Below are 53032 nucleotides of genomic sequence, written 5' to 3' on the forward strand. Positions count from 1 at the left end.
CTCACCAACAACCCCGAGAAGCGCGCCGGGCTCGAAGGCTACGGGCTCACGATCAACGGCCGCGTCCCGATGCCTGTCCGCCCCACCCCGGAGAACCTCCGATACCTGCGCACCAAGCGCGACCGGATGGGTCACGAGCTCCCCGGCCTCGGCGACGCCGCCGAGGGCGCCGCCGGCGGGGCCGGTTTCTGACCGTCGGGCCACAGCTGTCCACAGCGGCCGCGCATCCCGCAGGGGTGCGCGGCCGCTGTGTCTCCGGGGGCTGCGGGGTGCGTGGCCGTCCGCGGGCGCGGCGGGGCAGGATGGGATGCATGAGTGGTGAGGGACGGCCCGTCGATCTCGATGACCTCGGTGGCGCCAACGGCCTGCGCGTCGGGATCGCCGCGGCCAGCTGGCACGCGGAGATCACCGACCGGCTGCTGGAGCGCGCGGTGGCCACCGCGGAGAAGGTCGGCGCGGTGCCGACGGTCGTGCGGGTCAGTGGGACCATCGAGCTGCCCGTCGTGTGCCAGGCTCTCGCCCGCACCCACGACGCCGTCGTCGCCCTCGGTGTCGTCGTCCGCGGCGGCACCCCGCACTTCGAGTACGTCTGCGACGCCGTCACCGCCGGCCTGACCCGGGTCTCCCTCGACGAGGGGGTCGCCGTCGGCAACGGCGTGCTGACCTGCAACACCGTCGAGCAGGCCGTCGACCGCTCCGGTGCTCCCGGCTCGGCCGAGGACAAGGGTGCCGAGGCCACCGTCGCGGCGCTGCACACCGCGCTGGTGCTGCGTGGGCTGCGGGCCGCGCGATGAGCGGCGGGGGCGGACCGACGATGGGGGCGTCGCAGGAGCGCACCGCCGCGGCGGGCGGTCCCACCGACGCCGGGAAGGTGCTCACGCTGCGCCCGCGCCGGGTGCTGCGGCTGGCCTGGGCCGGGTCTGTCCTCGTGGTGGCCCTGTTCGTGGCCATCGCGATCGTGCTGCGCAACACCGACACCGGCGTGTACTTCCGCTTCGCCGACCAGGTCTCGATGGTCCTGCTCGGGCTGCTGATCGCCGCCGGGCTCCTGCTGCTGGCCAGGCCCCGGGTGCGTGCCGACGCCGAGGGCGTCCAGGTCCGCAACATCCTGCAGACCCGGTACTTCCCGTGGGGCGAGGTCATGGCCGTAGCGTTCCCCGACGGCGCCAGCTGGGCCCGGCTCGACCTGCCCGACGACGAGTACCTGCCCGTGCTCGCGGTGCAGGCCGTCGACCGGACGTACGCCGTCGACGGCATCCGCGCCCTGCGCGCGCTGCGTGCCGCGGCCCACACAGCGCCCACCGCCGGAGGGCCCACGGCGCCCGCCCCGGCGGGCACGGACCCCGGCGCGACCCCTTCCATGAAGCCCGCCACGACCTCGGCGGCCGGCGACGCCGCCCCCGCCGCGGAGAACGCCGCCCGTCCCGTGACCGCCGACGGCCCGCCGATCGGCGACGCCGACCGGAACTGACGACGCCTGTTCGACCCGAACGGTTTCAGCAGAACCCTGACCGTCGGTGAGCGGGCCGGTACGGTGGTGCTCCGCCGGCGGAGCGGCCGGCCCGGCTGAGAGGTGGGTGGGTCGATGTCCGCGGCGCCGGTACCCGCGGCGGGGCGAGCGCCCGCGCAGCGACCGCGCGCCGTCCTGCTCGACATCTACGACACGACGCTGCGCGTCGACGTGCTGCGCGCCCGGTTCGTCGACGTCGGCCGCCACGAGCTGGAGTGCGACGTCTTCCTGGCCCGTGCGATGCGCGACGGCATCGCGTTCAGCATGGCGGGCGCCGACGGGGCGTTCGGCTCCTACGTCCGCGAGGCGCTGCGGGCCACGACCGGCCACAAGCTGTCGGAGGAGGCACTCGACCATGTCATGAGCGGCTTCGCCTCGCTGCCCCCGCAGCCCGACGCGGAGCTCGCCCTGATGGCGCTGACCCGGGCGCGGGTGTCGGTGTACGCGTTCGGCTACGGCAACGAGCGGGTGCTCGCCGACGCGCTGGACAGGTCGGGGCTGCGGACCTACCTGCGAGGCACGATCACCGTCGACGACCTCGGCCGGCTCCGGCCCGCTGCGGAGGCCTACCACCACGGCTGTCGCGTCGCGCACACCGAGCCGGCGCGCACGGCACTGGTCAGCGTGCACGCCTGGGACATCCACGGTGCCGCCCGCGCGGGGCTGGTCACGGGTCTGGTCCAGCGCGGGGAGGGTCGGCCGCCGGCGACGATGGAGCAGCCCCACGTGCGGGGCGAGCGCCTCGACCAGCTCGTGGAGCGACTGCTGGCGCTACCGGCCTGACACGGGCGGGCTCACGACGCTCCTGCCGCCAGCCGCGGACCGCCGAGGTCGGCCGAGGCTGCGGCCCGGGCCCCGGCCCGGAAGCCGCTGCCCCGGTGGACGGCCCGCCGCGCCGTGGCCAGGCTCGGGTACGCGGCGGCGAACGCGCGCTCGACCGCAGTGGACCGGTCGGCCAGCACGAGCGCCGCACCCGGCCCCCCGTCGGGCCCGCGGTCGGCCGCCTCGTGCTCGGCCGCGCGCTCGGCGGCGGCGAGCCGTTCGTGGACCCGTGCGGCGTACCCGAGCAACCACGACCGCCGGTAGGCGGCGACGGACTCGCTCGGGTCGGGCGGACGGCACCGCGCCAGCTCGCGGGTGGCCTGCAGGAGCAGCGACTCGAACAGCAGCGCGACGCGTTCCCGGTCGGACGCGTGCCCGAACACCGTGACCGCCGCGACCCGGCCCGCCGCGGCCCGGTGCAGCACCCAGCGGCACCGCAGGGCCGCCGCCGTCCAGCCCAGCAGACGCGCCTTCGCCGCGCTGTAGGGGTCCGACAGGGCGACCCGCGTCGCGCCGACGGGATCGGATCCCGGGGCCGCCGCCGCGAGCAGTGCCGCGTCGATCCCGTGCCGGGCGATGAGTTCGGCGGCCTTCGCGTTGTAGATGCGTGCCTCGGCCTCGGTGCCCGCCCGCTCGGCCTTGGCCAGCAGTTTGCGCACCCGGTCGGCCGGGTCGGCCGGCCGCCGTCCGGTGGAGCCCTCGGCCACGTCCTGCCCTCGTTTCGACCTGCGGAAAGCCCGAACCGACGTTCGAACACGGGAGTCCTATCACCTCCCGCCGACACAACCGCGAACCCCGGCGGGCGCGCCCGGGTACGACGGCAGCTCTACGCTGGGGGAGCCATGTCCGACCCCGCCACGTATCGCCCCGCCCCGGGTTCGATCCCGGACGAGCCGGGCGTCTACCGCTTCTCGGACCCGCGCGGCCGGGTGATCTACGTCGGCAAGGCGAAGAGCCTGCGCAGCAGGCTCAACTCCTACTTCGCCGACCTCTCGAACCTGCACCCGCGCACCCGCCAGATGGTCACGACGGCGACGTCGGTGGAGTGGACCGTCGTCGGCACCGAGGTCGAGGCGCTCCAGCTCGAGTACAACTGGATCAAGGAGTTCGACCCGCGGTTCAACGTCCGCTACCGCGACGACAAGACCTACCCCGTCCTCGCGGTGACGCTGAACGAGGAGTACCCGCGCCTGCACGTGTACCGGGGGCCGCGCCGCAAGGGCGTGCGCTACTTCGGGCCCTACGCCCACGCCTGGGCGATCCGGGAGACGCTGGACCTGCTGCTGCGGGTGTTCCCGGCCCGGACGTGCAGCGCGGGGGTGTTCCGCAGGCACGGCCAGATCGGTCGGCCCTGCCTGCTGGGCTACATCGACAAGTGCAGCGCGCCGTGCGTCGGCACGGTGGACGCCGACGAGCACCGCCGCATCGTCGACGACTTCTGCGACTTCCTCGCGGGCCGCACCGACCGGCTGGTCCGGGAGCTGGAGCGGCGCATGGAGACCGCGGCCGACGAGCTGGAGTTCGAACGGGCCGCGCGGCTGCGCGACGACATCGGTGCCCTGCGCCGCGCCATGGAGAAGCAGGCGGTGGTGCTCGGCGACGGCACGGACGCCGACGTCGTGGCGTTCGCCGAGGACGACCTCGAGGCGGCCGTCCAGATCTTCCACGTCCGCGGCGGGCGGGTCCGCGGCCAGCGGGGCTGGGTGATCGACAAGGTCGAGCCGACCGACACCCCGCAGCTCGTCGCCCGGTTCGTCAGCCAGTTCTACGGCGAGCAGGCGGCACTGGCCGGTGCGGCCGACGACGCGCACCAGCCGGTCCCGCGCGAGATCCTGGTGCCCGTGCTGCCGCCGGACGCCGATGCGCTCGTCACATGGCTCTCGGAGCTGCGGGGGTCGCGGGTGCAGCTGCGGATCGCGCAGCGCGGCGACAAGCGGGCGCTCGCGGAGACGGTGGCGCGCAACGCTTCCGACGCCTTCACGCGGCACAAGCTGAAGCGGGCGGGAGACCTCACGGCCCGCTCGGCCGCGCTGCAGGAGATCCAGGACGCCCTCGAGCTCGCCTCGGCGCCGCTGCGCATGGAGTGCATCGACGTCAGCCACGTGCAGGGCACCGACGTCGTCGCCTCGCTGGTGGTGTTCGAGGACGGGCTCGCGCGCAAGTCCGACTACCGCCGTTTCGAGATCAAGGGCGGCGCGGAGGGCGGCGACGTCGCGGCGATCGCGGAGGTCGTGCGGCGGCGGTTCCGCCGCTACCTGCAGGAGACCGGTGCGGACACGACGAACGGTTCCGGCGACAGCTCGGCGACGGTGACGGGCCCGGTCGGCGACGAGGGGTCACGAACCCGTAACACCCCGGCGTCCGCCGCCGAACCACCCCCCATCACGGACACGGCGAGCTCCCCGGCCGCGACCGTCCGGACGGGCATCGACCCGACCACCGGACGGCCGCGGAAGTTCGCATACGCGCCGAACCTGCTCGTCGTCGACGGCGGGCCGCCCCAGGTGCAGGCGGCGGCCGAGGTGCTCGCCGATCTGGGCGTCGACGACGTCGCGGTGTGCGGTCTGGCCAAGCGCCTCGAGGAGGTCTGGCTGCCCGCCGATCCCGACCCGGTGATCATGTCCCGGACCTCGGAGGGCCTGTACCTGTTGCAGCGGCTGCGCGACGAGGCGCACCGGTTCGCCATCACCTACCACCGTCAGCGTCGTTCCAAGGGCATGGTGGCCTCCGAGCTCGACGGTGTCCCGGGGCTGGGTCCCTCGCGGCGCCAGGCGTTGTTGAAGCAGTTCGGTTCCGTGCGGAAGCTGCGGGCGGCCGGCGTCGACGAGATCGCCGCGGTCCCGGGCTTCGGTGCGACGACGGCGGCGGCGGTCGTCGCCGCGCTGCACGGGGGAGACCCCGGCGCCGACGGCGTGGCGGGGGAGTCGTCGTGAGCGCCCCGATCGACGAGACGGCCCCCGCGGGCATCGAGGTCGCGCTGGTCAGCGGCCTGTCCGGCGCCGGGCGGAGCACTGCGGCCAAGGTGCTGGAGGACCTGGGCTGGTTCGTCGTCGACAATCTGCCGCCCGAGCTGATCGCGACGATGGTCGACCTCGGGGCCCGGTCGCGTGGGGAGATCACCCGGATCGCGGTGGTCATGGACGTGCGCAGCCGCGCCTTCACCGCCGACCTGGGTGCGGTGATCAAGGACCTCGACGCCCGCGGGTACAAGCCCCGGGTCCTGTTCCTGGAGGCCACCGACGCGGTGCTGGTCCGCCGGTTCGAGCAGGTCCGGCGCAGCCACCCGCTGCAGGGCGACGGCCGGCTCTCCGACGGGATCGCCGCGGAGCGCGAGCTGCTGCGCCCGCTGCGCGAGGACGCGGACCTGGTCGTCGACACGTCGACGATGTCGGTGCCGCGGCTGCGGGCGACGCTGGAACGCACCTTCGGCGACGAGCTGTCGCCCGCGACGCGGGTGACCGTGCTGTCGTTCGGCTACAAGTACGGCCTGCCGATGGACTCGGACCTGGTCGTCGACGTGCGGTTCCTGCCCAACCCGCACTGGATCCCCGAGCTGCGCGAGTTCACCGGCCGCGACGAGGCCGTCCGCGACTACGTGCTGAGCCAGGAGGGCGCCGAGGAGTTCATCGAGCGCTACCTCGAGCTGCTCGCCCTGATCGGCGCGGGCTACCGCCGCGAGGGCAAGCGGTACCTGACCCTGTCGGTGGGCTGTACCGGCGGCAAGCACCGCAGCGTCGCGATCAGCGAGGAGATCGCCCGCAGGCTTGCCGGGGCCGAGCACGTCGTCGTGAGCGTGTCGCACCGCGACCTGGGACGCGAATGAGCGGCCGATGAGCGGGGGTCCGATGAACGACGGCGCGGGGCGCGGCCTGCGGGCCGTCGCGCTGGGTGGCGGGCACGGCCTGCACGCGACCCTGACGGCGCTGCGCCTGCTGGGCGACGTCGTCGACGAGATCACGGCCGTCGTCACGGTCGCCGACGACGGCGGGTCGTCGGGCCGGCTGCGCCGCGAGCTCGGGTCGCTGCCGCCGGGCGACCTGCGGATGGCGTTGTGCGCCCTCGCCGCCCCCCTGCGCGAGCCGGGCGCCGGTGCGGCCGACCCGGCCGACCTGCCTGACGACCTGTGGGTCCGCGTCGTCCAGCACCGCTTCGGCGGCACCGGCGCACTCGCCGGGCACGCCGTCGGCAACCTCGTGCTCGCCGGCCTGATGGACGTCCTCGGCGACGCCGTCGCCGCGCTCGACGAGATGGGCCGCCTCCTCGGCGCGCGCGGCCGCGTCCTCCCGATGACGTGCGATCCGCTGACGATCGAGGCCCAGGTCACCGGCCTCGACGACGACCCCGCCGTCGTCCGGCTGATCCGCGGGCAGGTCGCCGTCGCGTCCACCCCGGGACGGGTGCGCCGCGTCTGGCTGCGCCCCGACCGGCCGACGCCGTGCCAGGAGGCCCTCGACGCCGTCCGCGACGCCGACGTCGTCCTGCTCGGCCCGGGGTCCTGGTTCACCAGCGTGCTGCCGCACCTGCTGGTGCCCGGACTCGGCGAGGCACTGGTGTCGACGGCCGCGCGCCGCGTCGTCGTGCTCAACCTCGCCCCACAGCCGGGGGAGACCGCCGGGTTCTCCCCGGAGCAGCACCTGGACGTACTCTCCCAGCACGCTCCCGCGCTGCGCGTGGACGCTGTGCTCGCCGACCAGGCGGCGGTACCGGTCCCCGACCGGCTCCGCCGAGCCGCTCGCACCATGCTCGTCCCGGACGGGACGGTGCACCTGGCCCCGGTGGCTGCGGATGATCCCGCGGCTCCGAGGCACGACCCGGCAGCACTCGCCTCGGCCCTGCGTTCGGTCCTGGTCAGACCGCGCCGGGCTGCAGCGGGAGCCGGCGAGAGGAGGACCTGAGGTGCGCACTCCGTGCAGCACGGCAGGACGTGAGGTCAGGAGGTGTCCCCGATGGCGATGACGGCTGCGGTGAAGGACGAGCTGAGCAGGCTGACGGTGACGAAGCCGTCGTGCCGTCGTGCCGAGGTGGCGTCGCTGCTGCGCTTCGCGGGCGGGCTGCACATCGTCGGGGGCCGGGTGGTGATCGAGGCCGAGGTCGACACGGGGTCGGTGGCGCGGCGGTTGCGCCGCGAGATCCACGACCTGTACGGGCACCAGTGCGAGGCGCACGTCATCACGGCGGGTGGCCTGCGCCGCAGCGCCCGCTACGTGATCCGGGTGGTCCGCGACGGCGAGGGGCTGGCCCGTCAGACCGGGTTGCTCGACGCCCGTGGCCGGCCCGTGCGCGGGCTGCCGCCGCCCGTCGTGTCGGGCGACGTGTCCGACGCCGAGGCGGCGTGGCGGGGTGCGTTCCTCGCGCACGGCTCGCTGACCGAGCCGGGCCGTTCCTCGGCGCTCGAGGTGACGTGCCCGGGCCCGGAGGCCGCACTGGCGCTCGTCGGTGCGGCGCGCCGGCTCGGGGTGACCGCGAAGGCCCGCGAGGTGCGCGGCGCCGACCGGGTCGTCGTCCGCGACGGCGACGCGATCAGTGCGCTGCTGACCCGGATGGGCGCCCACTCGTCGGTGCTGGCCTGGGAGGAGCGGCGGATGCGCCGCGAGGTCCGGGCGACGGCCAACCGGCTGGCGAACTTCGACGACGCCAACCTCCGCCGGTCCGCGCGGGCGGCCGTGGCGGCCGCGGCGCGGGTGTCGCGGGCCCTGGAGATCCTCGGTGACGAGGTGCCGCAGCACCTGCTGGCGGCGGGCCGGCTGCGCGCGGAGCACACGCAGGCGTCGCTGGAGGAGCTCGGCCAGCTTGCCGAGCCGCCGATGACCAAGGACGCGGTGGCCGGCCGGATCCGGCGGCTTCTGCACATGGCCGACAAGCGCGCCGCGGATCTCGGCATCCCCGACACCGAGTCGGCCGTCACCCCGGAGATGCTCGAGGACGCCTGACGGGCGCCGGCCGGTGGTCCCGGCCACCGTGGGCGTCGCGACAGGCGAGTCAGCGGTCACACCGGACATGCCCTGCAGCGGCTGCGCGGCGCACCCGCTGCAGGTCGGGGGCCGTGAATCGATTCCGGCCGGGCTGCGAGGCGGGCTGAGTGCGGACGCTAGTCTGACGTCCAGGTTCGCCTGAAATCCACTCCCGGGAGGTACTCGTGACGGTTCGCGTCGGCGTCAACGGATTCGGTCGTATCGGCCGCAACTTCTGGCGGGCGGTGGACGCCCAGCGCACCGCCGGGACGACGGACATCGAGATCGTCGCGGTGAACGACCTCACCGACACCGCGACGCTCGCGCACCTGCTGAAGTACGACTCGATCCTGGGCCGGCTGCCCTACGAGGTCAGCACCTCCGGCGAGGACATCATCGTCGACGGCAAGCCGCTCAAGGTGCTCTCGGAGCGCGACCCCGCCAACCTTCCGTGGAAGGACCTGGGCGTCGACGTGGTCGTCGAGTCCACCGGCATCTTCACCAAGCGCGAGGGCGCGAACAAGCACCTCGACGCCGGGGCCAAGAAGGTCGTCATCTCCGCGCCGGCCACCGGCGAGGACATCACGATCGTCAAGGGCGTCAACGACGGCGACTACGACGGCTCGCAGACGATCATCTCCAACGCGTCCTGCACCACGAACTGCCTCGCCCCGATGGCGAAGGTCCTCGACGACCTCGCAGGCATCGAGCGTGGCCTGATGACCACGATCCACGCCTACACCCAGGACCAGAACCTGCAGGACGGCCCGCACGCCGACCTGCGCCGGGCCCGCGCCGCCGCGCTGAACATCGTCCCCACCTCGACCGGTGCGGCCAAGGCGATCTCGCTCGTCATGCCCCAGCTCAAGGGCAAGCTCGACGGCTACGCGCTGCGGGTACCGATCCCCACGGGCTCGGCGACCGACCTCACCGTCAACGTATCCCGCGAGGTCTCCGCCGAGGAGATCAACGCCGCGATGAAGGCCGCGGCCGACGGCCCGCTCAAGGGCGTCCTGAAGTACACCGAGGACCCGATCGTGTCGTCGGACATCGTGACCGACCCGCACTCCTGCATCTTCGACGCCGGCCTGACCAAGGTGTCGGGCAACCTGGTGAAGATCGTCGGCTGGTACGACAACGAGTGGGGCTACTCCAACCGGCTCGCCGACATCACCGCGCTCGTCGCCTCCAAGCTGTGAGGTCGCTCGAGGACCTCGTCGACGAGGGCGTCGAGGGCCGGACGGTCCTGCTCCGGTCGGACCTGAACGTCCCGCTCGACGGGGACACCATCACCGACGACGGGCGCATCCGTGCGTCGCTGCCGACGATCTCGGAGCTCTCCGGCGCCGGCGCGATCGTCGTGGTGGCGGCGCACCTGGGCCGTCCGAAGGGCGGTCCGGACCCGGCGCTGTCGCTGGAGCCCGTCGCCTCGCGCCTCTCCGAGCTGCTCGGTGCGCCCGTGCGCCTGGTCCGTGGCGCCGAGCTGCCCAACCTCGCGGCGGGCGACGTCGTGCTCCTGGAGAACATCCGGTTCGACCCGCGTGAGACCAGCAAGAACGACGACGAGCGGGCCGCACTGGCCGACGAGCTCGTCGCGCTGGTCGGCGACGACGGCGCGTTCGTCTCCGACGGGTTCGGGGTCGTGCACCGCAAGCAGGCGTCGGTCTACGACGTCGCGCAGGATCTCCCGGCCTATGCGGGCAGCCTCGTCGAGTCCGAGGTCGAGGTGCTGCGCCGGCTCACCGAGAAGGCCGACCGCCCCTACACCGTCGTGCTGGGTGGTTCGAAGGTCTCCGACAAGCTGGCCGTCATCGAGGCGCTGCTCCCGCGCGTCGACAGCCTGCTCGTCGGCGGCGGCATGTGCTTCACGTTCCTCGCCGCGCAGGGCTACAGCGTCGGTTCGTCGCTGCTCGAGTCCGACCAGATCGCCAACGCCCGCAAGCTCCTCGAGTCGGGCAAGATCCTGCTCCCGGCCGACGTCGTCGTCGCCGACGCGTTCTCCGCCGACGCGCAGACCCGGCTCGTCCCCGCCGACGGGATTCCCGACGGCTGGATGGGTCTCGACGTCGGACCCGAGACGGTCCGCCTGTTCTCCGAGACCCTCGCCGCGGCGCGGACGATCTTCTGGAACGGCCCGATGGGCGTCTTCGAGCTGGCGCCGTTCGCCGACGGCACCCGCGGCGTCGCCCAGGCCATCGTCGATGCGACGGCCGCCGGAGCGTTCAGCGTCGTCGGCGGTGGGGACTCGGCCGCGGCCGTCCGGGCCCTCGGGCTGGGCGAGGACGGCTTCTCCCACATCTCGACCGGCGGCGGTGCGTCGCTGGAGTACCTGGAGGGCAAGGCGCTGCCGGGCCTCTCCGTCCTCGATCGCTGATCGCGGACCGAACGAACGCGAGGACGACTGTGACCCCGACCGGCCGCAAGCCGCTCATCGCCGGCAACTGGAAGATGAACCTCACGCACCTCGAGGCCATCGCCTTCCTGCAGAAGCTCGCCTACGGGCTGCCGGAGAAGTACTACGACAAGGTCGAGGTGGCGGTGCTGCCGCCGTTCACCGCGATCCGCAGCGTCCAGACCGTCATCGACGGTGACGGACTGCTGATGACCCACGGCGCGCAGGACATCTCGCAGCACGAGTCGGGTGCCTACACCGGTGACGTCTCCGGCCAGATGCTGGCCAAGCTGCAGTGCCGCTACGTCGTCGTCGGACACTCGGAGCGCCGGGAGTACCACCACGAGGACGACGCGGTCGTCAACGCGAAGGTGCGTGCGGCGTTCGCCAACGGGATCGTCCCGATCCTGTGCGTCGGCGAGGGCCTCGAGGTCCGCGAGGGCGGTGGCCACGTGGGGCACTGCACCGCGCAGCTGACCGCGGCCCTGCAGAAGGTCACCCCGGAGCAGGCGGCCACGATCGTCGTCGCCTACGAGCCGATCTGGGCGATCGGCACCGGCCGGGTCGCGGGCCCGGCCGACGCCCAGGAGGTCTGCGGGGCGCTGCGCGCCGACCTGGCCGAGCTGTACGGCGACACCGTCGCCGGAGCTGTCCGGGTCCTCTACGGCGGCTCGGTCAAGTCGGGCAACGTCGGTGAGATCGTGGCGGAGACCGACGTCGACGGCGCGCTCGTCGGCGGGGCCAGCCTCGACCCCGACGAGTTCGCCAAGCTGTGCGCCATCGCGGCGGGCGGCCCGCTGCCGTAACCGGCGGCTCGGACGTCGACGGGGTGGGGCCGCACGCGGTTCCACCCCGTTCGTCGTCCGGGACACGGATCGGCCGCCTGCCGGTCGGGGCGCGGACGTGGCCGAAGCGGTGCGTAACGTCCGGAGTGCGCTGTGCGAGCACTCCGGAGAGGAACATCAGGACCTCCCGGACAGGTACTCCTGGTCGGCGGGTAGCCTGGCGGACCCCGATGTGAATGAGGATGGGATGAAGCTCGTTCTGGATATCGTGCTCATCGTCTCCAGCGTGCTGCTGGTGCTGCTGATCCTGCTGCACCGTGGTCGCGGCGGCGGGCTGTCGAGCCTGTTCGGCGGTGGCGTCCAGTCGAGCCTGTCCGGATCGAGTGTCGCCGAGAAGAACCTCGACCGGATGACCGTGTTCACCGCCGCGATCTGGCTGATCTCGATCGTCGGCACCGGCGTGTTGATCAAGATCGGTTGACAGGCCGGTCCCACCGGTCGGAAGAAGGAGTACGGACACATGGCGATGTCTGGTGGCAACGCGATCCGCGGCACCCGTGTCGGGGCCGGGCCGATGGGCGAGTCCGAGCGGGGCGAGACGGCGGCGCGGGTCCGCGTCGCCTACTTCTGCGCGACGGGCCACGAGACCCGTCCGTCGTTCGCCGCCGAGGCGGACATCCCCGAGACGTGGGACTGCCCGCGCTGCGGCCTCCCGGCGGGACGTGACCACACCGCTCCGCCCGCCGCGCCGCGCAACGAGCCCTACAAGACGCACCTCGCCTACGTGAAGGAACGTCGCAGCGACGCCGACGGCGCCGCCATCCTCGATGAGGCGCTCAGCCGCCTCCGGGCCTCCCGCGAGCTCTGATCCTCGTCCGGTCCGGTACCGCGCTCGTGAGCGTGCGGGTCCGTGAGGCTCTGCGCGCCAAGCTGATCCGAGCTGTCGACGAGGTCGTCACCCGTCGGCAGGACGAGCAGACCGCGCTGCTGCGCGCCGAGGTCGCGGCGCTGCGCGCGGACCTGTCCGAGCTGGTGGCCGCGCAGGCCGACCGGGTCACCGGCGAGGTGCACGCCGCCGAGCGGCGCGCCCGTCGTGACCTGGTCGCCGCGGGGGAACGCACCGCTGTGGCGTCGACGTCGGCGTTCGTCGAGTCCGAGCTGGGCGACGCCGTCGCCCTGCCCGACGGCGCGGCCACGCTCGACCGGGCGCTCGAGCTGGCGCCGGTGGGCGGGATGGCGCTGGAGTTCGGCGTGTACGCGGGCCGCACCCTCACCCGGATCGCGGCGGCCCGCCCCGGCGGTGCCGTCGTCGGGTTCGACTCCTTCGAGGGTCTGCCCGAGACGTGGCGCCCCGGCTTCCGCGCCGGAACCTTCGACGACGTCACCGGCCCGCCGGAGGTCGACGGTGCGGAGCTGGTCGTCGGGCTGTTCGCCGACACCCTGCCCGGGTTCCTGGACACGCACCCCGGCCCGGTCGACCTGCTGCACCTCGACGCCGACCTCTACAGCTCGACGGCCACGGTCCTGGAGCTGGTGGGGCCCCGGCTGCGGCCGGGCAGCGTCGTCGTGTTCGACGAGTTCTTCAACTATCCCGGTTGGGAACAGCACGAGGCGCGGGCGTGGCGCGAGTACGTCGCCGCGTCCGGGCGCACCTTCGCGTGGGAGGCATACACGGTCGCCGACGAGCAGGTGGCGGTCCGCATCACGACATGAGGGACCTCCCGCCTGGGGCCGGGGCCTCAGGTCAGAGAGTGACCGGGCGGACGCGTGCGGCGGCGGTCGTCGCCCGCTCGCGGGCCTGCGCGACGTCGTCGCCCGACGCGACCGCCACCCCCATCCGGCGGCGGACGAAGCTCTCCGGCTTGCCGAACAGACGCAGGTCGGTGCCGGGGACGGCGAGTGCGTCGGCCACTCCGTCGTAGGCGATCCCGGTGGCCTCGACCCCGCCGTACACGACGGCGGACGCGCCCGGGCCGGTGAGCGTGACGTCGACGGGCAGGCCCAGGATCGCGCGGGCGTGCAGCTCGAACTCGGAGAGCCGCTGCGTGGCGAGGGTGACCAGGCCGGTGTCGTGCGGGCGCGGCGACACCTCGGAGAACAGGACCCGGTCGCCCGCGACGAACAGCTCCACCCCGAACACGCCCCACCCGCCGAGGTCGGCGGTGACGGCCCCGGCGATGCGGCGGGCCTCGGCGAGCGCGGCGTCGCTCATCGGCTGCGGCTGCCAGGACTCGACGTAGTCGCCGTCGCGCTGCAGGTGCCCGATGGGTGCGCAGAAATGGGTGCCGGTGGTGCCGTCGGCGTTGCGGGCGCGCACGGTGAGCAGGGTGATCTCGTAGTCGAACTCGACGAAGCCCTCGACGATCACCCGCGTCCTGGCGACGCGCCCGCCGGCCATCGCGTACTCCCACGCGCGGTCGAGGTCGGCGGCGGAGCGGAGCACCGACTGCCCCTTGCCCGACGACGACATGACCGGCTTGAGCACGCACGGATAGCCGATGCCGACCCCACCCTCGACGGCTGCACTCTCGACGGGTGAGCCCTCGATCGCGGCGCGGACCTCCGCGAGGGAGTCGGCGAACGCGTAGGGCGAGGTGGGCAGGCCGAGCTCCTCGGCGGCGAGGCGGCGGATGCCCTCCCGGTCCATCGTGAGCCGGGTGGCGCGCGCCGTGGGCACGACCGTGGCGGTGCCGGCGGCCTCGATCGCGGCGAGCGCGTCGGTGGCGATGGCCTCGATCTCGGGGACGACGAGATGGGGCCGCTCGGCCTCGATCACCGCGGTGAGCGCGGCGGGGTCGGTCATGTCGACGGTGTGGGCGCGGTGGGCGACCTGGTGGCCGGGGGCGTCGGGGTAGCGGTCGACGGCGATCACCTCGACGCCGAGCCGCTGCAGCGCGATCACGACCTCCTTGCCGAGCTCGCCCGAGCCCAGCAGCATCACACGGGTCGCGCCGGTGGTCAGGGGCGTGCCGAGACGGATCGGGGCGTCGGAGCGATGGCCGGTCGCGGTCATGGCGATCACCCTATGTCCGGCGTCACCCGCTCCTCGTCCCCGGTCCGGGGACCTCGCGGGGGAGTCGTCTCCGCGCGCCGACTCACGGTCGTGCCGACCGGCTGCGACAGCAGTGGGGTTGCGCGCGGTCCGGTGGCCGCTCAGAGGCTGTCGAGGGCACGCAGCAGCACGCCGGGGCCCGCGACATGCGCGCCGACGGCCTCGACGCGTGCGCGCAGCAGCCGGTCGGCGGTCACCACGACGACCGCGGCGCCCGTCGCGGCCAGGCCGGCGGCGACGTCGACGATCGTCGCGTCCCCGTCGGCGGGTGCCAGGACGACCTCCAGACCGTCCGTGGGGTCGATCCCGGCGGCCCGCGCAGCGCCCTCCAGGACGAGGACGATGCGCTCGACGTCCGGCGCGATGGCGGCGGTCGCTGCAGGACCGGCCCGCAGCACGCCCGCGAGCCGGCCGGCGAGGCGAGCGGCGGCGCCGGGCCGGTCGCGCCACCAGCCGTCGGGCCGCGCGCCGACGACGTTGGCACCGTCGACCACCAGCGCCGTCACGGGACCAACACCGTCACGCGACCAGCGCCGTCACGGGACCAGCGCCGTCACGGCCGGGTCAGCCGATCGGCGGTACGAGGTCGCGGGGCAGCTTGGAGGCGGCGGCCCGGTCGAGCAGCCAGCGGGTGCGGCTGCGGCCGCGCACCCCGGCGACGGGGATCGCGACCTCCCCGGCCCCGGTGAGCGCCATGGCGACGGCGGCGGCCTTCGGCTCGCCGGTCGTCATCACCCAGACCTCCACGGCGCTGCGGATAGCGGGCAGGGTCAGCGAGATGCGGGTGGGCGGCGGCTTGGGGCAACCGTGCACGGCGACGACGGACCGTTCGGTCTCGTAGACGGCGGGGGAGTGCGGGAAGATCGACGCGGTGTGTCCCTCGGGGCCCATGCCGAGCAGCAGCACGTCGAGCGCCGGCACGGAGCCGTGGTCCTCGGGTGCGGCGCGGCTCGCGAGGAGATCGGCGTAGGTCTCGGCGGCGGCGTCGGCACCCGACGGCCCGGTGCCGGTGTCGGCGCCCATCGCGAAGACCTTGGCCTGGTCGATCGCCACGTGGTCGAGCAGTGCCTCGCGGGCCTGGGTCTCGTTGCGGTCGGCGTGCCCGCGGGGCAGGAAGCGTTCGTCGCCCCAGTAGAACTCGATCCGCGACCAGTCGACGGCGTCACGGGCCTGCCCGGTGCGCAGGTTCTCCAGCAGCGCGATGCCGATGCCGCCACCGGTGAGCCCCAGCCGCGGGGTCCGGCCCGCGGCCTGGAGGTCGACGAGCCGCGTCACCAGCCGGGCCGCGACCGCTGCGGCCAGTACGTCGGGGGTGCGGTGGACGACGATGTCCGGTGCGGACGCCATGGGGACCTGCCTTCGGGGTGGGGTGGGCTCAGGGAACGAGGTTCACCGGGGTACGGCCCCGCGAGATGCGCCCGATGCCGGCGAGGGCCTCGGCGTAGATCTCGTCGGGGTCGAGGCGGCGCAGCTCCTCGGCGAGGCAGTCGGGGACGCCGCGGCGGTTCAGCGGGATCATCCGGTCGGGCTGGCCGGGTTGGCGCAGCGTCGCGGTCCGGCCGTCGGGGCGGAACAACTCGATGGCCCCGGACCGGCGGGTGAGCTGCACCGACGACATGCCGCCGCCGTTGTCGATCGCCGGTGACCGCTTGACCTTCACGTCGAGGCGGACCGCGAGCCAGCCGGCGAGCAGGTCGGTGGACGGCGACACGGTCTCCCCGGCGACGACGGCGCCGGTGACGGCCTCGTGCGGCGGGTTGTCGAGCGCGGTGGCCAGCAACGCCCGCCAGTGGGTGAGCCGGGTCCAGGTGAGGTCGGTGTCGCCGGCGACGTGGCCCGCGCGGCGCTGCTCGAACGCCTTGTTGGGGTTGCGCGATGACAGCGCGTCGGTGATGCGGCGCTGCGCGAGGCGGCCGATCGGATCGTCGGACGGCACTGCGGGTGCCTCGCCGGGCCACCACGCGACGACGGGGGCGTCGGGCAGCAGCAGTGGCACGACCATCCCGGCGCCGGCCTCCTCGGAGGCGAGCGGGCCGTAGCCGCGGAGCACGATGACCTCGCTGGCCCCGGCGTCGCCGCCGACGCGGATCTGGGCGTCGAGCCGTGGTGCGGCCTTGCGCGCCCCGCGGGCGACGACGATGACGCGGCACGGGTGCTCGCGGCTCGCCGCGTTGGCGGCCTCGATGGCGTCCTCGGCGTCACCACCGTCGTCGGTGACCATCACGAGGGTGAGCACGCGCCCCAGCGCCATGACGCCGCCGCTCTCGCGCAGCTCGACGAGCTTGCGGTTGACCGCGGAGGTCGTGCTGGAGGGAAGGTCGACGATCATCGCGGGCTCCTGGTGGGGAGGACGGTGCGGGCGGTCACGGTCGCCGCCAGGTGCGTCCGGTGCGGGCCATCATGCGGTTGGACGACTCCGGCCCCCAGCTGCCGGCGGCGTACGGGTCGGGGCCGTCGTCGGCGGCCGTCCACGCGTCGATGACCGGGTCCAGGATCTCCCAGGACCGCTCGACCTCCTGGTTGACCGGGAACAGCGACGGCTCGCCGAGCAGCACGTCGAGGATCAGCCGCTCGTAGGCCTCGGGGGAGGCCTCGGTGAACGCGGTGCCGTAGCCGAAGTCCATCGTGACGTCGCGGACCTCCATCTGGCTGCCCGGCACCTTCGACCCGAAGCGCATGGTGACGCCCTCGTCGGGCTGCACCCGGACGACGAGCGCGTTCTGCCCGAGCTCCTCGGTCATGGTCGCGTCGAAGGGCAGGTGCGGGGCGCGCTTGAAGATCACGGCGATCTCGGTGACTCGGCGCCCGAGCCGCTTGCCGGTCCGGAGGTAGAACGGGACGCCCGCCCAGCGCCGGTTGTCGACCTCGACGGTGATCGCTGCGAACGTCTCGGTGCGGGAGTCCGGGTCGTAGCCCTCCTCCTCCGTGAGGCCGCGGACGAGCTCACCGCCCTGCCAGCCACCGGTGTACTGGCCGCGCGCGGTGGTCTCGGTGAGCGGGCTGACGAGTCGGGTGGCGTTGAGCACCTTGATCTTCTCGGCGCGCAGCTCGTCGGAGGAGAACGAGACGGGCTCCTCCATCGCGGTGAACGCGAGCAGCTGCAGCAGGTGGTTCTGGATGACGTCGCGGGCGGCGCCGATGCCGTCGTAGTACCCGGCGCGCCCCCCCAGCCCGATGTCCTCGGCCATCGTGATCTGCACGTGGTCGACGTAGTGGCTGTTCCAGATGGGCTCGTAGAGCTGGTTGGCGAAGCGCAGCGCCAGGACGTTCTGGACCGTCTCCTTGCCGAGGTAGTGGTCGATGCGGAACACCGAGTCCTCGGGGAACACCTCGTTGACGATCTCGTTGAGCTCGATGGCCGACTTCAGGTCGTGGCCGAACGGCTTCTCGATGACGACGCGGCGCCACTGCTCGCCGTCCTGCGCCGACAGGCCCGAGCGGGCCAGCTGCTTGCAGACGACGGGGAACGCCGCGGGCGGGATCGACAGGTAGAAGGCGTGGTTGCCGCCGGTGCCGCGGACCCGGTCGAGGTCGCGGACGGTGTGGGAGAGCCGGTCGAACGCGTCGTCGTCGTCGAAGGTGCCCTGCACGAAGCGGAAGCCCTCGGCGAGCTTGTCCCACACGTCCTGCCGGAACGGGGTGCGCGCGTGGGCGCGGACGGCCTCGTAGACGACCTTGCCGAAGTCCTCGGAACCCCAGTCGCGGCGGGCGAACCCGACGAGCGCGAAACCCGGCGGCAGCAGCCCGCGGTTGGCGAGGTCGTAGATCGCGGGCATCAGCTTCTTGCGCGACAGGTCACCGGTGACGCCGAAGATGACCAGCCCGCAGGGCCCGGCGATGCGCGGGAGGCGCTTGTCGCGCGGGTCGCGCAGCGGGTTGGTCCAGTCGAGCGCACCCGGACCGGCGGTGGTCCTGCCAGCCGTCATCGGTGTCGTCCCCGTTCTCCTCGTGGTCTGCGAGGTGTTGTCGGTGCTGCTCGTGTCGGTGCTGCTCGTGTCGGTGCTGCGCGTCGGACCGGGCGCCGCCGCCGTGGTCAGAGCTCCTGGACCGCGCGGGCGACCGTGACCAGGCCGCCGAGGCGGTCCCGCAGGTGCAGGCCGAGCACCGGGCGTCCGGCGGCGACGAGGTCGGCGGTCGCGGCCCCGGCCTGCGCGGCGACGATATCGCCCAGCGTGCCGCCGCCCGGGACCCCGTGATCATGCTCGCTGTCGCCGGTGATGACGCAGAACGCGGCGTCCGGCGCGTCGCGATGGTGGCGGCCGGTGCCGTCGAGGGCGCGCGGGGCCCAGCCGAACGTCGTCAGCCGCCCGGTGCGCCGCGCGATCTCGGGCCGCAGCACCGCCGCCGACGCGTCCTCCAGCGGGTCGAGCCACGCCTCGACCGCGAGCGGGCCGCCGGTGCGGGCGGCGAGCTCGCGCAGCGCTCCTGCGACGGTCGTGGCCCGCAGCCAGTCGCCCGCCCGGATCTCGACGTCGCCGTCGACGGCCACGCACGGCAGCGGCGGACCGTCGGACACCGCACGGGACGCGGGCACGGCGTCCGGTTCCGGGACGGGCGGGGCGATGCCCCCGGAGAACGGGTCGGTACCGAGCACCCGCGCCGCCGTCGCGACGGCGTACTGCCACAGCACGACCTGCGCGCCGACACCACCGCGGGTGCGGAACCGGGAGTCGCCGCGGCGCAGCGACAGCGACGGCCCGCGGCCCCCGGAGCCGGGAACGAGCAGCGGGACCGGCCCGCGTCCGCCCGTCGACCCGCCGACGAGGTGCTCGACCCAGTCGGCGAGGCCGTCCGGTCCGCTCTCGGGGTCGACGACGACAGCGCCGCCGTCCTCGGCGAGCAGGAGCCCCGCCAGCACCAGCGCGGGGTTGTCCGGGTGGTCGGCCGCGACGAGCTCGGTGGCCGCGGCGGCGTCGGCGAGGATCCGGCCGACGTCGGCACCGGCGAGCCCGGCCGCGACGAGCCCCGCCGCGCCGAGGGTGCCGAAGCGGGCGGGGACGTCGCGTTCCGCGGTGACGACGGTCGTGCCGTTCCGGTGGGACGTCGTCTCCAGCCGGGAACCGGCCTCGGTGACGACGACGGTCCGCGTGGCCGCGTTCGCGTCCTCGTCGCGGATGGCGTCGGCCAGGATGCCGACTCCCATGTCGGTGGCGCTCTCCGCGCGGCCCGCCGTGTCCAGGTGGACCAGCGCGGTGGTGGCCATGTCGCCTTCGAGGACGTCGATCAGTGAGCCCGGGTCGGCCGAGTCCAGCACGGTCAGCGGTGCGGCCGCGGCCCGGGCGAGCATCGCGGCGCCGTGCGCCAGACCGGGGGCGGCGACGAGGACGACGCGGCGCGCGCCGTCGACACGCAGCTGTTCGCGCAGCGCCGCGATCTGCCCGACGAGGGGGTGTGAGGTGCGGGGCAGCGCGGACCAGCCGACCGCGTCGGTGGCCGTGCGGCCCCACACGCTCGGGTCGGCCTCGCCGATCCGGGAGGCGACGGTCTCGCCCGCCAGCCGGGCCGCGACGAGCACGGCGTCGGCGGCGAGCGGACCGTCACCCGGGTCGACCAGGGAGGAGGAGGTGTCGGGCACGGGCCGGGTCAGCCCGCGGAGTCCAGCTGCTCGCGCACGGTGGCGCCGAGCTCGTCCCAGGACTTGTCGAACTTCTCGACGCCCTCGTTCTCCAGGACGAGGAAGACGTCGGTGAGGTCGACGCCGACGCGCTCCAGGTCGTCGAACACCCGCTGGGCGTCGGGGCCGGTGCCGGTCACCTTGTCGCCCTGGGTGTCGCCGTGGTCGGCGAACGCCTTCAGCGTCTTCTCCGGCATCGTGTTGACGGTGTCGGCGACGACCAGCTCCGACACGTAGAGCGTGTCGGGGTAGTCGGGGTTCTTCACCCCGGTCGAGGCCCACAAGGGCCGCTGCGCGTTGGCGCCCTTGGCGACCAGCGCGTCCCAGCGCCCGCCCGAGAACACCTCCTGGAACGCCGCGTAGGCCAGCCGCGAGTTCGCGACGCCGGCCCTGCCGCGCAGCGCTTTCGCCTCGTCGGAGCCGATCCTGTCGAGGCGGGCGTCGATCTCGGTGTCCACCCGGGACACGAAGAACGACGCGACCGACCGGATCCCGGCCAGCGCGTGCCCGTTCGCGGCGGCCTGCTCCAGACCGTCGAGATAGGCCTCCATCACGGCGCGGTAGCGCTCGACGGAGAAGATCAGTGTGACGTTGACGCTCACGCCCTCCGACAGGGCCTGCGTGATCGCCGGCAGGCCCTGCTCGGTGGCGGGGATCTTGACCAGCAGGTTGGGCCGGTCGACGGCCTTCCACAGGTCCAGCGCCTCGGCGACGGTGGCCTCGGTGTCGCGCGCCAGCGTCGGGGCGACCTCCAGCGAGACCCGGCCGTCGACGCCGCCCGTGGCATCCCACGTGCTGCTGAACAGGTCGCAGGCCTGCTGCACGTCGGCCACGGTGATCTCGCGCACCGCGTCGGCGACCGATGCGCCGCGGGCGGCCAGCTCCCGGACCTGCTCGTCGTAGGCCTCGCCGTGGGCCAGCGCTCCGGCGAAGATCGTCGGGTTCGTGGTGACACCGACGACGTTCCAGTCCTCGATCAGCTCGCGCAGGTTGCCACTGCGCAGCCGCTCGCGCGACAGGTCGTCGAGCCAGATGGACACGCCCGCCGCGGAGAGCGCGGCAAGCCGCTCGTGGGTGCTCATGAAGGTCTCCTCTGCTCGTGTCCCGGTACGGTCCCCGTCATACCCGCGCCAGGCTCCTGCGGGCCGCGGCGACGGCGGCCTCGGTGGTGATCCCGAACTCACGGAACAGCGTCTGGTAGTCGGCGCTCGCCCCGAAGTGCTCGATGGACACGTGCTCACCGGCGTCGCCGGTGAAGCGGTACCACGGCATCGCGATCCCGGCCTCGATCGAGACCCGGGCACGGGTGGCGGCCGGCAGCACCGACTCGCGGTACTCGTCGTCCTGCTCGTCGAACCACTCCACGCACGGCATCGACACCACGCGGGTGGGGACGCCCTCGCCCTCGAACACCTCCCGCGTCTCGACGGCGATCTGCACCTCCGAGCCCGTCGCGATCAGGATCAGGGCGGGACCGTCGGCGCCGGACTCCCTCGCCAGGACGTACCCACCGCGGGCGACACCTTCGGTGGACGTGCCGTCGAGCACCGGCAGGTTCTGCCGGGTCAGCGCGAGACCGACCGGCCCGCCGCGGCGCTCGAGGGTCGCCTTCCAGGCCGCGGCGGTCTCGTTGGCGTCGCCGGGACGGACGAAGGCCAGCCCGGGGATCGCGCGCAGCGCCGCGAAGTGCTCGATCGGCTGGTGGGTCGGCCCGTCCTCGCCGAGGCCGATCGAGTCGTGGGTCCACACGAAGATCGGGTCGGCCTTCATCAGGGCGGCGAGCCGCACCGAGGGCCGCATGTAGTCGCTGAAGACGAGGAACGTGCCGCCGTAGGGCCGGGTCGGGCCGTGCAGGGCGATGCCGTTGAGCGCGGCGCCCATCGCGTGCTCGCGGATGCCGAAGTGCAGGGTGCGCCCGTAGGGGTGGGCGTTCCACATCTTCGTGGCCGCGTCCTTCGGGCCGAAGGAGTCGGCGCCCTTCATCGTCGTGTTGTTGCTCTCGGCCAGGTCGGCCGAGCCGCCCCAGAGCTCGGGTAGCACGTCGGCGAGCGCGTTGAGCACCTCGCCGGAGGCCTTGCGGGTGGCCAGGCCCTTGGCGTCGGGCTCCCAGTGGGGCAGGGCGTCGGCCCAGCCCTCGGGCAGCTCCTGGGCCACGAGCCGGTCGAAGAGCTTCTTGCGCTCGGGCTCGCGTGCGGCCCAGTCGTCGAACGAGCGCTGCCACTGTTCGTGCGCCGCCCGGCCGCGGTCGCCGACCTCGCGGGCGTGGGCGAGGGCCGCCGCGTCGACGTCGAAGCTCTTGGCCGGGTCGAAGCCCAGCGCCTCCTTGACCGCGGCGACCTCGTCCGGGCCCAGCGCGGAGCCGTGCGCGGCGCCGGTGTTCATCTTGTTCGGCGCCGGATACCCGATGATGGTGCGCAGCAGGATGAACGACGGCCGCTGTGTCTCCGCCCTGGCCGCCTCCAGCGCCGCGAGGATGCCGGTGACGTTCTCGCCGCCCTCGACGACCTGCACGTGCCAGCCGTAGGCCTCGTAACGGGCCGCGGTGTCCTCGGACAGCGCGATGTCGGTGTTGTCCTCGATCGAGATCTTGTTGTCGTCGTATACGACCGTGAGGTTGCCCAGCTCCTGGCGGCCGGCCAGCGACGACGCCTCGGAGGTGATGCCCTCCTCGATGTCGCCGTCGGAGGCGATCACGTAGATCTGGTGGTCGAACGGGCTCGCGCCCTCGGGGGCGTCGGGGTCGAACAGGCCACGCTCGCGACGGGCCGCCATCGCCATCCCGACGGCCGACGCGAGGCCCTGTCCGAGCGGGCCCGTCGTGATCTCGATGCCAGGGGTGTGCCGGTGCTCGGGGTGGCCCGGGGTCCTGGAGCCCCACGTGCGCAGCGACTCGAGGTCCTCGAGCGTCAGTCCGTAGCCCGACAGGTACAGCTGCAGGTACAGGGTGAGGCTGGAGTGGCCGCACGACAGCACGAACCGGTCGCGCCCGACCCAGTCGGCGTCCGACGGGTCGTGCCGCATGACGCGCTGGAACAGCGTGTACGCGAGCGGGGCGAGGCTCATGGCGGTGCCGGGGTGGCCGTTGCCCACCTTCTGCACTGCATCGGCGGCGAGGACCCGGATCGTGTCGACGGCCTTGCGGTCGAGGTCGGTCCAGTCGGCGGGCACGTCGGCGTGCAGGAGGGGGGAGACGTCGGTCGCTGACACGGGTTGCGCTCCTGGGGTCGTCTCGGATCGTGGGGGCCCGCGAGACGCGGGTCCGGTCGGGATCAGCCTAGTCACGGTGCCCACCCCCGCCAGGGGTGTTCCGGTCGACGTGAACGGGGCGGACGCGCGATGTGACGATGACTGCACAGTGGACACCGCGTGTCGCGTTCCCGCCCCTGCCGGACCGGCGGCGTCACCGTCGGTGGTGTCGCGGGTGGGACTGGTGAGCGGCCCGTGGGCAGCACCGGGCGGGGCCGCGGGTGGGACCGTGATGCGGTCTACCCCACGCTCCCGCCCGTCACGCCTCCGGTTACCATCGACGCGCTGTAGAAGTAGTGCGGCACGGAACTGCCACGGAACTGCGCCGGTCCTTCGAGGGCCGCAGGGTTCCGACCCACCACATCGAGCCCCACCACATCGAGCGAGGTACCTACTGGTGAGCGCCCCGGCGACACCCGCGGAGCCGGTCCCGACACCGGATGCGGGCGTGCGGCGTGACCCCGGCGCGACCCGGCTGCAGCGGGCGCGCGAGGTCGTCGACTCCTACCTCGCGCTCACGAAGACGCGCATCATCGAGCAGTTGCTCGTCGTGACCGTCCCGGCGATGTTCCTCGCCCAGCGCGGTGTCCCGTCGGTCTGGCTGATCGTCGCGACGCTGGTCGGTGGCGCGATGGCCGCGGCGAGCGCGCACGCGCTGAACTGTGTCGTCGACGCCGACATCGACGCGAAGATGAAGCGCACGTCACGGCGCCCGCTCGCCAAGGGCGTGGTGGCCCCGCGCAATGCGCTGATCTTCGGCCTCGTCCTCGGCGTGATCAGCTCGGTGTGGCTCGCGCTCACCACGAACTGGCTGGCCTCGATCCTCTCGGCCGCCGCGATCGCCTTCTACGTCCTCGTCTACACGCTGCTGCTCAAGCGGCGGACGTCACAGAACATCGTGTGGGGCGGCGCGGCGGGTTGCATGCCCGTCGTCATCGGCTGGGCCGCGGTCACCGGCGACGTCGGCTGGCCCGCGCTGGTGATGTTCGGTGTGATCTTCTTCTGGACGCCGCCGCACTTCTGGGCACTCGCGATGCGCTACCGCGACGACTACGCCGCCGCCGGCGTGCCGATGCTGCCGGTGGTCGCCACCCCGGTGCAGGTGTCGGTGCGGATCGTGATCTACAGCTGGGTGATGGCGCTGTGGACGCTGCTGCTGCTGCCGGTGACGTCGTGGATCTACGCGGGCGTGGCCGTCGTCGGCGGCGCGTACTTCGTGTTCCGCAGCCACCGGATGCACGCCGCGGTCAAGGCAGGGCGCGACGTCACCCCGATGAAGCTGTTCCACCTGTCGAACATCTACCTGTGTGTCCTGTTCGCGGCCATCGCCGTGGACGCCGCCGTCGGGCTCCCGACGTTCGGCCTGCCCTTCTGACCGGGTCCCGGTAGGCGGGGCAGCGGCCCGGGGGAGTACCCGTCAGGGGAGTAGCAGGAGCTTCCCGGTGGTGCGCCGGCCCTCGAGGTCCTCGTGCGCGGCCCGGGCCTCGGCGAGGGCGTAGCGGCCCCCGATCCGCACGTCCAGCGTCCCGGCGGCGACCTCTCCGTACACGGCCGCTGCCCGGGCGAGCAGGGCGTCGTGGTCGACGATGTGGTCGAACAGCTTCGGGCGGGTCAGGAACACCGAGCCCTGCGCGTTGAGCCGCTGCGGGTCGACGGGCGGGACCGGGCCGCTGGAGCCGCCGAACAGCACCAGCATCCCGCGGCGGCGCAGGCTCGCGAGGCTCGCGTCGAACGTGGCGGCGCCGACGCTGTCGTAGGCCACCGCGACCCCGTCGCCGCCTGCCGCGTCGCGGATCGCGCCGGCGAGGTCGTCGACCTCGGTGTAGCGGATCACCTCGGCGGCGCCCGCGGCGCGGGCGAGCTCCTCCTTCGCCGGCGTCGAGACGGTGGCCACGACCCGGCCGCCCCGCGCGGTGACCATCTGGGTGAGCAGCAGCCCGACCCCGCCCGCGGCCGCGGTGACGAGCACCGTGTCGCCGGGGGAGACAGGGAAGGTGTCGGTGACGAGGAAATGGGCCGTCATCCCCTGCAGCAGGGCGCCGACGGCGTGCTCGTCGCTCACCGCGTCGGGGACGGGGACGACCTTCTCGGCGGGCACGGCGATCGCGTCGGCGTAGCTGCCCGCCTGCTCGCTCCAGGCGACCCGGTCGCCCACCGCGACACCGGAGACGCCCGGCCCGAGCGCGAGGACGCGACCGACCCCCTCCAGACCCGCGATGTAGGGCGTGGCCATCGGGTAGAGGCCGCTGCGCTGGTAGGTGTCGATGAAGTTCACCCCGGCGGCGGCGACGTCGACGAGCAGTTCCCCGGGGCCGGGCTCCGGTTCGGCCACGTCGACGAGGGCGAGGACCTCGGGTCCGCCGGGTTCGGTCACCTGGACTGCGCGCATGACGGCCTCCCTGCCGATGTGCCTGCCGATGTCGTGCCGATGACGTGCCGATGTCGTGCCGATGTCGTGCCGATGAGCTTGCGGTGTGCTGCCTGCCGACGTCCGGGAACGGCGTGCCGGGCGCGGAGCGGTCGCGGACCGTCCGGGGCGCGGACGCCGCGACGGTCAGGACTCGGGGCGGCCCGCCGACGCGTGGACCGGGGCGCCGTCGGTGCCGGGTGTGCCGTCCACGGCGGCGGGCGGCGGTGCTGATTCCGGGGGGACGTCGCCGGTCACGCGGTCGTCGGCCGGGACCGGGGCCCGGGTCGCCGTCCACACCGCCGCCGCGGCCGCGGTGACCAGCGCCGCACCGAGCACGTGCAGCGACACGAGGGCCTCGGGGACGCCGAGACCGTACTGGATGCCGCCGAGTGCCCCCTGGGCCAGCACGACGCCGACCAGCCACCAGTAGCGGCGGCGCAGCCGGGCGGGCGCCTTCGTGGCCCACAGCGCGAAGCCGAGCCCGACGACCATGCCGAGGTAGGCGAACAGCAGGTCGGCGTGCAGCTGCGCGAGGGTCGGGACGCCGATGTCGAGCCGCGGGGTCGCGGCGTCACCCGCGTGCGGGCCCGCCGAGGTGACGAGCGTCCCGGCGACCAGCAGGGCGCCCAGCACGACCGTCGAGGTGATCACGAGGCCGCGTACGTGCCGGGGGACGACGCGCGTGGTGGGCCCGCCGTCGCGAGCCTCGGCGACGAGCTCGACGGCGAGCCACACCAGCACGATCGAGGCCAGGAAGTGCGGCATCACGCTCCACCAGGCCAGCCCGACGAGGACGGTGATCCCACCGATGACGGCCTGCGCGACGACGCCCAGCGGCATCGCGGCGGCCAGCCAGACCAGCCGCGTGCGGCGGGGCCTGGCGCCGAGCGCGGCGAGCAGGCACGCACCCGAGACGAGCACGACGACGACGGCGAGCAACCGGTTGCCGAACTCCACCCACTGGTGCAGCGGGAGCAGTTCCGGGTGCGCGACCGGGACGATGCTGCCGGGGTTGCACTGCGGCCACGTCGGACACCCCAGGCCCGAGCCGGTGACGCGCACGACCGAGCCGGTGACCGCGATGCCGATCTGCGCGACCACGGCGGCGACGGCGAGCCGTCTCATCAGCACCGGGGGCGTGACGGGCAGGCGGTCGAGCAGGGAGGAACGGGCCACGGCCCGATGGTAGGCGGCGACGTCACCGCTCCTCGCACCGCGGTGGGGTCGGCTCAGCTCGTCGTGGAACGGACGAACCGGGCAACATGCCTGCGGTCGGGGGTCCGCGCGGCACCGCGGCCTGCAGGGCCCCACCGAACGTGTGCTCGGATCGTCCCGGGGTGCGCCGATCACCCGCTCGATGTCACGGGGTCCGTCGAGCGTGTCGTCAGCGCTCCCGACCCGCGCTGACGACACGTCCGGTGTCGAGCCGATGTCGGGGAGCACCCACCCGCCCGGGGCTCGCGGGTGAGTGAGCAGCGTCGACGCGGGGCGCTGGACACGGGGCGATCCAGCGCGGCGATCCAGCGCGGCAGCAGCGCTCCGGGGCCGGCGCCCACGACACGTCCGGTGCCGGGCGGGGCGCCGCCGAGCGGCGATCCGGGCCGGGAGACCGGGTCGGGAGCCGGGCTCAGGTCAGGCGGACGAGCCGAGCGGCCGCGACCCCGGCGACCACGGCCCACGCGACCAGGACGAGCAGCGGCTGCAGCAGCGATCCGTCGGTCCCGGCGAGGGCGATCCGCAGCCCCTCGGCGAGCGCCCCCGAGGGAAGCAGCCCGGCGACGGTGGCCAGCCCGGCGGGCAGCGTCGCCAGCGGCACGACGATCCCGCCGCCGAGCAGCAGCACGAACCACACGACGTTGGCCAGCGCCAGCACGATCTCGGCGCGCAGGGTCCCGCCGAGCAGCAGCCCGAGCGCGCCGAACGCCGCGCAGCCCAGCAGGACCAGCACCAGCGCGACACCGACCCCGCCACCGGGACGCCAGCCCAGGGCCAGTGCGATCAGCCCGAGCACGACGACCTGGACGACGACCGTGCCCAGGACCGCGACGAGCCGCCCCGCGACGAGCAGCCAGCGCGGGAGCGCGGTGGCCGCGAGCCGACGTACCACGCCGTAGCGGCGGTCGAAGCCGAACGCGATGGCCTGGCCGGTGAACGCCGTCGACATCACGGCGAGGGCGAGCACGCTCGCGAACACGGAGTCGACGCGCGGCGCGGGCAGGTCGATGATGTCGACGAGGCTGAGCCCGACGAGCAGCACGATCGGGATGAGCAGGGTGAGCAGCACCTGCTCGCCGTTGCGCAGCGCGAGCCGCAGCTCCAGCGACGACTGCGTGGCGAGCATCCGGCCCAGGTCGCCGCGGCCGGGCCGCGGGGTGAAGGTGCCGGGGGCGAAGCGTCCGGGGGACGGTCTCGACGCGGTCACGGGCGCAGTTCCCGTCCGGTGAGGTCGAGGAAGACGTCCTCGAGGCTGCGGCGGGTGATACGGACGTCGTCGGCGAGCGCACCCTGGGTGGCGCACCAGGTGGTGACGGCCGCGAGCACGGGCGGGTCGATGCGGCCCTGCACGACGTAGCGGCCTGCGGCAGGCTCGGCGGCCGCGTAGCCGGCGGGCAGCGCGGCGGCGAGCTCGGTCACGTCCATACCGGCGCGGGCGCGGAACCGCAGCTCCTGGCTGTCGGCGGTGGTGGTGAGCTCGGCGGGGCTGCCGTGGGCGACGACGCGCCCGTGGTCGATGATGACGACGTCGTCGGCCAGCGCCTCGGCCTCCTCCATCAGGTGCGTGGTGAGCAGCACGGCCACGCCGTCGCGGCGCAGGCTCTCGATCAGCTCCCACACGAGGCGGCGTGCCTGCGGGTCCATCCCGGCTGTCGGCTCGTCGAGGAACACCAGCTCGGGGCGGCCGACGACGGCGCACGCGAGCGCGAGGCGCTGCTGCTGCCCGCCGGAGAGCCGCTTGTAGGTGGTGCGGGCACAGGAGCCGAGGCCGAGCACCTCGATCAGCTCGTCGACGTCGAGAGGATGGGCGGAGCAGGCGGCGACGAGGCGCAGCATCTCCGCGGCCCGTACGCCGGGATAGGCACCGCCGCCCTGGGGCATGACGCCGATGCGGGCGCGCAGCGCGTCGGGCGCACCGGCCGGGTCGAGCCCGAGGACGCGGACCTCGCCGGCGTCGGCGCGGCGGAGACCGGTGCAGATCTCGACGGTCGTCGTCTTGCCCGCGCCGTTGGGGCCGAGCAGCGCGACGACGCTCGCGGCGGGCACGTCGAGGTCGACGCCGTCGACCGCGGTCGACGGCCCGTAACGCTTGACGAGGCCCCGCACGGTGACGGCCGATCCGGGCGGCCCGTCGGCAGGCAGACTCACGTCGCGGAGTCTACGGAGCGTGTGCGGGGGTCCGGCCGGTCAGGGCCGCCGCGGCCCTCGCGAGGGGCCGCTCCGGGCGGGTCGGCGGGCCCACCTGGCGCCCCGGCGCGGCGGCGGACGACGAGGACCGCGGCCACGAGCAGCAGCAACCCGGCGACGATCGACATGGGCAGCTGGTAGGCGCGGAAGTCGAAGTCGGCGCCGGTGGGCGGCACCATCACGGCGAGCAGCGCGGAGGCGGCGAGCGCGATCCGCCGGTAGCGGGGGAGCCCGCGGGTGGCGGCGAGCGGGATGGCCGCCCACAGCAGGTACCAGGGGTGCACGACCGGCCCGAGCAGCACGACCGCGCCCAGCCCCGCTCCGAGCCCGGTGACGGGGTCGACCCGGCCGCGCAGGGTGGCGAACAGGAGCAGCGCGCACAGCCCGGCCGCAGCGAGGCCGCCGATGCCGCGGGTGAGCATCAGCGTGCTGTCGGTGTGGTCGCCGAGGCCGACGAGGATGCCCAGCTGGCCCGAGAGCTGGCCCAGGTCGGTGGCCAGTGACATCCAGCTGCGGATGCTGTTCGCGGTGCCGAGGGTGTGGACCCAGCCGAACCCGAGGCCGGTGGCCCAGCCGAGCACGACGAGGACGGCCGCGGCCACGGCGGCGAGCACGGCGGCGACGAACGCCACGTCGCGGGCCCGGCCTCCGCGGCGGCGGGCCAGGTACATGCCGAGGAACCCGAGTGCGAGCAGCGCCGGGACCTTGACGGCGGCGCCCGCGGTGATCAGCGCCGCACCGGGGATCCAGCCGAGGGGGCCGGTGGCCCGCAGCCCGAGCTCGAGTCCGGCGAGCATGAGGCCGATCATCAGTGCCTCGTTGTGGATGCCGCTGACGAGGTGGAACAGCACGAGGGGGTTCACCGCGCCGAGCCACAGCGCGAGGCCGGGCTCGACGCCGCAGCGACGGGCGAGCTTGGGCAGCGCCCACAGGACGAGGCCGACACCGGCCAGGGCGAGGACACGGTGCAGGAACAGGCCGAGGACGACGTCGTCGCCCGAGAGCGCGGTGATGCCGCGGCCGAGCCCGAGGAACAGCGGGCCGTAGGGGGCGGGGGTGTCGCGCCAGATCGTCGGGATCGCGCGGGTCAGCGGGTCGTCGACACCGAGGGCCTGGGCCGGCCCCAGCAGGTACGGGTCGATGCCACGGGCTGTGATGGCCGACTGCGCGAGGTAGCTGTAGACGTCCTTCGAGAACAACGGCGGCGCCGCGCACAACGGCAGCGCCCACAGGATGCCGGTGCGGGCGAGCTGCACCCGGTCGGGCGCCGGGGCGACCGCCCCCTTGTCGTTGAGCATCCGGCCGATCCACAGCCACGCGAGGACGAGCATGCCCATCCCCGCGTAGGTGATGGCGATGGCGACCGTGACGTTGCGGCCCGGCAGCCCCAGGATGCGCAGGCCGTTGAGCGGGTTGGGGACGGGCAGCGCGCCCGCTCCGAGCGCACCGAACGCCATGAGAAGTGCCCCGGTGAGCCCGAACCGGCGGGCGATGCGGGACGGATCCCGGTCGCGTGGTCGCGTGGGCGCCGGCTCCGGACCGGTGGACGGGACGGCGCCGGGCCCGGACGTGTCGAGCCCCGGTGCGGCCATGTCCGGAGGGTAGCGAGGGGGTCTGCCGTGACGCCGCTCACCCGAGGGGAGGGGGTGCTTTGCCCCCCGGCCGCAAATAAGCAACACTGGTGTTGTGAAAACAGCCGGCCGCCCCGACGAGGGAGAGCGGGCCGTCGTGGATCAGGGGCTCGACCAGTCCTCCTCCACCGACGGCGGTACCCGCCTGGCTGTGGCACGCCTGCTGCTGGAGCAGGGCCCGGTCACCGCCGCGGCCGTCGCCTCACAGCTGGAGCTCTCGGGCGCCGCGGTCCGCCGCCACCTCGACGCGCTGATCGCCGACGGGGAGGCCGAGGCGCGCAAGGCGTCGCAGAAGGCCAACCGCGGGCGCGGCCGGCCGGCGCGGGAGTACCTGCTCACCGATGCCGGCCGGGTCCGTTTCGGCCACGGCTACGACGACCTCGCCGCCAGCGCGCTGCGCTTCCTCGCCGAGATGGCGGGCGGCAACGCCGTCACCGCCTTCGCCGAGAACCGGGTCGTCGAGCTGCTCGGTCCGCAGGCCGCGGAGATCCGGCGGGCGGCCTCGCCCGACGCCCGCGCCGACGCACTGGCCGAGGTGCTCACCGCCCGCGGCTACGCCGCACAGGCCCGCGAGGCCGGGCACGGCGTGCAGCTCTGCCAGCACCACTGCCCGGTGGCCCACGTGGCCGCCGAGTTCCCGGAGCTCTGCGAGGCCGAGACGAAGGCCTTCGCGCAGCTGCTGGGCACCCACGTGCAGCGCCTGGCCACGATCGCACGCGGCGATGCCACGTGCACCACACACGTTCCGCTGGAGGACACCTCCGACGTCCTGCGGCGGCTCGGTTCGGATCACTCCGGGCCGCAGGCAACGGTGCCTGTGCCGCCGGAGGGTCACGCCCTCACGACCACCACTGGGACGACCACCACGGTCCCGACAGGGAGGCAGCCCGAATGACGACCGCTCCTGAGGTCCAGCCTCAGCTGACGCAGGAGGAGACGCTCGCGACGCTCGGCCGCTACGACTTCGGTTGGAGTGACCCGGACGTCGCAGGCACCTCCGCACGTCGCGGCCTGTCGGCCGACGTCGTCGCCGACATCTCCCGGCTGAAGAACGAGCCCGAGTGGATGCTCGAGTTCCGGCTCAAGGCGCTCAACCTGTTCGAGCGCAAGCCGATGCCGCGCTGGGGTTCCGACCTGTCCGGCATCGACTTCGACAACATCAAGTACTTCGTGCGGTCGACGGAGAAGCAGGCCACCTCCTGGGACGACCTGCCCGCCGACATCAAGAACACCTACGACAAGCTGGGCATCCCGGAGGCCGAGAAGGCCCGCCTGGTCGCCGGTGTCGCCGCGCAGTACGAGTCCGAGGTCGTCTACCACCAGATCCGTGAGGACCTGGAGGAACAGGGCGTCATCTTCCTGGACACCGACACCGGCCTGCGTGAGCACCCGGAGCTGTTCAAGGAGTACTTCGGCTCCGTGATCCCGTCCGGGGACAACAAGTTCTCGGCGCTCAACTCGGCCGTGTGGTCGGGCGGGTCGTTCATCTACGTGCCGCCGGGCGTGCACGTCGACATCCCGCTTCAGGCCTACTTCCGGATCAACACCGAGAACATGGGCCAGTTCGAGCGCACGCTGATCATCGCCGACGAGGGCTCGTACGTGCACTACGTCGAGGGCTGCACCGCGCCGATCTACAAGTCGGACTCGCTGCACTCGGCCGTCGTCGAGATCGTCGTGAAGAAGAACGCCCGCGTGCGGTACACGACCATCCAGAACTGGTCGAACAACGTCTACAACCTGGTCACCAAGCGCGCCAAGGCCGAGGAGGGCGCGACCATGGAATGGGTCGACGGCAACCTCGGCTCCAAGGTGACCATGAAGTACCCGGCCGTGTTCCTCATGGGCGAGTACGCCAAGGGTGAGGTCCTCTCGATCGCTTTCGCGGGCGAGGGCCAGCACCAGGACGCCGGCGCGAAGATGGTCCACATGGCGCCGAACACGTCGTCGACGATCATCTCGAAGTCGGTGGCGCGCGGCGGCGGCCGTACCTCCTACCGCGGCCTGGTCCAGGTCAACGCGCGGGCGAAGAACTCCCGCTCGACGGTGAAGTGCGACGCGCTGCTGGTCGACACGATCAGCCGGTCCGACACCTACCCCTACGTCGACGTCCGCACCGACGACGTCTCGATGGGGCACGAGGCCACGGTCTCCAGGGTGAGCGACGAGCAGCTCTTCTACCTGATGAGCCGCGGCCTGACCGAGGACGAGGCCATGGCGATGGTCGTGCGCGGGTTCGTCGAGCCCATCGCGCGCGAGCTGCCCATGGAGTACGCGCTGGAGCTCAACCGGCTCATCGAGCTGCAGATGGAGGGTTCGGTCGGATGAGTTCGTCCGAAACGGTGGCCGCCAACCCGGAGGGCCGCACCTACGGCAGGGGTGGCGTCCCGCCCGCCGGCGCGATGGAGCGCTTCACCTCCTACGACGTCGAGGCCTTCGAGGTCCCCGGCGGCCGTGAGGAGATCTGGCGCTTCACGCCGATGAAGCGCCTGCGTGGGCTGCACGACGGCACGGCAGCGTTCGACGGCACCGCCGCGATCGGCGTGACGGGCGGGGACGGCGTCACCGCCGAGACCGTCGGTCGCGACGACGCGCGGATCGGTCAGGGCGGAATCCCGTCCGACCGGGTCGGCGCGCAGGCCTGGTCGGGGTTCCGCGAGGCCACCGTCGTCACGCTCGACGGCACCCCCGAGCCGGTCACGATCACGCTCGACGGCCCCGGTGAGGGCGCCACCGCGGTGGCGCACCTGCAGATCCGCACCACCCCGCACACCCAGGCCACTGTCGTGGTCGAGGGTCGCGGGTCGGGCGCGCTGGCCGACAACATCGAGTTCGTCGTCGCCGACGGCTCGAAGCTCGTCGTGATCGTCACCGAGGAGTGGGCCGACGACGCCGTCCACGTCAGTGCCCAGCACATCGCGCTGGGCCGCGACGCGACGATCGTCGCCACGTCGATCGCGTTCGGCGGCGACCTGGTGCGGATCAGCCCGACCGTCAACTACACCGCTCCCGGCGGGTCCGCGGAGCTGTTCGGACTCGGCTTCGCCGACGCCGGCCAGCACCTCGAGCAGCGGCTGCTCGTCGACCACTCGACGCCGAACTGCACCTCGAACGTCCTCTACAAGAACGCCCTGCAGGGCAAGGAGGGCGTCACCGACGCGCACACCGTCTGGATCGGCGACGTGCTGATCCGCGCGGCCGCCGAGCAGACCGAGACGTTCGAGTTCAACCGGAACCTGGTGCTGACCCCGCACGCGCGGGCCGACTCGGTGCCGAACCTCGAGATCGAGACCGGCGAGATCGCCGGCGCCGGCCACGCCAGCGCCACCGGCCGCTTCGACGACGAGCAGCTGTTCTACCTGCAGAGCCGCGGCATCCCCGAGGACGCCGCACGCCGCCTCGTCGTGCGCGGCTTCTTCGGCGAGATCCTCAGCCGGATCCCGGTCACCGAGCTGCGCGAGCGCCTCGAGGCCGCCGTCGAGGCCGAGCTGGCCTTCACCGGCGTCTGAGCACCGTCGCCGAGCACCCCACCACAGACCACGGAGTCAACGAACACATGTCCACCTTGGAGATCAAGGACCTGCACGCGTCGGTCACCACCGATGCGGGCGCCAAGGAGATCCTTCGCGGCGTCGACCTCACGGTCCGCGCGGGCGAGACCCACGCGATCATGGGGCCCAACGGCTCCGGCAAGTCCACGCTGGCCTATGCCATCGCCGGCCACCCCAAGTACCAGATCACCAGCGGTGAGGTCCTCCTCGACGGTGAGAACGTGCTGGAGATGACCGTCGACGAGCGCGCCCGCGCCGGCCTGTTCCTCGCGATGCAGTACCCCGTCGAGGTCCCGGGCGTGTCCATGGCGAACTTCCTGCGCAGCGCGGCCACCGCGGTGCGCGGCGAGGCGCCGAAGCTGCGCACCTGGGTCAAGGAGGTCAAGGGGGCCATGGAGGACCTCGAGATCGACCAGGCCTTCGCCGAGCGCAGCGTCAACGAGGGTTTCTCCGGCGGCGAGAAGAAGCGCCACGAGGTGCTGCAGCTGTCGCTGCTCAAGCCGAAGATCGCGATCCTCGACGAGACCGACTCCGGCCTCGACGTCGACGCGCTGCGCGTCGTCTCCGACGGCGTCAACCGCTACAAGGCGGCCGGCGACGTGGGCGTCCTGCTGATCACGCACTACACCCGCATCCTCAAGCACATCGAGCCCGACTTCGTGCACGTCTTCGCCGGCGGTCGCGTCGTCGAGTCCGGTGGCGCCGAGCTGGCCGACGAGCTCGAGACGAACGGGTACGTCAAGTTCACCGGGGCCGGGGCGGCCGCGTCGTGACCACGGCGCAGGCACCCGCGGGAGCGGGCCTCGCCGGGCTCGACCCGGCGGCCCTGCGCCCCGACTTCGCGATCCTGTCGCGCACCGTCCGCGACGGGCGGCCGCTGGTCTACCTGGACTCCGGGGCGACCTCGCAGCGTCCGCGGCAGGTACTCGACGCCGAGCGTGACTTCCTCGAGCAGCACAACTCCGCGGTCCACCGCGGCGCGCACCAGCTCGCCGAGGAGGCCACGGACGCCTACGAGTCGGCGCGGGCGCGCATCGCCACGTTCGTCGGGGCCGACCCCGACGAGCTGGTGTTCGTCAAGAACGCGACCGAGGGGATCAACCTCGTCGCCTACGCGATGAGCAACTCCTCGATCCGGACCGGCCTCGGCCCCGAGTCCGAGCGGTTCGCGCTCGGGCCGGGCGACGAGATCGTCGTGACGGAGCTGGAGCACCACGCGAACCTGGTGCCGTGGCAGGAGCTGTGCCGGCGTACCGGGGCGACCCTGCGCTGGTACTCGGTCACCGACGAGGGCCGGATCGACCTCGACTCGCTCGAGCTGTCCGAGCGCACCAAGGTCGTGGCGTTCGCCCACCAGTCCAACGTGCTGGGGTCGGTGGCCCCGGTCGAGGAGCTGGTGGCGCGGGCCCGCGCGGTCGGTGCCCTCGTGGTGCTCGACGCGTGCCAGTCGGTGCCGCACCTGCCCGTCGACCTGCGGGCGCTCGACGTCGACTTCGCGGTGTTCTCCGGGCACAAGATGCTCGGGCCGTCGGGTGTCGGGGTGCTCTACGGGCGCACCGAGCTGCTCGCGGCGATGCCGCCGTTCCTGACGGGCGGCTCGATGATCGAGCTGGTCCGCTTGGAGGGCTCCACCTACGCACCGCCGCCGCAGCGGTTCGAGGCGGGCGTGCCGATGACGTCGCAGGCCGTGGGTCTCGGCGCGGCCGTCGACTACCTGACGGCGATCGGCATGCAGAACGTGCACGCCCACGAGATGGAACTGACCCGGGTCGCGCTCGACACGCTGCGTGAGGTGCCGGGCGTGCGGATCATCGGCCCGGACTCGTTGGAGGCCCGGGGCGGGACCGTGGCGTTCGTCGTCGACGGGGTGCACGCCCACGACGTCGGCCAGGTGCTCGACGACCGCGGCATCGCCGTGCGCGTCGGTCACCACTGTGCATGGCCGCTGCACCGCCGGTTCGGGGTGGCGGCGACGGTCCGTGCGTCGTTCCACGTCTACACGACGGTGGACGAGGTCGCCCAGCTCGCCGACGGTGTGCGGGCGGCGCGCGACTTCTTCGGGGTGAGCTGATGCAGCTCGAGCAGATGTACCAGGAGATCATCCTGGACCACTACCGGTCGCCGCACGGGTCGGGCCTCAAGGACCCGTACGACGCCGAGTCGCAGCAGATCAACCCGACCTGCGGGGACGAGATCGTCCTGCGGGTCAAGCTCGACGACGCCGGTGAGAAGGTCCTCGACGTCTCCCACGAGACGCTGGGCTGCTCGATCAGCCAGGCGTCGGCCTCGGTGCTGACCGATCTGGTGGTCGGGCAGACCGTCGAGGAGTCGATGAAGGTTCTCGCCGCGTTCCAGGAGATGGCGCAGGGCCGTGGCAAGGTCGAACCCGACGAGGACGTCCTCGGCGACGCCGTGGCGTTCGCGGGGGTGGCCAAGTACCCGGCGCGGGTGAAGTGTGCGCTTCTCGGGTGGATGGCGTTCAAGGACGCCGTCGTCCGGGTCCAGGACGGGAAGGTGGAGGCATGAGTGAGACCGTGAACGAGACCGGTGCGGCCCCGGCCGAGCCGGCGGCCGACGAGGTCGTGCGCGGCGCGGCCGGCATGCCCGAGCCCCCGGCGGCGCCCGCGGGTGACGGCGACGCCTTCCTCGAGGACATCGAGGAGGCCATGCGCGACGTGGTCGACCCCGAGCTGGGGATCAACGTCGTCGACCTGGGGCTGGTCTACGGCCTCGCGGTCGAGGAGAAGACCGCGATCATCGACATGACGCTCACGTCCGCGGCCTGCCCGCTGACCGACGTCATCGAGGAGCAGACCCGCGCGGCGCTGACCAGTGGCCCGTCGGGCGGCCTGGTCGAGGACATCAGGATCAACTGGGTCTGGATCCCGCCGTGGGGCCCGGAGAAGATCACCGAGGACGGCCGCGAGCAGCTGCGCGCCCTCGGGTTCCGCGTCTGACGCCGTTCCACGCCTGTTCTCCGCACCGCCGCCGGCCCCGGGGCCGGCGGCGGTCGTGCGTCCGGGGCCGCACTCCGCGCGCGTGGCGCCGACGTCAGGGCCGGGACCGGGTGGGTCAGGTCGTGTGGACGATCAGCACGTCGACACCGGCCCGGCGGGCGGCGTCGGACGGGACCGAGCCGAGGAGCCTGCCCGACAACGTGTTCAGCCCGCGGTTGCCGACGACGAGCAGGTCCGCGTCGTGGTCGCGCACCGCGGCGCGCAGCACCTCGACGGGGGAGCCGTCGACGGCGTGGGTCTCGACGTCGCGGGCCCCGGCGGCCTTGGCCCGGTCGGTCGCCTCGCGCAGCGCTTCCTCGGCGGGGGTCCAGCCGCGGACGAGGTGGGCCTCACCCTTGAGCGCGTCCTCGGCGTCGGCGGTGTCGGCGGGATCGGACGGGGTGTAGGCGGACACGACGACGAGCCGGGCCCCGGTGTCGGCGGCGACGCCCGCGGCCCGGTCGACGGCTGCGAACGACGTCGCCGAGCCGTCGGTGCCGACGACGATGGTCCTGTAGGCGGGCATGGGTCCTCCGGCTCCGCAGGCTCGCGGGTGGGTTCACACGGACCACCACGGTCCGTGCGCGGAGGCTACCGCCGGTAGCGTCGGGCTGCGGTACCCGGCGCGCGGTCGTCACCCGCTTCGGGGGGCGGTGCCCGGCGCGGGATCGAGCGCGGGGGCGTGGGGCAGTACAGCGGGTCCGACGAGGCGCCGGCGCAGCGTCCAGCCGGACCGGCCGAACAGCGCGGTCATGGCGGCCAGCGTCGCGCCGAGGTCGTCGCGGGCGGTCAGGTAGGCCCACCGGTGCCGGGCGGGCAACGCCAGGAACGTGTCGAAGAACGCGGGCACCGCGTCAGGAGGCATGCGCAGCAACGCCTCCAGCCCGCGGCGACGCAGCGTGTGCACGGCCCGGGCAGCCGGCGTCCACAGCACCTCACGCTCGGCCCGGGAGACCGCGCCCGCTCCGGCGACGCCGTCGGCGAGCGCACCGGCGAGGACGCCCGCGACACGCGGCGCCAGCGTGAGCGAGGTCGCAACACTGAACCCGGTCGCGGGGTGCACCAGCGGCGCCGCTGCCCCGAACCCCAGGACGGCCCCGGCGCCGTGGTCGTGGCGCGGGGTGTCGACGGGGAACCGGACGCGTTCGACGCGGGCGTCCGCGGGAACGGTGATCCCGTGGTGGTGCAGGCGGGCGTGCAGCCGGGTGCGCAGCTCGTCGAGCGGCAGCCCGGGCCGCCGGGCCAGCGACGTCTCCTCCAGCAGCACGGTTCCGTCGCCCAGCGGGACACCGTAGAGGAACGTCGGCCAGCCGGTGGCGCCGTGGTCGGGGCGCCAGTCCATGAACAGCGCCTCGCCCGGCGTCACCAGCGGTGCGGCCGCGGCCGCGGGGACGACGACGCCGTGGGCGGTCTGCTCGGCCGTCGTCCGGGCGGGCCGCCACGACCCGGCGCCCAGCGGCCTGCGGTGCCCGCCGGCGTCGACGACGACCCGGGCGGACAGCGAGGAGGCGTCACCGCCGGTCACCGCGACGCGGTGCGGGGAGAGCAGCGCCGCGGCCCGGCCGGCGACCACCCGCACGCCGCCGCGGTCCATCCCGTCGTCGAGGTGGGCCCGCAGCGAACCGGTGTCGAGCACGACGTAGTCCCAGCCGAGCCGGTGCTCGGTGAGGGCGACGGCCCGACCTGTCGCGCGGGCCGCGACCACCCCGGGGGTCAGGCCGGGCGGCAGCTCGTCGGCCCACGCGGCGAACGTGGAGCGCCACGGCCGCTGCGGCGCCGGGTCGAGCAGCGTCGTCGTCAGGCCGCGGGCGGCGCATGCGGCGGCCAGCGCCCGCCCAGCGGGACCACCGCCGACGACGAGCACGTCGGCGATGCGGGGGGACGCGGACGGGGAGGTCAGTCCGAGCCTCCGGTGGCGAGCAGGCCGCCGTCGATCAGCACGGTCTCACCGCTGATCCACGAGGCGGCGTCGGAGGCCAGGAACCCGACCAGCGACGCGACATCGGCGGGGGACCCGAGCCGCTGCAGCGGGTAGCGCGCCGCGACCCCCTCCTCGTCGTGGGCGTAGAGCGCCGTCGCGAACCGGGTCTTGACGACGGCGGGTGCGACGGCGTTGACCCGGATGCAGGGGCCGAGCTCGGCGGCGAGCTCGGCGGTGAGCCGCATCAGGGCGGCTTTGGAGGCGCCGTACGCGGCGATGGCCCGGGTGGAGCGCAGACCGGCGATCGAGGCGATGTTGACGACGGCGCCGCCGTGCTCGCCCATCCACGCCTGGTGGGCGAGCTGGACGAACCCGAGCGCGGCCACGACGTTGACGTCGAAGATCTTGCGGACGGCGTCGAGGTCGGCGGCCATGAGCGGGCCGTGGATCGGGTTGATGCCCGCGTTGTTGACCAGGACGTCGAGCCGGCCGAACGTCGCGACGGTGCGGGCGACGGCGTCGTCGCGGGACGGGGCGTCGCCCGCGTTCCCGGCGAGGCCGAGGACGCGGGACGCGTCGCCGCCCGCGGGGCCCGCGACCAGCTCCGCGACGGCGGCCTCGAGCTCGGGGGGCTTGCGGGCCGTGACGGTGACGGACGCGCCGCGGCGCAGCAGCTCGGCGGCGACGGCCAGCCCGATGCCGCGGCTCGCGCCTGTCACGAGGCCGGCACGTCCGGCCATGTCGACCGGCGTCGCCGGGCCGGGTCCGCTGATGTCCGTCACGACGCCGAGCCTATGGGCCCGAGCCTGTCGGGGCGGCCCGGGACGTGACGTCGGCGACCCGGCCCGGACATGGCGCGAGGTCTGCGGGGCCGGGCCGGTACCCTGGGGAGGTGATCCGGATCGGGTAGCGCCCTCGCGCCTCTGCGAGCCGTCCCGCGTGCCTGTGACCGTCCCCGGATTCTGGAGCTTCTTCTCGTGATCACCGCCACCGACCTGGAACTGCGTGCCGGGTCCCGGATCCTGCTGTCCGGGGCCGACCTGCGCGTGCAGCCGGGTGACCGCATCGGCCTCGTCGGGCGCAACGGTGCGGGCAAGACCACGTCGATGCGCGTGCTGGCGGGGGAGTCCGAGCCCTACGGCGGCAAGGTCGGCGCGAACAGCCCGGTCGGTTACCTGCCCCAGGACCCGCGCGAGGGTGACCTGCGGGTCAGCGCGAAGGACCGGGTGCTGTCGGCCAAGGGCCTCGACGACCTGCTGCGCCGCATGGAGAAGGCCCAGACGGCCATGGCGGAGCTGGTCGACGGCGCCGACAACGACAAGGTGGTCCGCGAGTACGGGCGCATCGAGGAGCGGTTCGCCGCCCTGGGTGGGTACGCCGCGGAGTCCGAGGCCGCGCGCATCTGCAACCACCTCGGCCTGCCCGACCGCGTCCTGAACCAGCAGATCGCCACCCTGTCCGGCGGCCAGCGCCGCCGGGTCGAGCTCGCCCGGATCCTGTTCGCGGCGAGCGACGGCGGCGCCCAGAGCAACACTACGCTGCTGCTCGACGAGCCCACGAACCACCTCGACGCCGACTCCATCACGTGGCTGCGCGGGTTCCTGTCCTCGCACGAGGGCGGGCTCGTCGTGATCAGCCACGACACCGAGCTGCTCGCGGCCGTCGTCAACAAGGTGTGGTTCCTCGACGCGACCCGCGGCGAGGCCGACGTCTACAACATGAACTGGAAGCGCTACCTCGAGGCGCGCGCCACCGACGAGAAGCGCCGTCGCCGCGAACGCGCGAACGCGGAGAAGAAGGCCGCGGTCCTGCACACCCAGGCGCTGAAGATGGGCGCCAAGGCGACGAAGGCGGTGGCGGCCAAGAACATGGCCCGCCGCGCCGACGAGATGCTCGCTGCGCTGGAGCCCGAGCAGAAGCACGACCGTGTCGCCAAGATCAGGTTCCCCGATCCGGCGCCGTGCGGGCGGACCCCGATCACGGCCGAGGGCCTGTCCAAGGCGTTCGGGTCGCTCGAGGTGTTCACGGGCGTCGACCTGGCCGTCGACCGCGGTGCGAAGGTCGTCGTGCTGGGCCTCAACGGTGCGGGCAAGACCACGTTGCTGCGGCTGCTCGCCGGCACCGAGGAGCCCGACGCGGGGAAGGTCCTGCCCGGTCACGGGCTGCGCACCGGCTACTTCGCGCAGGAGCACGACACGCTCGACATGTCCGCGTCCGTGTGGGAGAACATCCGGCACGCCTCGCCCGACACCCCGGAGCAGCAGCTGCGCACGGTGCTGGGCACGTTCATGTTCTCCGGGGAACAGCTCGCCCAGCCCGCGGGCACGCTGTCCGGCGGGGAGCGGACGCGGCTCGCGCTCGCGGGGCTGGTGTCCAGCTCGGCGAACGTGCTGCTGCTCGACGAGCCGACCAACAACCTCGACCCGGCCAGCCGCGAACAGGTGCTCGACGCGTTGCGCCGCTTCACCGGCGCGGTGATCCTCGTGACCCACGACCCGGGCGCGGTCGAGGCGCTGCACCCCGACAAGGTCATCGTGCTGCCCGACGGCACCGAGGACCTCTGGTCGGCCGACTATCTGGAGCTCGTGCAGCTCGCCTGAGCGGCTCGCCGACGGGTCTGATGATCTCTTCAGGCGATCAGTACGGGCCCGGAACACCCGGATGACCTCGTCCGATTGCCACTGAGCGCGATGATCACCCATCCGCGTGATCCGTTCGGGGTAACCGTTCACCGATCATCGAGTCGATCACCTGGCACCATCCCAGCAGGTGGCCGATCATTGCCGCACTGCGAGCCGAGCGGGGCTCGGGACCGCGGACGGCCCGCGGCGGGGTTGAGGAGGTCAATGACGTGGCCGACCTGAAGAAAGGCGCCCGGATCACCGGGACGCAGAGGGACAAGCTGGCGACGGACCTGAAGAAGAAGTACGAGAAGGGCGCGAGCATCCGCGCTCTCGCCGAGCAGACCGGACGTTCCTACGGGTTCGTGCACCGGGTGCTCAGCGAGACCGGGGTGACGCTGCGCGGCCGGGGTGGGGCGACCCGCACCAAGAAGAAGTGACCCGGGCCCGCATCCGCGGGTCCGGTGAGCAGGTCCGCCCGGCGTGCACGTCCTGGTCCTACGTGCACGGTGGGCGCTCCGGACGCGACGGGTAGCGTCGCCGTCCGGGGACGGACGTCCGGTCCGTCCCGCCGATGACGGAAGGCGGGAACGGCGTGAGCGCTGCGCATCCGGTGGGGGATCGCCCGGGCGAGCCCGATCTCGTCGCCCCTGATCTCCTGGCGCGCGGTGGCGTCGCCCTGGCGATCGACGGCGCCCGGGCGACGGTGACACTCGACCGGCCCGACCGGCTCAACGCACAGACCCCGGACACGTGGGCAGCCCTCGCCGCGATCGGCGAGAGCCTCCCCGCGGACATCCGTGCCGTCGTCGTGCGCGGCACCGGCCGCTCGTTCTCCGCCGGGCTCGACCGACGCCTCTTCACCCCCGAGGGCATCGACGGCACGCCCGGCATCGGGCACATCGCCGGACTGTCCGACGCCGATGCCGACGCGACGATCGCGCGCTACCAGGAGGGCTTCGTCTGGCTGCGCCATCCCCGGCTGCTCACCGTCGCGGCGGTGCAGGGCCACGCCATCGGCGGGGGCTTCCAGCTCGCGCTGGCCTGTGACCTGCGGATCGCGGCCGACGACGCCCAGTTCGCCATGGCCGAGACCATGCTGGGCATCGTGCCCGACCTCGGCGGGACGGTGCCTCTGGTGCGGGCGGTCGGCTACGCCCGCGCCGTCGAGATCTGTCTGTCGGGCCGCCGGGTCGGCGCCGAGGAGGCGCTCGCGATCGGGCTGGTCCAGCAGGTCGTGCCCGTCTCGGAGCTCGACGCGACCGTCGACGCCGCCGTCGCGGCACTGACCGCCGCGCCCCCGGAGGCCGCGCGGGAGACACTGGGCCTGCTCGCGGGTGTCGCCGACGGGATCGACCCCGCCGCGGCGCTCGCCGCAGAACGCGCTGCGCAGCTGCGCAGGCTGCGGTCGCTGGCGGCGGGCGAGGGCTGATCCGGCTCCCGGCCGGATGCCGGGAGGTGCAGTGGTGGACAACAGGTTCCGAGTGATGAGCGGTGTCGTGAACGCCGCGGACACCCCACGCTCGATCACGCCGGGGACCGCGCGGCGGATCTGGGAGTTCGCGCGCCCGCACCGGCGCGGCATCACGGCGTTCGTCGCCCTCACCGTTGTCTCCGCCGTGATCGGGGTGGCGACGCCGCTGCTCGCGGGCCGGGTCGTCGACGCCATCGTCCGCGGCGGCGGGACGCCCGGGGCCGCGGAGATCGCGGCCGGCGTCGTCCTCGGGCTCGCCGCCGGGATCGCCGCGCTCGCGGTCACCGACGCCGTGCTCGGGCTGGTGTCGCGCTGGTTCTCCGCGCGGGTGGGGGAGCAGCTCATCGTCGACCTGCGGTGCGCGGTCTACGAGCACGTGCAGCGCATGCCGATCGCGTTCTTCACCCGGACCCGTACCGGCGCGCTGGTGAGCCGGCTCAACAACGACGTCATCGGCGCGCAGTCGGCCATCACCTCGACGCTGGCGAACCTCGTCAGCAACTCGATCGCGCTCGTGCTGGCGCTCGTCGTGATGCTCGGGCTGGCATGGCAGGTGACGCTGTGCGCGCTGGTGCTGCTGCCGGTCTTCGTGATCCCGGCCCGGCGGATGGGCAGGCGCATCGCCGATCTGCGTCGTGAGTCGGCGAACCTCAACGCGTCGATGAGCGCCCAGATGACCGAGCGGTTCTCCGCGCCCGGCGCGACGCTGGTGACGTTGTTCGGGCGCCCCGCCGAGGAAGCGGGCGAGTTCCGCGACCGCGCCGTGCGCGTGCGCGACATCGGGGTGCGGACGGCGATGGTGTCGCGCGTGTTCGTCACGGCCCTGTCGCTGGTGTCGGCGCTGGCCCAGGCGCTCGTCTACGGCCTCGGCGGCTGGCTCGCGGTCACCGGCCGGATCGAGGCGGGCACCGTCGTCTCCCTCGCCCTGCTGCTCACGCGGCTCTACAGCCCGATGACGGCGCTGGCCAACGCCCGCGTCGACGTGATGACCGCGCTGGTGTCGTTCGAGCGCGTCTTCGAGGTCCTCGACCTCGTCCCGATGATCACCGAGCGGCCGGGGGCCCGCGCGGTGCCCGACGGGCCGGTCGGCGTCGTGTTCGGCGACGTGCACTTCGGCTACCCGGGCGCGCAGCAGGTCTCGCTGGCGTCGCTGGAGGAGGTCGCGGTGCTCGACGACCGCGCCGGCCGGGAGGTGCTGCACGGCATCGACCTGGAGGTCGCGCCCGGCACGATGCTGGCGCTGGTCGGGTCGTCCGGGGCCGGCAAGTCCACGATCGCCTCGCTCGTCCCGCGGCTCTACGACGTCGACACCGGGTCCGTGCAGGTCGGGGGCATCGACGTGCGGGACCTGACGTTCACGTCGCTGCGCGGGGCCGTGGGTGTGGTGACCCAGGACGGGCACCTGTTCCACGACACCGTTGCCGCGAACCTGCGCTACGCCGCCCCCGGCACCACCGACGACGAGCTGTGGTCGGCGCTGCGCCGGGCCCGCCTCGACGACATGGTCCGGTCGCTGCCCGACGGGCTCGGCACGGTCGTGGGGGAGCGGGGCTACCGGCTCTCGGGCGGGGAACGGCAGCGGCTGACGATCGCGCGGCTGCTGCTCGCCCGCCCGCGGGTCGTGATCCTCGACGAGGCGACCGCGCATCTCGACTCGGAGTCCGAGGCGGCGGTGCAGGAGGCGCTGGCCGAGGCGCTCGCGGGGCGGACGGCCGTCGTCATCGCGCACCGGCTGTCCACGGTCCGGGCCGCCGACACGATCGCCGTGGTCGAGGACGGTCGGGTCGTGGAGCGCGGCACCCACGACGACCTGCTGGCCGCCGGCGGCCGCTACGCGCTGCTGTACCGGACACAGTTCGCGACCCATCCGGGGGTGGGCGGGGCCGGTGACGAGATGTGCGGCATCGACGGCTGTACGGTGCCGCACGGTGGGCCGCACGGCGGCCCGCACCGTGTCCACGATCTCGTCGACTGACGGCCCGGGGCCACCGCACACAGTTGTAGCGTGCTAACTGTTCGGTGCGGAGGCGACGGATCGGAGCGCGATGACGGACGCGACACCCCGTCGACGGTCGCTGATCCTCGCCATCTGCTGCTCGAGCCTGTTCGTCGTCAGCCTCGACAACACGATCGTCAACGTCGCCCTGCCCTCCGTCGCCCGTGACCTCGGCTCGTCGCTCAGCGCGCTGCAGTGGGTCGTCGACGCCTACCTGCTCGTCCTCGCCTCCCTGCTCATGCTCGCGGGCTCGACCGGTGACCGGATCGGCCGCCGCCGCATCTTCCAGATCGGGCTCGGGATCTTCGGCCTCGGCTCGCTGCTGTGCAGCCTCGCGCCCACCACCGGGTCGCTCATCGCGTTCCGGATGGTGCAGGCCGTCGGCGGGTCGATGATGAACCCCGTCGCGATGTCGATCATCACCAACACCTTCCCCGACCGGCGCGAACGGGCCCGGGCCATCGGGATGTGGGGCAGTGTCGCCGGGATCAGCATGGCGCTGGGCCCGCTGCTGGGCGGTGTGCTCGTCGACGCCGTCGGCTGGCGGTCGATCTTCTGGGTCAACGTACCTGTCACGGTCGCGGCGATCGTGCTCACCGCGCGGTACGTGCCGGAGTCGCGGTCCGACAGGCCCCGCCGCGTCGACCCGCTGGGCCAGGTCCTGATCGTGGCCCTGCTGGGCGGGGTCACGTTCGGCATCATCGAGACGCCGGCGCGGGGCATCGGTTCCCCTGCGGTGCTGGGAGCCTTCGCGGTCGCCCTCGTCGCCGCCGTGGTGCTCGTCCCGGTGGAGCTGCGCCGCCGGGAACCGCTGCTCGACCCCCGGTTCTTCCGCAGCGTCTCCTTCAGCTCGGCGACGGTCATCGCGGTGGCCGCGTTCGCGGCGCTCGCCGGCTTCCTGTTCCTCAATGCCCTGTACCTGCAGGGCGTGCGCGGGTACAGCGCGCTGCACGCCGGGCTGCTGACGTTGCCGATGGCGGCCGGGGTGGCGCTGCTGCCGCCGCTGTCGGGGCGGCTCGTCGGCACCCGGGGGCCGCGGATCCCACTGGTGGTCGGCGGGATCGGCCTCGCCGCGGGCGGTGTACTGCTCACGACGCTCGCCGACGCGACCCCGATTGCGCTGCTGATGGTCGCCTACGTCGTGTTCGGCATCGGTTCCGGGATGGTGAACGCGCCGATCACGTACGCGACCGTCTCCGGGATGCCGCCGAGCCAGGCCGGGGTGGCCGCCGCTGTCGCGTCGACGAGCCGGCAGGTCGGGTCGGCGCTGGGCATCGCGGTGCTCGGCGCGATCGTCACCGCGGGGACGACCGGCGCGGGTGCGACGGGCCTGGCTCAGGCGAGCCACACCGCGTGGTGGGTCGTGACGGGCTGCGGGATCGGCGTCGCCGTCCTCGGGGTCGTCTGCACGAGCGGGTGGGGCAGGCGTGTCGACGATCGTGCGGCCGAGGTGATCGCCGCCCACGCGGAGCGCCGGCACGAGGCCGCGACCACAACCCGGGCCGCGACCACCTGAATCCGGGCCGCGACGACCTGGACCCCGGTCCGCGACGACCTGGACCCCGGTCCGCGGCCACCTGTGGATCGCAGGTCATGTCACTGAGGTCATTCGCGTCCACCGGGTGCGACGCTGCACCCAGCAGACGACTCCACCGTGGCAGCAGGGGTGACGTCGGTCAAGCCGCCGATCTTGCCGACGGGCGCCACCTCCGTCCGGGTGACGTCGCCGGACCGTGCCTCCGCTCAGACGTCCGCGGGGGCGCCCGCGCGCCGCACCGACTGCTCGACGACGTCGAGCACCCGGCCCAGGTCGCCCGCGGGCAGCCCCATCGCGAGGTGGGACACGAGCCCCTCCAGGACGAGCTCCAGGTACTGGGTGAGGACCGTGAGGTCGACGTCGGGGCGCAGGGCACCGGACGCCGCCTGCCGCTCCAGCCGTGCCCGTGTCGCGCCCGTCAGCTCGGCCGAGTACGCCTGCCACGACTCGCGGAACGTCGGGTCGGTGCGCGCCTTGCGGGCCGTCTCCAGATAGGTCCCGGTCCAGCCCGCGGGCCGGCTGTCGGGGGAGGACAGCAGCTCGCGCATGACCTGGACGAGGCCCTGCTCGGCCACGACCTCGGCCATCACCCGGGCGTCCTGCGCGGCGATCGCGAGGAACAGCGCCTGTTTGTCGCGGAAGTAGTGGAAGATCGCTCCGCGCGACATCCCGGTGGTCTGTTCGAGCCGGCGCACCGTGGCGCCCTCGTAGCCGTGACGGGCGAAGCAGGCGCGCGCGCCGTCGAGGATCTGGCGGCGGCGCGCCTCGAGCTGGTCGGAGCTGACGCGGGGCACGATCCCAGTATTCCGTACGTACGGATTGCGGGGACCGCACCGGGGCACCGGCGGGACGCGTCCGCGCAATCGGATCGTCGCCTGCGCAACACCGGCGAATGTCGGTCCCTCCGAGTACCGTTTTCGGGGTGATGCAGGAGACGGGTGTCGCCGAGCCCATGGCCGGCCCCTCCCAGGCACGGGTGCAGCAGTTGCGCAGCCTGTCCGAGGCGGAGGCCTACGTGGCGTCGGTGTGTTTCAAGCACGGTCCTCCGCGGCTCCTCGGGGTCGAGCTGGAATGGCTCGTCCACGCCGGTGCCTCCCCCGGGGCGCCGCCGGACAGAGCCGCCCTCGGGGCAGCCCTCGGCCCGCACGCCCCCACCACTCTCGTCCCGTCGTCCCCGGCCCAGGCGCTCCCGCACGGTTCCACCGTGACGGTCGAGCCCGGCGGCCAGGTCGAGCTGGCAAGTCCGCCGCTGGCCGACCTCGGCACGTTGCTCCGGGCCGTCACCGCCGATGCCGCGGAACTCCACCGCCGCCTCGCCGAACACGGACTCACGGTTCAGCCACGAGCCACCGACTCCCTCCGCCCGCCGACGCGCATCCTCGAGCTGCCCCGGTACGCGGCGATGGAGCGCGCGTTCGACCGCAACGGCCCCTACGGCCGCAGCGGCATGTGCTCCACCTCCGCCGTCCAGGTGTGTCTCGACGTCGGGACCGAGGCCGACCTCCCGGTGCGGTGGGAGACGCTGCACGCACTGGGCCCGGTGCTGCTGGCCGCCTTCGCGAACTCGCCGGTCCTCCACGGCAGGCGCACCGGCTGGAAGTCCTCGAGGATGGCGTGCTGGCTCTCGGCCGACCCGGCCCGCACCTTCCCGCCGGCTCCGCTGTCGGCCGACCCGGAGGCCGACTGGGCCGCGCGCGTCCTGGCGACCCCGCTGCTGTGCGTGCGCCGCGACGAGGGGCCCTGGGACGCGCCCGCCGGAGTGACGTTCGCCGACTGGATCGCGGGCGCGATGCCGACGCCGCCGACCACGGCCGACCTCGACTACCACGTGTCGACGCTGTTCCCGCCGGTGCGGGCGCACGGACACCTGGAGGTCCGCTACGTCGACGGGCAGGCCGGCGACGGCTGGGCGCTGCCCACCGCGGTCCTCGTCGCGCTGCTCTCCCGGCCCGAGGTCACCGCGCAGGCCCGGGAGCTGTGCCGGCCCGTCGCGGGGCGCTGGATCGAGGCGGCCCGGTGCGGCCTGGAGGACGGGCCGCTCGCCGCCGCGGCCGGTCCGGTGTTCGAGCTCGCCTGCGACGCGCTCCGCACCCTCGGGGCGCCCCCTGCGCTGCAGGAGGCGCTGGAGGACATGACGGCCCGGCAGGTCCTGCTGGGCCGGTGTCCGGCCGACGACCCGCTCGACGAGGAGCGGCGAATCTGGACCGTCGACCCGCAGGACGCCTGGGAGGTCCTCGCCGACGCCCCGCCGCTCGCTGACGCCTGCCGGGCCCGGCCCGGCAGCCCGGTCGATCGCGGTCCGGCCTCACTCCACCCCGGTTCGGAAGGAGAACCGTCGTGACGATCGACCCCGCCCCCGCAGCCCTCGACGAGGAGACCGTCCGGTCCCGCGTCGCCGAGCTGCTCGGCCGGTCCAGGGCCCGCAGTACCGCCCTCACCGACGCCGTCGACGAGTCCGACCTGGTCGCGCAGCACTCACCGTTGATGTCGCCGCTGGTGTGGGACCTCGCCCACATCGGCAGCCAGGAGGAGCTCTGGCTGGTGCGGGACGTCGGCGGTCGCGAGCCGCTGCGCCCCGAGATCGACGGGCTCTACGACGCCTTCCAGCACAGCCGCGCGAGCCGCGTCGACCTGCCGCTGCTGACCCCGGCCGAGGCCCGCACCTACATCGCCGAGGTGCGCGACAAGGCCCTCGACGCGCTCGACCGGACCCCGCTGCGCGGGCGTCGCCTCGTCGACAACGGGTTCGCGTTCGGCATGATCGTCCAGCACGAGCAGCAGCACGACGAGACGATGCTCGCCACCCACCAGCTGCGGCTCGGCGCGCCCGTGCTGCACGCGGCCGCACCGCCCGCGGGGGTCGACCCGGTCCGGCTCGGGCCACGCGAGGTCCTCGTCCCCGGCGGCCGGTTCGTGCTCGGCACCTCGGCCGAGCCGTGGGCCCTGGACAACGAGCGCCCCGCCCATCCGGTCGACCTGCCCGCCTTCGTGATCGACACCTACCCCGTGACCAACGGCGAGTACGTCGCGTTCGTCGAGGCCGGCGGCTACGACGACCCGCGCTGGTGGAGCGAGGCCGGCTGGGCGCACCGCGTCGACGCCGGGCTGGTCGCCCCGCAGTTCTGGGAGCGCGACACGTCCGGCACGTGGTGGCGCCGCCGGTTCGGTGTCGTCGAGGCAGTGCCGGCCGACGAACCGGTCGTGCACGTCTGCTTCCACGAGGCGGCCGCCTACGCGGCCTGGGCGGGCAAGCGCCTGCCCACCGAGGCCGAGTGGGAGAAGGCCGCCCGCCACGACCCGGCCACCGGCCGGTCCCGGCGCTTCCCGTGGGGCGACGACGACCCGACGCCCGCCCACGCCAACCTGGGCCAGCGCCACCTGCGGCCCGCCCCGGTCGGTGCCTACCCGGCCGGTGCGTCCGCCCACGGGGTGCACCAGCTGATGGGCGACGTCTGGGAGTGGTGCGACACCGGCTTCCACCCGTATCCGGGGTTCGAGATGTTCCCGTACCCGGAGTACTCCCAGGTGTTCTTCGGGGGCGACTACAAGATCCTGCGCGGCGGCTCGTTCGGCACCGACCCGTCGGCGGTCCGGGCGACGTTCCGCAACTGGGACCACCCCATCCGCCGGCAGATCTTCTCCGGGTTCCGCTGCGCCCGCGACGCGACGCCGGCCGAGTCCGCCGGGGGGCTGTGACGGCGTGTGCCGCCATCTCGCCCATCTCGGCCCGCCGACGACACTGTCCGCCCTGCTCACCGAGCCGGCTCACGCGCTGCTGCGGCAGTCGTGGGCGCCGGCGGACATGCGAGGCGGTGGCACCGTCAACGCCGACGGCTTCGGCGCCGGCTGGTACCCGGCGCACGGCACGGACCCGGTCCGCTACCGCAGCGACCGGCCGATGTGGTCGGACACGTCGTTCGCCGCGATCGCCGGCGCCACGTCGTCGGGGGCGGTGCTCGCCGCGGTCCGCTCGGCGACCGTCGGGATGCCCGTCGTGGCCACCGCCGCCGCGCCCTTCGCCGAGGGACGCTGGCTGTTCAGCCACAACGGCGTCGTCCGGGGCTGGCCGGAGTCCGTCACCGGCCTCGCCGCCCGGCTGCCCGTCGCCGACCTGCTCACCCTCGACGCCCCCACCGACTCCGCGCTGCTCTGGGCGCTGGTGCGGCACCGCCTCCGCGCCGGCGAGGAGCCGGGCGCCGTGCTCGCCGACGTCGTCACCGGTGTCGCGGCGGCGGCCCCCGGGTCACGCCTGAACCTCCTGCTCACCGACGGCACCGCGATCTGGGCCACCGCCTGGGACCACGCGCTGTCGGTCCGCACCCGGTGTCCCGACGGTGACGGCGCTGCCGCCGTCACCGTCGTGTCCGAACCCTTCGACGACCTCCCCGGCTGGGAAGCGGTGCCCGACCGGCACCTGCTGCGCGCCACCCCCGGCCGGTACCAGCTCGACGCGCTCACGATCGTGGGCAGCGACAACGGCGTCAGCGGCGACCGTGCCGACGCCGGAGATCGGATGGGAACTCGATGAATCTCGCCGCACTCGACGTCCACCTCACCGAAGCCGACGCGGCAGCAGCCCTGCGCGCCGACGTCGCCGCGGGGCTGACGGCCGAGCCGAAGGTGCTGCCGCCCAAGTGGTTCTACGACGCGCGCGGCAGTGAGCTGTTCGAAGCCATCACCGAGCTCCCGGAGTACTACCCGACACGCACCGAACGCGCCCTCCTCGCCACCAGCGTCGAGGACATCTCCGCCGCATCCGGGGCCGACACGATCGTCGAGCTCGGGTCGGGGTCCTCGGCCAAGACGCGGCTGCTGCTCGACGCCTTCACCCGCGCAGGCACCCTGCGCCGCTACGTACCCCAGGACGTCAGCGAGGCCGCGTTGCGTGGCGCGCTCGACTCGCTGGCCGGTGAGTACCCGGAGCTCGACCTGCACGGCGTCGTCGGCGACTTCACCCACGACCTCGACCGGCTGCCACGTGGCGGGAGGCGCATGATCGCGTTCCTCGGTGGCACCATCGGCAACCTGCTGCCCGCCGAGCGCGCGGCCTTCCTCGCCCACGTCCGGTCCGTGCTCGACCCGGGGGAGCAGCTGCTGCTGGGCACCGGGCTCGTCGTCGCGCCCGAGGTCGTCGTCCCCGCCTACGACGACGCCGCGGGCGTCACCGCCGAGTTCAACCGCAACGTCCTGCACGTGCTCAACCGTGAGCTCGACGCCGACTTCGTCCCCGACGACTTCGAGCACCTCGCGATCTGGGATGCCGAGAACGAGTGGATCGAGATGCGGCTGCGCGCCCGGCATGCCATGACCGTCCACGTCCGCGCGCTCGACCTCGTCGTCTCGTTCGCCGAGGGCGAGCAGATGCGCACCGAGGTGTCGGCGAAGTTCCGCCGCGACGGCGTGCGCGAGATGTACGCCGGTGCAGGGTTCGAGCTGACCCGCTGGTGGGCCGACCCCGACGAGCGCTTCGGCCTCAGCCTGGCCATGGCGGTCTGACGCACGCGGGGCGGCTGCGCCGGTCGGGGCACGTGGTTAGGGTCGCGACATGAACGTCCCCGACTGGCGCACCGCCGGCGTCCGCGTCGTCCCCGCCGACGCGCTGGACACCAACACCCCGCAGACCCCCGGCATGAACCGCGCCGCCGCGGTCACCCACGCGCGCACCGGTTCCCAGCGGCTGTGGGCCGGAACGGTGACGATCCACCCCGGTGCGCGGACCGGTGCGCACCACCACGGCGAGCTGGAGAGCGTCATCTACGTGGTGCGCGGGATGGCGCGGATGCGCTGGGGCCAGGACCTGGAGTTCACCGCCGAGGGTGGCCCGGGTTCGTTCATCTTCGTGCCGCCGTTCGTGCCGCACCAGGAGATCAACGCCCTCGACGACGAGCCGCTGGAGTGCGTGCTGACCCGCAGCGGGCAGGAGCCGATCGTCGTCAACCTCGACATCGAGGGTGTCCCGGACCCGCAGCACGTGCCGTGGATCGACCCGGGCCACCCGGCTCCCTGACCGGCACGCACACAACGAGCCGAATCCGCTCGGCGGAGGCGTGCACCTCTGGTGTCACCGATTCATTGACACGACGCGCACGTCACTCCGCCGGACCGCACGGCGGGCGCGGGG

General features: G+C 73.6%; 49 protein-coding genes and 1 pseudogene. 32 read left to right on the forward strand and 18 right to left on the reverse strand.

Going from position 1 to position 53032, the window contains the following annotated elements; translation table 11 throughout:
• The 4 genes and pseudogenes from TOK_RS27290 to TOK_RS27305 form a co-directional block, all read left to right on the forward strand.
• Positions 1–192: pseudogene (locus TOK_RS27290) on the forward strand (bifunctional 3,4-dihydroxy-2-butanone-4-phosphate synthase/GTP cyclohydrolase II); the annotation flags it as partial.
• Positions 193–311: 119 nt separating this feature from the next.
• The gene (ribH, locus tag TOK_RS27295) at positions 312–794 is read left to right on the forward strand and encodes a 6,7-dimethyl-8-ribityllumazine synthase (RefSeq protein ID WP_098960880.1); all 483 of its coding nucleotides are present in this window, start codon (positions 312–314) and stop codon (positions 792–794) included.
• A gap of 20 nt (positions 795–814) precedes the next feature.
• Entirely contained in the window at positions 815–1471 is a 657-nt protein-coding gene (locus TOK_RS27300; protein ID WP_141566574.1) for a PH domain-containing protein, read from the forward strand.
• Between the two features lie 114 nt (positions 1472–1585).
• On the forward strand, positions 1586–2293 hold the full coding sequence (locus TOK_RS27305; protein ID WP_141566575.1) for an HAD family hydrolase: 708 nt from the start codon (positions 1586–1588) through the stop codon (positions 2291–2293).
• Positions 2294–2304: 11 nt separating this feature from the next.
• Here TOK_RS27305 and TOK_RS27310 read toward each other — a convergent pair whose 3' ends face one another.
• The gene (locus TOK_RS27310) at positions 2305–3039 is read right to left on the reverse strand and encodes a DUF2786 domain-containing protein (protein WP_098960882.1); all 735 of its coding nucleotides are present in this window, start codon (positions 3037–3039) and stop codon (positions 2305–2307) included.
• A gap of 135 nt (positions 3040–3174) precedes the next feature.
• Here TOK_RS27310 and uvrC point away from each other — a divergent pair, with 135 nt between their 5' ends.
• The 10 genes from uvrC to TOK_RS27360 all read left to right on the forward strand — a co-directional run bounded on the left by uvrC (position 3175) and on the right by TOK_RS27360 (position 13173).
• Positions 3175–5265, forward strand: coding sequence for an excinuclease ABC subunit UvrC (gene uvrC / locus TOK_RS27315; protein ID WP_098960883.1), 2091 nt, complete (start codon positions 3175–3177; stop codon positions 5263–5265).
• Positions 5262–6155 carry an RNase adapter RapZ gene (gene rapZ / locus TOK_RS27320; protein WP_098960884.1) on the forward strand — a complete coding sequence of 298 codons (894 nt, stop codon included), beginning with the start codon at positions 5262–5264 and terminating at the stop codon, positions 6153–6155. The genes uvrC and rapZ overlap by 4 nt, the downstream gene beginning before the upstream one ends.
• 7 nt (positions 6156–6162) lie before the next feature.
• Positions 6163–7227, forward strand: coding sequence for a uridine diphosphate-N-acetylglucosamine-binding protein YvcK (gene yvcK, locus TOK_RS27325; RefSeq protein WP_305775571.1), 1065 nt, complete (start codon positions 6163–6165; stop codon positions 7225–7227).
• A 51-nt stretch (positions 7228–7278) separates the two neighbouring features.
• Entirely contained in the window at positions 7279–8262 is a 984-nt protein-coding gene (gene whiA, locus TOK_RS27330) for a DNA-binding protein WhiA (RefSeq protein WP_098960886.1), read from the forward strand.
• A 206-nt stretch (positions 8263–8468) separates the two neighbouring features.
• Positions 8469–9482 carry a type I glyceraldehyde-3-phosphate dehydrogenase gene (gap, locus tag TOK_RS27335; RefSeq protein WP_098960887.1) on the forward strand — a complete coding sequence of 338 codons (1014 nt, stop codon included), beginning with the start codon at positions 8469–8471 and terminating at the stop codon, positions 9480–9482.
• Positions 9479–10657, forward strand: a complete 1179-nt coding sequence (pgk, locus tag TOK_RS27340; protein WP_098960888.1) for a phosphoglycerate kinase — start codon at positions 9479–9481, stop codon at positions 10655–10657. Before gap ends, pgk begins: the two co-directional genes overlap by 4 nt.
• A gap of 29 nt (positions 10658–10686) precedes the next feature.
• Positions 10687–11481 carry a triose-phosphate isomerase gene (gene tpiA, locus TOK_RS27345; RefSeq protein ID WP_256388017.1) on the forward strand — a complete coding sequence of 265 codons (795 nt, stop codon included), beginning with the start codon at positions 10687–10689 and terminating at the stop codon, positions 11479–11481.
• Positions 11482–11707: 226 nt separating this feature from the next.
• Entirely contained in the window at positions 11708–11941 is a 234-nt protein-coding gene (secG, locus tag TOK_RS27350; RefSeq protein ID WP_098960889.1) for a preprotein translocase subunit SecG, read from the forward strand.
• A 45-nt stretch (positions 11942–11986) separates the two neighbouring features.
• A complete protein-coding gene (locus TOK_RS27355; protein ID WP_098960928.1) occupies positions 11987–12328 on the forward strand; it encodes an RNA polymerase-binding protein RbpA in 342 nt (113 codons plus the stop codon).
• A 26-nt stretch (positions 12329–12354) separates the two neighbouring features.
• A complete protein-coding gene (locus TOK_RS27360) occupies positions 12355–13173 on the forward strand; it encodes a class I SAM-dependent methyltransferase (protein ID WP_253258671.1) in 819 nt (272 codons plus the stop codon).
• A gap of 31 nt (positions 13174–13204) precedes the next feature.
• On the opposite strand, the gene purT is transcribed toward TOK_RS27360, so the two are convergent.
• The 8 genes from purT to tkt form a co-directional block, all read right to left on the reverse strand.
• Positions 13205–14473, reverse strand: coding sequence for a formate-dependent phosphoribosylglycinamide formyltransferase (gene purT, locus TOK_RS27365; protein ID WP_098960930.1), 1269 nt, complete (start codon positions 14471–14473; stop codon positions 13205–13207).
• Between the two features lie 140 nt (positions 14474–14613).
• A complete protein-coding gene (locus tag TOK_RS27370) occupies positions 14614–15018 on the reverse strand; it encodes a hypothetical protein (RefSeq protein ID WP_098960890.1) in 405 nt (134 codons plus the stop codon).
• Positions 15019–15076: 58 nt separating this feature from the next.
• Positions 15077–15859, reverse strand: coding sequence for a 6-phosphogluconolactonase (pgl, locus tag TOK_RS27375; protein WP_098960891.1), 783 nt, complete (start codon positions 15857–15859; stop codon positions 15077–15079).
• A gap of 28 nt (positions 15860–15887) precedes the next feature.
• On the reverse strand, positions 15888–16841 hold the full coding sequence (opcA, locus tag TOK_RS27380) for a glucose-6-phosphate dehydrogenase assembly protein OpcA (protein WP_098960892.1): 954 nt from the start codon (positions 16839–16841) through the stop codon (positions 15888–15890).
• A 34-nt stretch (positions 16842–16875) separates the two neighbouring features.
• Positions 16876–18438, reverse strand: a complete 1563-nt coding sequence (gene zwf / locus TOK_RS27385) for a glucose-6-phosphate dehydrogenase (RefSeq protein ID WP_098960893.1) — start codon at positions 18436–18438, stop codon at positions 16876–16878.
• Between the two features lie 107 nt (positions 18439–18545).
• Complete coding sequence (locus TOK_RS27390; RefSeq protein WP_098960894.1) at positions 18546–20087, reverse strand: hypothetical protein; 1542 nt, start codon at positions 20085–20087, stop codon at positions 18546–18548.
• Between the two features lie 8 nt (positions 20088–20095).
• Entirely contained in the window at positions 20096–21208 is a 1113-nt protein-coding gene (gene tal / locus TOK_RS27395; protein ID WP_098960895.1) for a transaldolase, read from the reverse strand.
• 37 nt (positions 21209–21245) lie between these two features.
• On the reverse strand, positions 21246–23333 hold the full coding sequence (gene tkt, locus TOK_RS27400) for a transketolase (protein ID WP_098960896.1): 2088 nt from the start codon (positions 23331–23333) through the stop codon (positions 21246–21248).
• Positions 23334–23820: 487 nt separating this feature from the next.
• On the opposite strand from tkt, the gene TOK_RS27405 reads away from it, so the two are divergent.
• Positions 23821–24747 carry a heme o synthase gene (locus TOK_RS27405; protein WP_216362123.1) on the forward strand — a complete coding sequence of 309 codons (927 nt, stop codon included), beginning with the start codon at positions 23821–23823 and terminating at the stop codon, positions 24745–24747.
• Between the two features lie 42 nt (positions 24748–24789).
• Here TOK_RS27405 and TOK_RS27410 read toward each other — a convergent pair whose 3' ends face one another.
• The 5 genes from TOK_RS27410 to mptB all read right to left on the reverse strand — a co-directional run bounded on the left by TOK_RS27410 (position 24790) and on the right by mptB (position 30776).
• Entirely contained in the window at positions 24790–25761 is a 972-nt protein-coding gene (locus tag TOK_RS27410; RefSeq protein WP_098960898.1) for a quinone oxidoreductase, read from the reverse strand.
• 165 nt (positions 25762–25926) lie between these two features.
• On the reverse strand, positions 25927–26958 hold the full coding sequence (locus tag TOK_RS27415; protein ID WP_253258672.1) for a heme A synthase: 1032 nt from the start codon (positions 26956–26958) through the stop codon (positions 25927–25929).
• Positions 26959–27409: 451 nt separating this feature from the next.
• The gene (locus tag TOK_RS27420) at positions 27410–28204 is read right to left on the reverse strand and encodes an ABC transporter permease (protein WP_374754934.1); all 795 of its coding nucleotides are present in this window, start codon (positions 28202–28204) and stop codon (positions 27410–27412) included.
• Positions 28201–29145 carry an ABC transporter ATP-binding protein gene (locus TOK_RS27425; protein ID WP_253258673.1) on the reverse strand — a complete coding sequence of 315 codons (945 nt, stop codon included), beginning with the start codon at positions 29143–29145 and terminating at the stop codon, positions 28201–28203. Before TOK_RS27425 ends, TOK_RS27420 begins: the two co-directional genes overlap by 4 nt.
• Positions 29142–30776, reverse strand: coding sequence for a polyprenol phosphomannose-dependent alpha 1,6 mannosyltransferase MptB (gene mptB / locus TOK_RS27430; RefSeq protein WP_253258674.1), 1635 nt, complete (start codon positions 30774–30776; stop codon positions 29142–29144). Before mptB ends, TOK_RS27425 begins: the two co-directional genes overlap by 4 nt.
• Before the next feature lie 94 nt (positions 30777–30870).
• Between mptB and TOK_RS27435 the strand changes: the two genes are divergently transcribed.
• From TOK_RS27435 to TOK_RS27465, 7 genes are read left to right on the forward strand one after another with little or no spacing between them, the layout of a single operon-like run.
• The gene (locus TOK_RS27435) at positions 30871–31710 is read left to right on the forward strand and encodes a metalloregulator ArsR/SmtB family transcription factor (protein WP_098960899.1); all 840 of its coding nucleotides are present in this window, start codon (positions 30871–30873) and stop codon (positions 31708–31710) included.
• Entirely contained in the window at positions 31707–33143 is a 1437-nt protein-coding gene (gene sufB / locus TOK_RS27440; RefSeq protein WP_098960900.1) for a Fe-S cluster assembly protein SufB, read from the forward strand. Before TOK_RS27435 ends, sufB begins: the two co-directional genes overlap by 4 nt.
• Positions 33140–34324: a SufD family Fe-S cluster assembly protein gene (locus TOK_RS27445; protein ID WP_098960901.1), complete on the forward strand. Its 1185-nt coding sequence runs from the start codon at positions 33140–33142 to the stop codon at positions 34322–34324. Before sufB ends, TOK_RS27445 begins: the two co-directional genes overlap by 4 nt.
• Positions 34325–34371: 47 nt before the next feature.
• Positions 34372–35139 (forward strand): Fe-S cluster assembly ATPase SufC, encoded by a 768-nt coding sequence (gene sufC / locus TOK_RS27450; protein WP_098960902.1) that lies wholly within the window; start codon positions 34372–34374, stop codon positions 35137–35139.
• Positions 35136–36437, forward strand: coding sequence for a cysteine desulfurase (locus tag TOK_RS27455; RefSeq protein ID WP_098960903.1), 1302 nt, complete (start codon positions 35136–35138; stop codon positions 36435–36437). The genes sufC and TOK_RS27455 overlap by 4 nt, the downstream gene beginning before the upstream one ends.
• The gene (sufU, locus tag TOK_RS27460; protein WP_098960904.1) at positions 36437–36892 is read left to right on the forward strand and encodes a Fe-S cluster assembly sulfur transfer protein SufU; all 456 of its coding nucleotides are present in this window, start codon (positions 36437–36439) and stop codon (positions 36890–36892) included. Before TOK_RS27455 ends, sufU begins: the two co-directional genes overlap by 1 nt.
• Entirely contained in the window at positions 36889–37323 is a 435-nt protein-coding gene (locus TOK_RS27465) for a metal-sulfur cluster assembly factor (protein WP_098960905.1), read from the forward strand. The genes sufU and TOK_RS27465 overlap by 4 nt, the downstream gene beginning before the upstream one ends.
• A gap of 115 nt (positions 37324–37438) precedes the next feature.
• Here TOK_RS27465 and TOK_RS27470 read toward each other — a convergent pair whose 3' ends face one another.
• The 3 genes from TOK_RS27470 to TOK_RS27480 all read right to left on the reverse strand — a co-directional run bounded on the left by TOK_RS27470 (position 37439) and on the right by TOK_RS27480 (position 40023).
• A complete protein-coding gene (locus TOK_RS27470; protein ID WP_098960906.1) occupies positions 37439–37888 on the reverse strand; it encodes a universal stress protein in 450 nt (149 codons plus the stop codon).
• 108 nt (positions 37889–37996) lie between these two features.
• Positions 37997–39226, reverse strand: a complete 1230-nt coding sequence (locus TOK_RS27475) for a lycopene cyclase family protein (RefSeq protein WP_306305171.1) — start codon at positions 39224–39226, stop codon at positions 37997–37999.
• A gap of 32 nt (positions 39227–39258) precedes the next feature.
• On the reverse strand, positions 39259–40023 hold the full coding sequence (locus TOK_RS27480; protein ID WP_098960934.1) for an SDR family oxidoreductase: 765 nt from the start codon (positions 40021–40023) through the stop codon (positions 39259–39261).
• A 237-nt stretch (positions 40024–40260) separates the two neighbouring features.
• Between TOK_RS27480 and TOK_RS27485 the strand changes: the two genes are divergently transcribed.
• From TOK_RS27485 to TOK_RS27505, 5 genes are all read left to right on the forward strand, one after another.
• Complete coding sequence (locus TOK_RS27485) at positions 40261–41883, forward strand: ABC-F family ATP-binding cassette domain-containing protein (protein ID WP_098960908.1); 1623 nt, start codon at positions 40261–40263, stop codon at positions 41881–41883.
• A 251-nt stretch (positions 41884–42134) separates the two neighbouring features.
• Entirely contained in the window at positions 42135–42344 is a 210-nt protein-coding gene (locus tag TOK_RS27490) for a helix-turn-helix domain-containing protein (protein WP_028932228.1), read from the forward strand.
• Positions 42345–42499: 155 nt separating this feature from the next.
• Positions 42500–43336 carry an enoyl-CoA hydratase/isomerase family protein gene (locus tag TOK_RS27495; protein ID WP_253258676.1) on the forward strand — a complete coding sequence of 279 codons (837 nt, stop codon included), beginning with the start codon at positions 42500–42502 and terminating at the stop codon, positions 43334–43336.
• A 55-nt stretch (positions 43337–43391) separates the two neighbouring features.
• On the forward strand, positions 43392–45353 hold the full coding sequence (locus TOK_RS27500; protein ID WP_098960910.1) for an ABC transporter ATP-binding protein: 1962 nt from the start codon (positions 43392–43394) through the stop codon (positions 45351–45353).
• A 70-nt stretch (positions 45354–45423) separates the two neighbouring features.
• Positions 45424–46890: an MFS transporter gene (locus tag TOK_RS27505; RefSeq protein WP_098960911.1), complete on the forward strand. Its 1467-nt coding sequence runs from the start codon at positions 45424–45426 to the stop codon at positions 46888–46890.
• A gap of 227 nt (positions 46891–47117) precedes the next feature.
• Here the strand turns inward: TOK_RS27505 and TOK_RS27510 are convergent, their stop codons facing one another.
• Positions 47118–47705 (reverse strand): TetR/AcrR family transcriptional regulator, encoded by a 588-nt coding sequence (locus tag TOK_RS27510; protein WP_098960912.1) that lies wholly within the window; start codon positions 47703–47705, stop codon positions 47118–47120.
• A gap of 131 nt (positions 47706–47836) precedes the next feature.
• Here TOK_RS27510 and egtA point away from each other — a divergent pair, with 131 nt between their 5' ends.
• From egtA to TOK_RS27535, 5 genes are read left to right on the forward strand one after another with little or no spacing between them, the layout of a single operon-like run.
• Positions 47837–49252: an ergothioneine biosynthesis glutamate--cysteine ligase EgtA gene (egtA, locus tag TOK_RS27515; RefSeq protein WP_253258678.1), complete on the forward strand. Its 1416-nt coding sequence runs from the start codon at positions 47837–47839 to the stop codon at positions 49250–49252.
• A complete protein-coding gene (gene egtB / locus TOK_RS27520; RefSeq protein WP_098960913.1) occupies positions 49249–50607 on the forward strand; it encodes an ergothioneine biosynthesis protein EgtB in 1359 nt (452 codons plus the stop codon). The genes egtA and egtB overlap by 4 nt, the downstream gene beginning before the upstream one ends.
• Before the next feature lie 4 nt (positions 50608–50611).
• Positions 50612–51439, forward strand: a complete 828-nt coding sequence (egtC, locus tag TOK_RS27525; protein ID WP_098960914.1) for an ergothioneine biosynthesis protein EgtC — start codon at positions 50612–50614, stop codon at positions 51437–51439.
• A complete protein-coding gene (egtD, locus tag TOK_RS27530) occupies positions 51436–52407 on the forward strand; it encodes an L-histidine N(alpha)-methyltransferase (protein WP_098960915.1) in 972 nt (323 codons plus the stop codon). Before egtC ends, egtD begins: the two co-directional genes overlap by 4 nt.
• A 49-nt stretch (positions 52408–52456) precedes the next feature.
• Positions 52457–52918, forward strand: coding sequence for a cupin domain-containing protein (locus tag TOK_RS27535; RefSeq protein WP_098960916.1), 462 nt, complete (start codon positions 52457–52459; stop codon positions 52916–52918).
• Positions 52919–53032 lie beyond the last annotated feature (114 nt).

Source organism: Pseudonocardia sp. N23 (assembly GCF_002583555.1).
Taxonomy (GTDB): domain Bacteria; phylum Actinomycetota; class Actinomycetes; order Mycobacteriales; family Pseudonocardiaceae; genus Pseudonocardia.

What these genes read in the sequence shown, in the direction of transcription:
- ribH (WP_098960880.1), top strand. Translation starts at nt 312, where the DNA reads ATGAGTGGTGAGGGACGGCCCGTCGATCTCGATGACCTCGGTGGCGCC.
- TOK_RS27300 (WP_141566574.1), top strand. Translation starts at nt 815, where the DNA reads ATGGGGGCGTCGCAGGAGCGCACCGCCGCGGCGGGCGGTCCCACCGAC.
- TOK_RS27305 (WP_141566575.1), top strand. Translation starts at nt 1,586, where the DNA reads ATGTCCGCGGCGCCGGTACCCGCGGCGGGGCGAGCGCCCGCGCAGCGA.
- uvrC (WP_098960883.1), top strand. Translation starts at nt 3,175, where the DNA reads ATGTCCGACCCCGCCACGTATCGCCCCGCCCCGGGTTCGATCCCGGAC.
- yvcK (WP_305775571.1), top strand. Translation starts at nt 6,163, where the DNA reads ATGAGCGGGGGTCCGATGAACGACGGCGCGGGGCGCGGCCTGCGGGCC.
- whiA (WP_098960886.1), top strand. Translation starts at nt 7,279, where the DNA reads ATGGCGATGACGGCTGCGGTGAAGGACGAGCTGAGCAGGCTGACGGTG.
- secG (WP_098960889.1), top strand. Translation starts at nt 11,708, where the DNA reads ATGAAGCTCGTTCTGGATATCGTGCTCATCGTCTCCAGCGTGCTGCTG.
- TOK_RS27355 (WP_098960928.1), top strand. Translation starts at nt 11,987, where the DNA reads ATGTCTGGTGGCAACGCGATCCGCGGCACCCGTGTCGGGGCCGGGCCG.
- purT (WP_098960930.1), bottom strand. Translation starts at nt 14,473, where the DNA reads ATGACCGCGACCGGCCATCGCTCCGACGCCCCGATCCGTCTCGGCACG.
- pgl (WP_098960891.1), bottom strand. Translation starts at nt 15,859, where the DNA reads ATGGCGTCCGCACCGGACATCGTCGTCCACCGCACCCCCGACGTACTG.
- opcA (WP_098960892.1), bottom strand. Translation starts at nt 16,841, where the DNA reads ATGATCGTCGACCTTCCCTCCAGCACGACCTCCGCGGTCAACCGCAAG.
- zwf (WP_098960893.1), bottom strand. Translation starts at nt 18,438, where the DNA reads ATGACGGCTGGCAGGACCACCGCCGGTCCGGGTGCGCTCGACTGGACC.
- tal (WP_098960895.1), bottom strand. Translation starts at nt 21,208, where the DNA reads ATGAGCACCCACGAGCGGCTTGCCGCGCTCTCCGCGGCGGGCGTGTCC.
- TOK_RS27410 (WP_098960898.1), bottom strand. Translation starts at nt 25,761, where the DNA reads ATGCGCGCAGTCCAGGTGACCGAACCCGGCGGACCCGAGGTCCTCGCC.
- mptB (WP_253258674.1), bottom strand. Translation starts at nt 30,776, where the DNA reads ATGGCCGCACCGGGGCTCGACACGTCCGGGCCCGGCGCCGTCCCGTCC.
- sufB (WP_098960900.1), top strand. Translation starts at nt 31,707, where the DNA reads ATGACGACCGCTCCTGAGGTCCAGCCTCAGCTGACGCAGGAGGAGACG.
- TOK_RS27445 (WP_098960901.1), top strand. Translation starts at nt 33,140, where the DNA reads ATGAGTTCGTCCGAAACGGTGGCCGCCAACCCGGAGGGCCGCACCTAC.
- sufC (WP_098960902.1), top strand. Translation starts at nt 34,372, where the DNA reads ATGTCCACCTTGGAGATCAAGGACCTGCACGCGTCGGTCACCACCGAT.
- sufU (WP_098960904.1), top strand. Translation starts at nt 36,437, where the DNA reads ATGCAGCTCGAGCAGATGTACCAGGAGATCATCCTGGACCACTACCGG.
- TOK_RS27465 (WP_098960905.1), top strand. Translation starts at nt 36,889, where the DNA reads ATGAGTGAGACCGTGAACGAGACCGGTGCGGCCCCGGCCGAGCCGGCG.
- TOK_RS27470 (WP_098960906.1), bottom strand. Translation starts at nt 37,888, where the DNA reads ATGCCCGCCTACAGGACCATCGTCGTCGGCACCGACGGCTCGGCGACG.
- TOK_RS27480 (WP_098960934.1), bottom strand. Translation starts at nt 40,023, where the DNA reads ATGGCCGGACGTGCCGGCCTCGTGACAGGCGCGAGCCGCGGCATCGGG.
- TOK_RS27500 (WP_098960910.1), top strand. Translation starts at nt 43,392, where the DNA reads ATGAGCGGTGTCGTGAACGCCGCGGACACCCCACGCTCGATCACGCCG.
- TOK_RS27505 (WP_098960911.1), top strand. Translation starts at nt 45,424, where the DNA reads ATGACGGACGCGACACCCCGTCGACGGTCGCTGATCCTCGCCATCTGC.
- egtA (WP_253258678.1), top strand. Translation starts at nt 47,837, where the DNA reads ATGCAGGAGACGGGTGTCGCCGAGCCCATGGCCGGCCCCTCCCAGGCA.
- egtD (WP_098960915.1), top strand. Translation starts at nt 51,436, where the DNA reads ATGAATCTCGCCGCACTCGACGTCCACCTCACCGAAGCCGACGCGGCA.
- TOK_RS27535 (WP_098960916.1), top strand. Translation starts at nt 52,457, where the DNA reads ATGAACGTCCCCGACTGGCGCACCGCCGGCGTCCGCGTCGTCCCCGCC.